The organism is Pseudomonas sp. Marseille-Q5117, from assembly GCF_946901175.1.
GTDB classification, from domain to species: domain Bacteria; phylum Pseudomonadota; class Gammaproteobacteria; order Pseudomonadales; family Pseudomonadaceae; genus Aquipseudomonas; species Aquipseudomonas iranensis.
Genome location: NZ_CAMPPP010000023.1, coordinates 1 through 55,739, shown reverse-complemented (window position 1 = coordinate 55,739; position 55,739 = coordinate 1). Strand labels below are relative to the sequence as shown.

Annotated in this window: 58 protein-coding genes and 1 pseudogene; 25 read left to right on the top strand and 34 right to left on the bottom strand. The window is 59.4% G+C overall.

From position 1 onward, the window contains the following. Positions 1-66: 66 nt before the first annotated feature. The 5 genes from OC605_RS26305 to OC605_RS26285 form a co-directional block, all read right to left on the bottom strand. Positions 67-3,156, bottom strand: coding sequence for an efflux RND transporter permease subunit (locus tag OC605_RS26305; RefSeq protein ID WP_262140308.1), 3,090 nt, complete (start codon positions 3,154-3,156; stop codon positions 67-69). Then, complete coding sequence (locus tag OC605_RS26300; protein ID WP_262140306.1) at positions 3,153-4,262, bottom strand: efflux RND transporter periplasmic adaptor subunit; 1,110 nt, start codon at positions 4,260-4,262, stop codon at positions 3,153-3,155. Before OC605_RS26300 ends, OC605_RS26305 begins: the two co-directional genes overlap by 4 nt. 100 nt (positions 4,263-4,362) lie before the next feature. Further along, positions 4,363-5,634 (bottom strand): OmpP1/FadL family transporter, encoded by a 1,272-nt coding sequence (locus OC605_RS26295; protein WP_262140305.1) that lies wholly within the window; start codon positions 5,632-5,634, stop codon positions 4,363-4,365. 171 nt (positions 5,635-5,805) lie between these two features. Then, positions 5,806-6,432 carry a TetR/AcrR family transcriptional regulator gene (locus tag OC605_RS26290; protein ID WP_262140304.1) on the bottom strand — a complete coding sequence of 209 codons (627 nt, stop codon included), beginning with the start codon at positions 6,430-6,432 and terminating at the stop codon, positions 5,806-5,808. A gap of 134 nt (positions 6,433-6,566) precedes the next feature. Beyond that, a complete protein-coding gene (locus OC605_RS26285) occupies positions 6,567-7,889 on the bottom strand; it encodes an APC family permease (protein WP_262140303.1) in 1,323 nt (440 codons plus the stop codon). A gap of 541 nt (positions 7,890-8,430) precedes the next feature. On the opposite strand from OC605_RS26285, the gene OC605_RS26280 reads away from it, so the two are divergent. Continuing rightward, on the top strand, positions 8,431-8,793 hold the full coding sequence (locus OC605_RS26280; RefSeq protein ID WP_262140302.1) for a DUF6124 family protein: 363 nt from the start codon (positions 8,431-8,433) through the stop codon (positions 8,791-8,793). An 84-nt stretch (positions 8,794-8,877) separates the two neighbouring features. Here OC605_RS26280 and OC605_RS26275 read toward each other — a convergent pair whose 3' ends face one another. Genes OC605_RS26275 through OC605_RS26265 form a run of 3 tightly spaced genes read right to left on the bottom strand, consistent with a single transcriptional unit; the run spans position 8,878 to position 10,401 of the window. Further along, positions 8,878-8,961 (bottom strand): YHYH domain-containing protein, encoded by an 84-nt coding sequence (locus OC605_RS26275; RefSeq protein WP_262140322.1) that lies wholly within the window; start codon positions 8,959-8,961, stop codon positions 8,878-8,880. After that, positions 8,958-10,094, bottom strand: coding sequence for a nickel/cobalt efflux protein RcnA (locus tag OC605_RS26270; RefSeq protein WP_262140301.1), 1,137 nt, complete (start codon positions 10,092-10,094; stop codon positions 8,958-8,960). The genes OC605_RS26275 and OC605_RS26270 overlap by 4 nt, the downstream gene beginning before the upstream one ends. A gap of 7 nt (positions 10,095-10,101) precedes the next feature. Then, entirely contained in the window at positions 10,102-10,401 is a 300-nt protein-coding gene (locus OC605_RS26265) for a metal-sensing transcriptional repressor (RefSeq protein ID WP_122601586.1), read from the bottom strand. 513 nt (positions 10,402-10,914) lie between these two features. On the opposite strand from OC605_RS26265, the gene OC605_RS26260 reads away from it, so the two are divergent. Together OC605_RS26260 and OC605_RS26255 are read left to right on the top strand one after the other, a co-directional pair. Beyond that, positions 10,915-11,652 (top strand): HupE/UreJ family protein, encoded by a 738-nt coding sequence (locus tag OC605_RS26260; protein ID WP_262140300.1) that lies wholly within the window; start codon positions 10,915-10,917, stop codon positions 11,650-11,652. A 12-nt stretch (positions 11,653-11,664) separates the two neighbouring features. Further along, positions 11,665-12,330, top strand: coding sequence for a transmembrane anchor protein (locus OC605_RS26255; RefSeq protein WP_262140299.1), 666 nt, complete (start codon positions 11,665-11,667; stop codon positions 12,328-12,330). A 69-nt stretch (positions 12,331-12,399) separates the two neighbouring features. Here OC605_RS26255 and OC605_RS26250 read toward each other — a convergent pair whose 3' ends face one another. Further along, entirely contained in the window at positions 12,400-13,374 is a 975-nt protein-coding gene (locus tag OC605_RS26250) for an AraC family transcriptional regulator (RefSeq protein WP_316044680.1), read from the bottom strand. 178 nt (positions 13,375-13,552) lie between these two features. Here OC605_RS26250 and OC605_RS26245 point away from each other — a divergent pair, with 178 nt between their 5' ends. Further along, positions 13,553-14,065, top strand: coding sequence for a nuclear transport factor 2 family protein (locus tag OC605_RS26245; protein WP_262140298.1), 513 nt, complete (start codon positions 13,553-13,555; stop codon positions 14,063-14,065). 219 nt (positions 14,066-14,284) lie between these two features. Here the strand turns inward: OC605_RS26245 and OC605_RS26240 are convergent, their stop codons facing one another. From OC605_RS26240 to OC605_RS26180, 13 genes are all read right to left on the bottom strand, one after another. After that, on the bottom strand, positions 14,285-15,580 hold the full coding sequence (locus OC605_RS26240; RefSeq protein ID WP_260466528.1) for an OprD family porin: 1,296 nt from the start codon (positions 15,578-15,580) through the stop codon (positions 14,285-14,287). A 133-nt stretch (positions 15,581-15,713) separates the two neighbouring features. Beyond that, positions 15,714-16,640 (bottom strand): alpha/beta hydrolase, encoded by a 927-nt coding sequence (locus OC605_RS26235; RefSeq protein WP_116254800.1) that lies wholly within the window; start codon positions 16,638-16,640, stop codon positions 15,714-15,716. Positions 16,641-16,779: 139 nt separating this feature from the next. Further along, entirely contained in the window at positions 16,780-17,670 is an 891-nt protein-coding gene (locus OC605_RS26230; RefSeq protein WP_262140297.1) for an alpha/beta hydrolase, read from the bottom strand. A gap of 60 nt (positions 17,671-17,730) precedes the next feature. Continuing rightward, positions 17,731-18,648 (bottom strand): transporter, encoded by a 918-nt coding sequence (locus tag OC605_RS26225; RefSeq protein WP_262140296.1) that lies wholly within the window; start codon positions 18,646-18,648, stop codon positions 17,731-17,733. A gap of 121 nt (positions 18,649-18,769) precedes the next feature. Then, entirely contained in the window at positions 18,770-19,789 is a 1,020-nt protein-coding gene (gene dmpG, locus OC605_RS26220) for a 4-hydroxy-2-oxovalerate aldolase (protein WP_116254802.1), read from the bottom strand. Beyond that, the gene (locus OC605_RS26215) at positions 19,786-20,739 is read right to left on the bottom strand and encodes an acetaldehyde dehydrogenase (acetylating) (protein WP_262140295.1); all 954 of its coding nucleotides are present in this window, start codon (positions 20,737-20,739) and stop codon (positions 19,786-19,788) included. Before OC605_RS26215 ends, dmpG begins: the two co-directional genes overlap by 4 nt. Positions 20,740-20,802: 63 nt before the next feature. Continuing rightward, positions 20,803-21,234 carry a RidA family protein gene (locus OC605_RS26210; protein ID WP_116254804.1) on the bottom strand — a complete coding sequence of 144 codons (432 nt, stop codon included), beginning with the start codon at positions 21,232-21,234 and terminating at the stop codon, positions 20,803-20,805. A 4-nt stretch (positions 21,235-21,238) separates the two neighbouring features. Continuing rightward, on the bottom strand, positions 21,239-22,009 hold the full coding sequence (locus tag OC605_RS26205) for a 2-keto-4-pentenoate hydratase (RefSeq protein WP_116254805.1): 771 nt from the start codon (positions 22,007-22,009) through the stop codon (positions 21,239-21,241). A gap of 10 nt (positions 22,010-22,019) precedes the next feature. After that, a complete protein-coding gene (locus OC605_RS26200) occupies positions 22,020-22,802 on the bottom strand; it encodes a 2-keto-4-pentenoate hydratase (RefSeq protein ID WP_116254806.1) in 783 nt (260 codons plus the stop codon). Continuing rightward, on the bottom strand, positions 22,799-24,271 hold the full coding sequence (locus OC605_RS26195; protein WP_262140294.1) for a 2-hydroxymuconic semialdehyde dehydrogenase: 1,473 nt from the start codon (positions 24,269-24,271) through the stop codon (positions 22,799-22,801). Before OC605_RS26195 ends, OC605_RS26200 begins: the two co-directional genes overlap by 4 nt. Positions 24,272-24,469: 198 nt before the next feature. Then, complete coding sequence (locus OC605_RS26190) at positions 24,470-25,285, bottom strand: tRNA U-34 5-methylaminomethyl-2-thiouridine biosynthesis protein (RefSeq protein WP_262140293.1); 816 nt, start codon at positions 25,283-25,285, stop codon at positions 24,470-24,472. Positions 25,286-25,324: 39 nt separating this feature from the next. Continuing rightward, entirely contained in the window at positions 25,325-26,242 is a 918-nt protein-coding gene (locus OC605_RS26185) for a tRNA U-34 5-methylaminomethyl-2-thiouridine biosynthesis protein (RefSeq protein WP_116254809.1), read from the bottom strand. Between the two features lie 29 nt (positions 26,243-26,271). Continuing rightward, positions 26,272-26,700 (bottom strand): RidA family protein, encoded by a 429-nt coding sequence (locus OC605_RS26180; protein ID WP_158561664.1) that lies wholly within the window; start codon positions 26,698-26,700, stop codon positions 26,272-26,274. A 251-nt stretch (positions 26,701-26,951) separates the two neighbouring features. Here OC605_RS26180 and OC605_RS26175 point away from each other — a divergent pair, with 251 nt between their 5' ends. Then, positions 26,952-27,443, top strand: a complete 492-nt coding sequence (locus tag OC605_RS26175) for a MarR family winged helix-turn-helix transcriptional regulator (RefSeq protein WP_116254811.1) — start codon at positions 26,952-26,954, stop codon at positions 27,441-27,443. A 259-nt stretch (positions 27,444-27,702) separates the two neighbouring features. Here the strand turns inward: OC605_RS26175 and OC605_RS26170 are convergent, their stop codons facing one another. Then, positions 27,703-27,873, bottom strand: coding sequence for a hypothetical protein (locus tag OC605_RS26170; protein WP_168772686.1), 171 nt, complete (start codon positions 27,871-27,873; stop codon positions 27,703-27,705). Between OC605_RS26170 and OC605_RS26165 the strand changes: the two are divergent. Next, a pseudogene (locus OC605_RS26165) lies at positions 27,850-27,953 on the top strand (integrase); the annotation flags it as partial. The gene OC605_RS26170 and the pseudogene OC605_RS26165 sit on opposite strands and share 24 nt — an antisense overlap. A 136-nt stretch (positions 27,954-28,089) precedes the next feature. Here OC605_RS26165 and OC605_RS26160 read toward each other — a convergent pair. Further along, entirely contained in the window at positions 28,090-29,016 is a 927-nt protein-coding gene (locus OC605_RS26160) for a DMT family transporter (protein ID WP_262140292.1), read from the bottom strand. A gap of 232 nt (positions 29,017-29,248) precedes the next feature. Continuing rightward, positions 29,249-30,166, bottom strand: coding sequence for a LysR family transcriptional regulator (locus tag OC605_RS26155; protein ID WP_262140291.1), 918 nt, complete (start codon positions 30,164-30,166; stop codon positions 29,249-29,251). A 146-nt stretch (positions 30,167-30,312) separates the two neighbouring features. Here OC605_RS26155 and OC605_RS26150 point away from each other — a divergent pair, with 146 nt between their 5' ends. The 4 genes from OC605_RS26150 to OC605_RS26135 all read left to right on the top strand — a co-directional run bounded on the left by OC605_RS26150 (position 30,313) and on the right by OC605_RS26135 (position 34,345). Further along, positions 30,313-31,359, top strand: a complete 1,047-nt coding sequence (locus tag OC605_RS26150; RefSeq protein WP_262140290.1) for an SDR family oxidoreductase — start codon at positions 30,313-30,315, stop codon at positions 31,357-31,359. A gap of 57 nt (positions 31,360-31,416) precedes the next feature. Beyond that, positions 31,417-32,727 (top strand): NTP/NDP exchange transporter, encoded by a 1,311-nt coding sequence (locus OC605_RS26145; RefSeq protein WP_262140289.1) that lies wholly within the window; start codon positions 31,417-31,419, stop codon positions 32,725-32,727. 84 nt (positions 32,728-32,811) lie between these two features. After that, positions 32,812-33,354: an AAA family ATPase gene (locus OC605_RS26140; RefSeq protein ID WP_262140288.1), complete on the top strand. Its 543-nt coding sequence runs from the start codon at positions 32,812-32,814 to the stop codon at positions 33,352-33,354. An 88-nt stretch (positions 33,355-33,442) separates the two neighbouring features. Next, positions 33,443-34,345, top strand: coding sequence for a bestrophin family protein (locus OC605_RS26135; RefSeq protein WP_262140287.1), 903 nt, complete (start codon positions 33,443-33,445; stop codon positions 34,343-34,345). A gap of 43 nt (positions 34,346-34,388) precedes the next feature. Here the strand turns inward: OC605_RS26135 and OC605_RS26130 are convergent, their stop codons facing one another. Next, a complete protein-coding gene (locus OC605_RS26130) occupies positions 34,389-34,688 on the bottom strand; it encodes a hypothetical protein (protein ID WP_016774369.1) in 300 nt (99 codons plus the stop codon). A 104-nt stretch (positions 34,689-34,792) separates the two neighbouring features. Here OC605_RS26130 and OC605_RS26125 point away from each other — a divergent pair, with 104 nt between their 5' ends. Together OC605_RS26125 and OC605_RS26120 are read left to right on the top strand one after the other, a co-directional pair. Continuing rightward, the gene (locus OC605_RS26125) at positions 34,793-35,404 is read left to right on the top strand and encodes a DapH/DapD/GlmU-related protein (RefSeq protein WP_186569001.1); all 612 of its coding nucleotides are present in this window, start codon (positions 34,793-34,795) and stop codon (positions 35,402-35,404) included. Between the two features lie 287 nt (positions 35,405-35,691). Next, the gene (locus tag OC605_RS26120) at positions 35,692-36,699 is read left to right on the top strand and encodes a LysR family transcriptional regulator (RefSeq protein WP_262140319.1); all 1,008 of its coding nucleotides are present in this window, start codon (positions 35,692-35,694) and stop codon (positions 36,697-36,699) included. Here OC605_RS26120 and OC605_RS26115 read toward each other — a convergent pair. Continuing rightward, entirely contained in the window at positions 36,696-37,157 is a 462-nt protein-coding gene (locus OC605_RS26115) for a Rid family hydrolase (RefSeq protein WP_039759017.1), read from the bottom strand. The genes OC605_RS26120 and OC605_RS26115 overlap by 4 nt on opposite strands. A gap of 214 nt (positions 37,158-37,371) precedes the next feature. Here OC605_RS26115 and OC605_RS26110 point away from each other — a divergent pair, with 214 nt between their 5' ends. Then, the gene (locus OC605_RS26110) at positions 37,372-37,764 is read left to right on the top strand and encodes a helix-turn-helix domain-containing protein (RefSeq protein WP_039758866.1); all 393 of its coding nucleotides are present in this window, start codon (positions 37,372-37,374) and stop codon (positions 37,762-37,764) included. Between the two features lie 311 nt (positions 37,765-38,075). On the opposite strand, the gene OC605_RS26105 is transcribed toward OC605_RS26110, so the two are convergent. Then, positions 38,076-38,462, bottom strand: coding sequence for a cupin domain-containing protein (locus tag OC605_RS26105; RefSeq protein WP_125926132.1), 387 nt, complete (start codon positions 38,460-38,462; stop codon positions 38,076-38,078). Between the two features lie 71 nt (positions 38,463-38,533). Beyond that, a complete protein-coding gene (locus OC605_RS26100) occupies positions 38,534-39,358 on the bottom strand; it encodes an AraC family transcriptional regulator (RefSeq protein WP_129998497.1) in 825 nt (274 codons plus the stop codon). Positions 39,359-39,544: 186 nt separating this feature from the next. Between OC605_RS26100 and OC605_RS26095 the strand changes: the two genes are divergently transcribed. Both OC605_RS26095 and OC605_RS26090 read left to right on the top strand, forming a co-directional pair. Then, the gene (locus tag OC605_RS26095; protein WP_262140318.1) at positions 39,545-40,528 is read left to right on the top strand and encodes an AraC family transcriptional regulator; all 984 of its coding nucleotides are present in this window, start codon (positions 39,545-39,547) and stop codon (positions 40,526-40,528) included. Between the two features lie 93 nt (positions 40,529-40,621). Then, positions 40,622-41,749 (top strand): mechanosensitive ion channel family protein, encoded by a 1,128-nt coding sequence (locus OC605_RS26090; RefSeq protein WP_262140285.1) that lies wholly within the window; start codon positions 40,622-40,624, stop codon positions 41,747-41,749. Between the two features lie 36 nt (positions 41,750-41,785). Here the strand turns inward: OC605_RS26090 and OC605_RS26085 are convergent, their stop codons facing one another. Then, positions 41,786-43,705, bottom strand: a complete 1,920-nt coding sequence (locus OC605_RS26085) for a tyrosine-protein phosphatase (RefSeq protein WP_262140284.1) — start codon at positions 43,703-43,705, stop codon at positions 41,786-41,788. A 338-nt stretch (positions 43,706-44,043) separates the two neighbouring features. Here OC605_RS26085 and OC605_RS26080 point away from each other — a divergent pair, with 338 nt between their 5' ends. The 3 genes from OC605_RS26080 (at position 44,044) to OC605_RS26070 (ending at position 47,084) form a co-directional block, all read left to right on the top strand. Beyond that, a complete protein-coding gene (locus OC605_RS26080; protein ID WP_262140283.1) occupies positions 44,044-45,582 on the top strand; it encodes a class I SAM-dependent methyltransferase in 1,539 nt (512 codons plus the stop codon). A gap of 280 nt (positions 45,583-45,862) precedes the next feature. Further along, positions 45,863-46,744 carry a manganese catalase family protein gene (locus tag OC605_RS26075; protein ID WP_130903024.1) on the top strand — a complete coding sequence of 294 codons (882 nt, stop codon included), beginning with the start codon at positions 45,863-45,865 and terminating at the stop codon, positions 46,742-46,744. Between the two features lie 52 nt (positions 46,745-46,796). Then, positions 46,797-47,084: a hypothetical protein gene (locus OC605_RS26070; protein WP_262140282.1), complete on the top strand. Its 288-nt coding sequence runs from the start codon at positions 46,797-46,799 to the stop codon at positions 47,082-47,084. 197 nt (positions 47,085-47,281) lie between these two features. On the opposite strand, the gene OC605_RS26065 is transcribed toward OC605_RS26070, so the two are convergent. Both OC605_RS26065 and OC605_RS26060 read right to left on the bottom strand, forming a co-directional pair. Beyond that, a complete protein-coding gene (locus tag OC605_RS26065; RefSeq protein ID WP_262140281.1) occupies positions 47,282-47,524 on the bottom strand; it encodes a hypothetical protein in 243 nt (80 codons plus the stop codon). 334 nt (positions 47,525-47,858) lie between these two features. Beyond that, complete coding sequence (locus OC605_RS26060) at positions 47,859-48,290, bottom strand: DNA methylase (protein ID WP_262140280.1); 432 nt, start codon at positions 48,288-48,290, stop codon at positions 47,859-47,861. 150 nt (positions 48,291-48,440) lie between these two features. Between OC605_RS26060 and OC605_RS26055 the strand changes: the two genes are divergently transcribed. Next, on the top strand, positions 48,441-50,024 hold the full coding sequence (locus OC605_RS26055; RefSeq protein ID WP_262140279.1) for a sensor domain-containing diguanylate cyclase: 1,584 nt from the start codon (positions 48,441-48,443) through the stop codon (positions 50,022-50,024). A gap of 3 nt (positions 50,025-50,027) precedes the next feature. On the opposite strand, the gene OC605_RS26050 is transcribed toward OC605_RS26055, so the two are convergent. Further along, complete coding sequence (locus OC605_RS26050; protein WP_262140278.1) at positions 50,028-50,264, bottom strand: hypothetical protein; 237 nt, start codon at positions 50,262-50,264, stop codon at positions 50,028-50,030. A 163-nt stretch (positions 50,265-50,427) separates the two neighbouring features. Between OC605_RS26050 and tspO the strand changes: the two genes are divergently transcribed. From tspO to OC605_RS26035, 3 genes are all read left to right on the top strand, one after another. Then, positions 50,428-50,871 carry a tryptophan-rich sensory protein TspO gene (tspO, locus tag OC605_RS26045; protein ID WP_041480509.1) on the top strand — a complete coding sequence of 148 codons (444 nt, stop codon included), beginning with the start codon at positions 50,428-50,430 and terminating at the stop codon, positions 50,869-50,871. Then, complete coding sequence (locus OC605_RS26040; RefSeq protein ID WP_262140277.1) at positions 50,868-51,851, top strand: alpha/beta hydrolase; 984 nt, start codon at positions 50,868-50,870, stop codon at positions 51,849-51,851. Before tspO ends, OC605_RS26040 begins: the two co-directional genes overlap by 4 nt. 220 nt (positions 51,852-52,071) lie before the next feature. Beyond that, positions 52,072-52,323: a DUF2790 domain-containing protein gene (locus OC605_RS26035; protein ID WP_039758903.1), complete on the top strand. Its 252-nt coding sequence runs from the start codon at positions 52,072-52,074 to the stop codon at positions 52,321-52,323. Positions 52,324-52,393: 70 nt separating this feature from the next. Here the strand turns inward: OC605_RS26035 and OC605_RS26030 are convergent, their stop codons facing one another. Beyond that, positions 52,394-53,320 (bottom strand): LysR family transcriptional regulator, encoded by a 927-nt coding sequence (locus OC605_RS26030; protein ID WP_262140276.1) that lies wholly within the window; start codon positions 53,318-53,320, stop codon positions 52,394-52,396. A 211-nt stretch (positions 53,321-53,531) separates the two neighbouring features. Here OC605_RS26030 and OC605_RS26025 point away from each other — a divergent pair, with 211 nt between their 5' ends. From OC605_RS26025 to OC605_RS26015, 3 genes are all read left to right on the top strand, one after another. Beyond that, the gene (locus OC605_RS26025; RefSeq protein WP_262140275.1) at positions 53,532-54,968 is read left to right on the top strand and encodes an NAD-dependent succinate-semialdehyde dehydrogenase; all 1,437 of its coding nucleotides are present in this window, start codon (positions 53,532-53,534) and stop codon (positions 54,966-54,968) included. 10 nt (positions 54,969-54,978) lie between these two features. Continuing rightward, a complete protein-coding gene (locus OC605_RS26020; RefSeq protein ID WP_110599182.1) occupies positions 54,979-55,311 on the top strand; it encodes a carboxymuconolactone decarboxylase family protein in 333 nt (110 codons plus the stop codon). Between the two features lies 1 nt (position 55,312). Next, positions 55,313-55,739 (top strand): alcohol dehydrogenase catalytic domain-containing protein (locus OC605_RS26015; RefSeq protein ID WP_262140274.1); only part of this gene is annotated, 427 nt, incomplete at its 3' end.

Below are 55,739 nucleotides of genomic sequence, written 5' to 3'. Positions count from 1 at the left end.
AAAGAGAGAGAGTTAGTCGCGGATAGCAAAAGGCCCGTCATTGACGGGCCTCTTTCAAACCTGACCTTATACCGAACGCGAGGGTTGAACCTGCCCCCTGTTCTCAGGCCGAATCCTGAACCAGATCGCATACATCGCCGGCAGAAACACCAGCGTGATGATGGTGCCAACAAACGTGCCGCCGATCAGCGTGTACGCCAGCGTGCCCCAGAACACCGAGTGGGTCAGCGGAATGAACGCGAGAATTGCCGCCAGCGCGGTCAACAACACTGGCCGCGCCCTTTGCACTGTCGCTTCAACCACGGCGTGGAACGGCGCCAGCCCTTCCTGCTCGTTGTGATGAATTTGCCCGATCAGAATCAGCGTGTTGCGCATCAGAATCCCGGACAGCGCAATCAGCCCGACCAGCGCATTGATGCCGAATGGCTGGTTGAAGATCAGCAGCGTCGGCACCACACCGATCAAGCCTAACGGCGAGGTCAGGAAGACCATGATCATCGCTGAGATCGAGCGTACCTGGACGATGATGATGAGCAGCGTCATGGCGATCATGATCGGCAGCAACGGCAGAATCGCTTTGCCGGCCTTGCCGGATTCTTCGATGGCGCCCGCCTGTTCGATCCGGTAGCCGGAAGGCAGGTTTTCGATGATCGGCTGCAACTGCTGGATGATTGCGCCGGAAACGTCCGGTGGCTGTAAACCTTCGGCGATGTCGCCACGGACGGTGATGGTCGGCGTGCGATCGCGGCGGCGCAGGATCGGGTCTTCCATGCGCACTTCGACCTGGCCGATCTGCGACAGCGGGATGCGCTGCCCCGCTGCGCCGACCAGGGTGAAGCCTTGGATCTGCGCCGGATCAAGGCGGATATTGCCCGCCGCACGGCCAACGACCTGCACGGAACGAATGTCTTCGCGCACCGCCGTGATCGGCACGCCGCTGAGCAGAAATTGCAACTGCTGGGCGACCGCGCTGGACGTAAGCCCCACCGCCTGCAAGCGGTCCTGATCCAGGTTGAAATGCAAGGTCGGCGTCAGCGGCCCCCAGTCAGTGTTGACGGTTCTCATCATCGGGCTGTTCTGCATCACCGCCCTGACCTGCTCGGCGATGTCGCGCAATTTCGCCGGATCAGGCCCCATCACCCGGTAGGCCACCGGAAATGGCGAATACGGGCCGAATACGATCTGCGTCGCCCGAACCCGCGCCTCTGGAGCAAGCCCTTCGGCGACCGCTTCGCGCAAACGCAACTTGAGGGTTTCGCGAGCGTCCTGGTTGTCGGTCAGCACGACGATTTTGGCGAACGATGGATCCGGCAACTCCGGCGCCATTGCCAGGAAAAACCGTGGTGCACCCTGACCGATATAGGCGGTGACGATTTTGGCTTCATCCTGCTTGTGCAGCCAGGCTTCGACTTTGGCCGCCGCGGCGCTGGTCTGCTCGATGGACGTGCCGTAGGGCATCTGCACTTCAATCATCACTTCGGGGCGGTCAGAGGTCGGAAAGAACTGCTTCTTCACCAGCCCCATGCCCGGAATCGCAACGGCAAACAGCGCGACCACCGTACCGGCCACCAGCCATTTGCGCGTGATCACCCACGCCAGAACGCGCCGGAAACGGTTATAGCGCGGCGTGTCGTAGATTGCCGCGTGCCCGCCTTCGACTTTCTTGATGTCCGGCAACAGCTTCACGCCCAGGTACGGCGTGAAAGCCACGGCGACGACCCACGACGCAATGAGCGCGATGCCGACAATCCAGAACATGTTGCTGGTGTATTCGCCCGCCGTTGATTGCGCGAATCCGTTGGGCAGAAAGCCAATCGCCGTCACCAGCGTACCGGCCAGCATTGGCGCTGCCGTGTGACTCCAGGCATAAGCGGAGGCCTTGATGCGGTCGTAGCCCTCCTCCATCTTCACCACCATCATTTCAATGGCGATGATCGCGTCATCGACCAGCAGCCCGAGCGCAAGAATCAGCGAACCCAAGGTGATCCGGTCAAAGTTCTTGCCGGTCGCCGCCATCACCACAAACACGATCGCCAGGGTCAACGGCACCGCCGCCGCAACCACCACGCCGACACGCCAGCCCATGCTGAGAAAACACACCAGCATGACCACCAGCAGCGCGACAAAGAACTTGACCATGAACTCGCCAACGGCCGAGTCGATATTCACTGCCTGATCGGTAACTTTCGAGAGGGTCATGCCCAAGGGCATTTCTTCGTTGATCCTGACTGTCTCGGCATCCAGCGCCTTGCCCAGATCGAGACCGTTCCAGCCCTCGCGCATGATCACGCCGAGCAATAACGCTTCTTCGCCGTTGTTGCGCACCAGGAAAGTTGCCGGGTCTTCGTAGCCGCGCTCGACCGTGGCCACGTCAGACAGCTTGAGTGTTCGGCCCTGAGCGACAACAGGCGTGTCACGGATTTTCTGCAACGTATCGAACGCGCCATCGACGCGCAGAAAAACCTCCGGCCCTTTGGTTTCGACCGACCCGGCGGGCGTCAATACGTTCTGATTGTTCAGCGCGGCGAAAATGTCCTGCGGCGACAAGCCCAGCGTCGCCAAGCGATCATGGGAAAACGAAACGAATATCCGCTCGGCCTGCTCGCCGATGATGTTGACCTTTTTCACCCCCGGCACGTGCAACAGGCGCTGGCGTAAAGTTTCCGCGTCGCGCACCAACAAGCGCTGCGGCTCGCCCTTGGCTTTCAAGGCGAACAGCGCAAAGGTCACGTCGGAGAACTCGTCGTTGACCATCGGCCCGATGACACCCGCCGGCAGCCTGATCGCTTCATCATCGAGCTTCTTGCGTGCCTGGTAGAACTCTTCCTGCACTTGCGATGGCGGTGTGCTGTCGAGCAACGAGACCATGGTGAATGCCAGTCCCGGACGCGTGTAGGTTTCCGAGCGGTCGTACCACTTCAATTCCTGCAGACGCTTTTCGAGGGGTTCGGCGACCTGATCCTGCATCTCTTGCGCGGTCGCTCCCGGCCACGCGGTGATGACGGTCAGCTGCTTGACCGTGAACGGCGGATCTTCCGCCCGGCCCAATTTGAAGAACGACAGGACGCCGGCCACGGCGATGAGAAAAATCAGAAACACCGTGATCGCACGTTGGCGCACGGCGATAGCGGAAAGGTTGAACCGGTCCTCGCTCATGGACGACTCCCGGCAATCTGGCCGTCGTCGCGGGCAAGCAGGCGCACTTCTTCGCCATCACGCAGCAGATGCGCGCCCAGCGCGACAATCGGTTCACCGACGTTGAGCTGGCCAGCGACACGGGCCGAGTCATCGCTCAAGCCCAGCACCTCGACCGGGCGCCAGCTCACTGTCGCCGGTGTGCCGGCGATGACCCACACGCCGGGGCCTTTGCCCGGGTCGTAGATCGCGGCGACGGGCACCTTAAGCGCCTGATCTGGCGAAGAACCCTGGGCAATTTCGACGGTGACCGTCGAGCCGATTGGCGCATTGGCCAAACTGCCTTCGAGCACATAGCGCGCCTCGAAAGTACGAGTTGTGCTGTCGGCCGAATCGGAAAGCAGACGCAGTTTTGCGCTCACGACAGCCGACGTATCGCCATACAGTTTTGCCTGAGCGGTTGAGCCCGGCGCGGGGCGCAAGGTCTCGGGCAGATGGACGATGGCCTCCCGCTGACCGGCCCGCGCCAGCCGCACCACCGGTTGTCCCGGGCTGACGACTTGCCCCGGCTCGGCAAGGGTTTCCACCACCACGCCATCAGCGTCCGCCAGCAAAACCGCGTAACCCGAGGCGTTGCGCGCTACGTCCGCTTGCGCCACAGCGGCATTGAGCTGCGCCCTGGCGGTGTCGGCTGCGGCTTTGAACTGATCGTAGGCCGATACCGAAATAGCGCCGGCGGCGACGAGTTTGCGATTGCGCGCTTCGTCACCGGCAGTCTGTATGGCTCGGGCGCGAGCGGCGCTCACCGCTTCTTGCTGGGCTCGCGCCTGCAGGCCGAGGTCGATCGGGTCGAGGCGCATCAGTGGCTGGCCGCGCTTGACCGTCTGCCCGGTATCAACCAGACGCTCGAGCACCTTGCCCGAAACGCGAAAGCCCAGATCGCCCTGGGTGCGCGCAGCGACGACGCCGGTGAATGATCGAGACCCATTTTCTGCCGGTTGCACCGTTGCCGATCTGACAATCGGCGCCAAGGTACGTGGATCTTTTGCGCTGGAGGAATCCCCGCACGCCGTCAGGGCCAAGGGCAACAAACATACCGCGAGGGGGAAAGGTCGGAGCCGGCGCATGGAATTCCTTTACTGAAAATAGGATGATCATCATATTCTCAGTCTTGTGACCAACATCGTCAACAGTCACAAAGTCATCGGCCCGATGTTCAGCGCTGAATCAGAAGCGATAGCTGACAGAAGTACCGAGCCCGCTGGCGCTATTCTTGTATTTCGCCCCGTACGAACCCTTGCCCGCCGAGGTGTCGTTGATCTCGACGCTCTCTTCCCAGAGATACGAATAGGCGACGTCGATGGTGACATTCTCCGCTGGGGTCCAACCGGCGCCGAGGCTGAACACCTTGCGATCGCCTGTGGGAATACGCGGCCCGCGATTGGTGTTGTTCGCCGGAGATTGATCAACCGAGAACCCGGTACGCAGCACCCATTGGTTGTTCAACCGGTACGCCGCGCCGATGGCGTGAGCCCAGGTGTCGTGCCAGTTCTGCTCCTCGCTGATCGTCCCCAACTGGCCGGCGAGCAATGGCGGCAATCCACTGTTTTCGATGGTCAGCTCTTTGAAGCGACTCCAGCGCGTCCAGGTGCTGCCGGCATACAGCGTCCAGTCGTTGCTCAGTTGATGGGTGACCGAGAAGTCCACCGACTCCGGGGTGTCGACGGCCAGCGAGGCGTCATAGCTGCGACCGCTGACCCCGAGCACGTTGAAGATGCCATCGCTGAGTTTGCTTTTCGCGTCGAGGTGGTAACTGACTTTTGAGTGATAGGTCAGGCCCAGGCGGGTCTGCTCGGTGGCCTGGACCATGACCCCGGCGTTGAAGCCCAGCGCGGTGTCGTCGCCGGTGCTTTTGACTTTGCCGTCGTTGCGCCCGGGGCTCAGCGGATTGGCGACCATCCCTGACAGCTCGCCGCTGATGCGGTTGATGGTCGGGCCGAAGCCGATCGACACCTTGTCGTTGAAGGCATAGCTGATGGTCGGCTGGAACGTCAGCGTGGTGACTTCGCTTTTGTTGGCGTAATAGCGGCCGGCGAAACCGCTGCCGTAGTCGGTGATCAGGCCAAACGGCACGTAGAACCCGACGCCGAACGCCCAATGCTCGTCGATCGGCTTGACGTAATAGCCCATCGGTACCGTGGTGGTCGGCACCATGTCGCCGTCTTCCTTACCGCCAAACGTGCTGCGGGTCTGGCTGATATCGGACTTCGCGAACAACGTCGCCTGCCCGACGCTGGCCTGCTCGCGCTTGAGCCGCGCCATGCCCGCCGGGTTGCCGAAAACGGTACTGGCGTCTTCCGCCGAGGAAGAGCGACCGGCAAAACCCGATCCCATGCCGCTGACGCTTTGCTCATTGAGCGCGAAACCGCCGGCCAGAACGTTGGAGGACGCAAGAACGACAGCCAGCCCCACCGGGTGCTTGAGCATTGTTTTTTTCATTGTGTGGACTCTATGGGTGTCTCGGAAATGGAATACCTGAACTGCGGCGGCCATGTTATCCGAGTGACCATGTCAGTCAACAGTCACATTTTAGGTAATTCATCTTCTGCCCCTGTACGGGCGAGGCGAGATTAGGGGGCGACTGATCCGAGTATTCGGATCAGCAGAGGGTCAAGGCATCAAGCTGCGCAGGATGAGGTTCGAAGTCAGCGTGGGCGCCACTTCGATGAAATCGAGATTGTGTTGCAGCATCAGTGGATTGACGAAGGGCCGCAGCGCCAAGTGGATCGACTCGACCGTCTCGTCCAGCGGCGTCCTGCGCTCGAACTCACCGGCCTCGCGCCCTTCACGGACAATGTCGGTGATGAAACGCTTGATCTGCGCATCGTAACGCTGCGCACTCGGCCAGTTCTCACCCGCTGCAAACGCGGCAATGTCGTAGAGTTTGCGATCGTTGAAGAACAGGTTCACGCCCGTAGCAATCACGGTTTTCACCAAACGGCGGAAACGCTCGGTGGGCGTCAGGTCTTCCTCGTTTATCGCCTGCTCGACCGCCGCAACGATCTGCCCCAGACAGTTCGAGCAGATTGCTTCGCCAATCGCCTGTTTGGAATCGAAGAATTTGTAGATGTACGCCTTGGAGAAACCGATGGCCTTGGCCAGATCGGACACCGTGGTCTTGGCGTAGCCGTACTGGCTGAAATGCTCGTTGGCCGCCGCGACAATCTGATCACGAATGTCGTGATCAACGGGACCACGCGGGCCGGGGAAGGATGGGGAAGCTGAGGACTGATTCATGTCGGCAGCTTACTCACCCGCCCGCCGACTGACAACGTGTGACTCATTCTGAAAACCACCACCCATCCACTGTGGGAGCGAGCCTGCTCGCGAATACGCCCGCCCAAACAACACCAATTCCCCAAGCTGCTGCACTACCCGGCCTTACTGATCGCGGAAAATTTGATACGAGAAAAGCCATGCAGCAACATCCCGACAATGATCAACGCCCCCGCGCGCAACCATGTATCCCACCCCTGCTGACTGAGCAGCACCAGACACGACACGATCGCGAGCACCGGAACGAAGGTCGGTACGCGAAAGTGATCCTCCTCGACCCTGTCACGACGAAGAACCAGCACCGCCACATTGGTACTCAGAAAAACGAACAGCAACAGCAACACCACCGTCTCTGCCAGCGTTGCCAGCGTCCCTGTGAGCGTCAGGGCAATAGCCACCACGGTCGTTGCGACAATGGCAGCCCACGGAGTTTTGCGTTGAGGCAGAACCGCACCCAAAACACCCGGCAACAGCCCCAGATTCGCCATGCCATAGGTCAATCGGCTGGCCATGATCATGGTTAACAACGCACCGTTGGCCACAGCGATCAGCGCAATAAAAGAGAACAGCGCTGGTGGTATTGCGAGGGTCGATGCGCGGACAACTTCGAGCAAAGGCGCCGATGTTGCCACCAACTTCTCGGTAGGCAACACCGAAGAAGCCGCCACGCCCACCGCCATGTAAACCACGCCAGCCGTAAGCAAAGCGGCGAACAAGGCGCGCGGGTAAACCTTGCGCACGTCTTTGATTTCCTCGGCCAGATTGGCCGAAGTTTCGAACCCGACGAAGGAATAGAACGCCAACAATGCCGCCCCCAGCACCGCCAGCACGGGACTGACGCCCGGTTTGAACGTGAGCGTCCGCCCCAGATCCGCATCGCCTGTGCGGAAATACCAGACCGCAGCCACGATCACCAGAATCAACCCGGACAGTTCGATCACGGTCATCACCAGATTCGCCCCAAGCGACTCCTTGATCCCCCGCGCGTTGAGCAGGCCGATCGCCAGGAGAAACACCAGGGCGGCAATCTGCGGCGATACGTCAACGAAGGCGTTGAGGTAATCACCGGCAAACGCCAGCGACAAACCCGCAGCGCTGGTGACCGCAGCCGCCAGCATGCAGAAACCGACGAGGAAGGAAATGAGCGGTGACTTGAAGGCCTTTTCCGCGAACACCGAAGCCGCGCCGGCGTGGGGATATTTGGTCACCAGCTCTGCGTAGGAACCCGCCGTCAACATGGCGAAGAACAACGCGATCAGCAGCGGCACCCAAATCGCGCCGCCCACCTCCCCGGCAATGGTTCCGGCGAGGGCGTAAACACCCGCGCCGAGTACATCGCCGAGAATAAACAGAAACAGCATCGGGAAAGTGATAGCCCGGCGCAGAGAAGTTTTATCAGTGGGAGCCGTCACGGTCATTCCTTGGTTCAGGTGGGTAGGAGCTGGAGGGTGGCACCTCAAACAATGGAAATGGCGCCGGAAGCAAAGTTCAAAATGTGTGATGGGGCTTATCGGCACGGCGCTATAAACATTGCCAACTAGACACCTGTGGGAGCGAGCTTGCTCGCGAAGACTCCAGCCCAGTCAACACACAACATCAGCCAAAACCTAATCCCTAAACACCTCGTTTAAAACCGATATCCAGACTATGCCAGCAAGCTACAACGCCTTGCGCCATTGCCTACGACTACGCCAGAATCCGCCGGCTTGTGCGCCTCGGGCCGTGGTTCTATCGTTGGCCGGTCACTGAAAACAGTGATCGGGTTTGGTAGCCCGGCTTACCTGTCGCATCGCAAGTCATTTGCACGGACGGCTTCGTCCGCTGTTTATGGTGGCCATGCGTAGGGCGTCTCAGGACGCGCCGGGTTTCCAGGTGACCGGTCTACCAACCTGCGTTTGGCCACCACCCTCGTTTGGTAGCGAAAGTGATGGCTCCACTTTTCACCCTGGAGTTTCATCTATGTTCAAAGTAACGCCCAACCCGCCACAGTCAGACGCAACCTCCCCCTACGAATCCCTCGACTCAAAAAAACTCCACGAAGCCGCCGACCGCGCCCTCGACCACTACCTCAAACCCAGCGACACCCTCAAAACCACGCCCTACCAAACCAGCAGCATGTTCCTCGCCAACCCGAAAATCGCCACCGAAGAATTGCTGGTCAACGCCAGCGAATCGCTGGGCTCGGCCTCGGTGATGCTGAGTGATGTGATCGGGATGGTTGAAGGATCTGCGCGCAAGACACTGCAAGGTATTGCGCAAGTGGTAATGCTCTGCGAACTGGCGGTCAATCAAGCGTTGGATAACGTCGTGCCGGTCGAGTAATTCTGCGGATGCAGGCGTTCGCTAATGCCTCGCGCTCATCGCGCGCGCCTCGATAGCCCAGCCTTGCGCTGGGCTTTTTGCTCGTCAGTGGCAGGGGTAGTCGTTGGTTTTATGGTTGCGATGGCAACCCTTTGCATCAGTGCCACCGCTGTGCGCAAAGGGTCTTATGCGCTCAGGCCGATCCAGCCATGAAAGCCGACATACAGGCCAACGCCAATGATCAGCACGCTGGACAGGTAAGGAGCGCGGCGCGCCAAGGTTCCCAGCCACGGCCAGCGATTGGAAGCCTGTCTGGCACCGATGGCCGCAGCGGCACCGACAGTGACCAGAGTCAGCGCCAGGCCGATGCTGAAACACAGAACGAGCATGCCACCGAGCGCGACTTCTTTGACTTGCAGGCACAGCAACAGGACAGTGATGGCAGCCGGACAGGGAATCAGGCCGCCAGTCAGCCCGAACATGACGATCTGACCCGTGGTCACTTCGCGGTTGGTGAAGCGTTTACGGATGTCGTTGGCATGAGCACGTTCGTGCGCATCCTGATAGCCATCAATCGACAGCTCCAGGCCTTCGAGTTCGGAATGCGCATGCCCATGACCATGCTCCTGGAACGTCAGATCGTAATCATGCGAATGCCCGGCGTGTCCAAGGCTCAAGCGGGCGCTGAACTCGTGCGGTTCCGGAATATCCACCGTCGACTGCAGAAAGTCTTCACGCTCGACGACCGCGAACGATTGGCTGCTGCCGTCCGGACGCGTCGTGGTCAGGCGAACATCCGAGGCTGCCCAGGCGTGTCCGCTCAAGGTCTTCAGGCGCCAGTGCGGTGGCATGCCTTCCTCGAAGATCGACAGTTCAACACGGCCATGGCCGGTATCTATTCGGTGCGTTTCATCATGATGACCATGGTCGTGTTCGCCGTGATGGTGATCATCGCTTTGCTCGAACTTGAACATCTGCTCACCGCGCCAGGTACGCCACAGCATCCACAGGGCAATCGCGATGATCAGTGCAGAGGAAGCAAGCTGGAAATACGGCTCAGTGGTTTCAGCATCCAGGCCTTTGCCCAGGTACATGCCGCCGATGGCGACCAGCCACACCACGGCGGTGTGCGAAAGCGTTGCGGCCAACCCCAACAAAACAGCCTGTTTGACCGAGCCACGGATGGCCACGATGAAGGCCGCCATCATGGTTTTCGAATGACCTGGTTCAAGTCCATGCAAGGCACCGAGCAGAATCGCGCTCGGGAAATACAGCCAGGCGTGAGCCCCGCCTTGCTGCAACAGTTCAGCGAAATCGGGCATGTCAGACCTAAAGGTACTTGGTGATTTGTTTGAAGGCTTCCAGCGGTGCCCGCTCGCCATTGCCTAGCGCCGAAAGGGTATCTTCGAGGCAGTGGTCGATGTGATCCTGGATGAGCGTGCGTTTGGCCTGGCAGATCGCTTTCTCGACCGCATGAAGCTGCTGGGCGATATCCACGCACTGACGCCCTTCTTCGATCATGGTGATGATGCCGCGCAAATGCCCGTCCGCCCGTTTGAGGCGTTTGATGATCGCCTCATGACTTTGGTGGGTGTGGGGATGGCTGTGGTCGTGTTCGTGTTCACTCATGAGTTGAGTCTCAGGGCTCGATGAATTACGCTGGCATCGTATCCCCCCAGGGGGGATTAGGCAAATGGCTTGAACGCCCGGTCAACGAGTTGAAACCTTTAACACCATGTACAGCAAAACACTGACAACGACGGTAGTAATCGTGCTTGCTCTCGCCATGTTCATGGCCTGGGTCGGGCATACCTATTCATTGTCAGTCACCTCGGGGCAGCCAGCCCGGGAGATCGCTGAGGACGTCCACCATTCTCACGGCGAAGAGTCGTCATCCAGCCACTCAAACTTTTCAGAACACTATCACTCGCCATTGACCCCTGATCATCAGCACGAAACGCCGCAACTCACAGCCGCGTTGATGTTGGCGACATCGCCGATGCCATCAATCCGGGTCGATGCACTTCGACACTCGGTTCCTCTGCCGCCGATATTTTTGATCGAGCGTCCACCTCGCCCTTCGTTCGCATCCTGACCACGGCCGCAATGCGGCCCACGATCATTGCAACGTAGGATTGCCCCATGCATTCGCACTCGATGAGCGGCACAGGCGTACTTACTGCGCCTTCGCACCACCCGCTACTGCTGTTGTTTTTACTTGTCGCTGCACTTTTACTCGGGACACCCGAGGCGATGGCTCACGCAGTTGCGGAAGGCGACAAAGGTTTCATCCAGGAAAGCTCAGGCGTCATGTTGCTGCCCTTCATCTACATGGGCGCCAAGCACATGATGACCGGCTACGACCACCTGCTGTTTCTGTTCGGGGTGATCTTCTTCCTCTACCGCCTGAAGGATGTTGGCCTTTACGTCACGCTGTTCGCCGTAGGCCATTCGGTCACGCTGCTGCTTGGCGTGCTGGCCGAGGTCAGCATCAGCTCCTACATCATCGACGCCATTATCGGCTTTTCGGTGGTGTACAAAGCCCTCGATAACCTCGGCGCATTCCAGCGCTGGTTCGGTTACCAACCCGATACCAAAGTGGCCACGCTGATCTTTGGCTTGCTCCACGGTTTTGGTTTGGCGACCAAGATTCAGGAATACGAGATCTCACCAGACGGCCTGATTCCGAACCTGATCGCCTTCAACGTTGGTGTCGAGATCGGCCAATTGCTGGCCCTCAGCGCGATTCTCATTTTGATGGGGTATTGGCGGCGCACCGGCAGTTTCTGGCGCCACGCGTATACCGCCAACGTCGCCATGATGAGTGCCGGTTTCCTCTTGATGGGTTACCAGATCACCGGCCTGTTTGTCTCTGCCTAAGGAATTCCGACGATGTTCAATACTCCGCTTCCAACTGTTAATGAATTGCCAAGCACCCGCAGACTGCTGCGCTCGACCGTCATCGCGATACTGGTCGCCGCCGGCCTTTTGGTGACCGTTGTCATGCCGTCTGAATACGCCATTGATCCGACAGGTGTAGGTAGAACACTGGGGCTGACCCAGATGGGCGAGCTGAAACTCATCCTTGCTCAAGAAGCGCTGGCGGAAGCCGCGCCGCCTCAAGCAGCCGCTTCAGCTCCGACTGCAACTTCTGCTCCAGTTCCAGCGCAGCAAGTTGCACAAGTCCAACCCATTGAGAAGCCTGTTACCAAGCCAGTAACCGCGTCCGCCCCGGCGCTGAAAACCAATCAGATGAGCGTAACGCTCAAACCTGGCGAAGGTACGGAAATCAAACTGGAAATGCTGAAGGGCAAGACTGTCAGTTACGAATGGACGGCCACTGGCGGGCTCGTGAACTACGACACGCACGGCGAGCCCTACAACGGTGAAAAGGGTTACTTCCACAGCTACAACAAGGGCAAGCAGGTCAAAAGCAATAAAGGCGAATTCACCGCGTTATTTGACGGCACCCATGGCTGGTTCTGGCGTAACCGCAGCAACAAGGACGTGACCATCTCGCTGAATACGACCGGCGATTACCTGAGCGTCAAACAGTAGTCCGGAACACATTGAAAACGAGGCCGCAAATGCGGCCTCGTTTTTTCTGCGTGAAGAAAAGTGCTGGATTCAAATTCCACAAATGTCCGTGCGCAGCCGCCAGGCGTCCTTCGCCGGCGGCATACCGAACAAGCGGGCGTAGTCCCGACTGAACTGCGAGGGACTTTCGTAACCGACTGCATATCCCGCCTCTGCGGCATCAATCGCTTCGGTGACCATCAGCCGGCGTGCTTCCTGTAGCCGCAACTGGTTGCGAAACTCCAGCGGGCTCATCGAGGTGATCGCCTTGAAATGCGTGTGAAACGAAGAACGGCTCATGCCGGCGATTTCGACGAGTTCATCTATTCGAAACGCTTCGTTGTAGTGGCTGCGCAGCCAGGCAATAGCCTTGGCGATCTGGTTCAAGCGGCTGTCTGCTTGTGCCATCTGCCTGATGATGCTGTTGCCGTTTTCGGTGAGAAGGCGATAAAGCATTTCGCGAATCACCAGCGGAGCGAGCGCTTCGATATCCCGTGGCCTGTCGAGCAGCCCGGCCAGCCGAACCGCAGCATCCAGCAGTTCTGGAGTCGTATCGTTGAGCGTAATGCCTGCCGGCGGTGCACTGACGCTCTCTTCTCTTAGCGGATGGCGCAGCGCAAGGTCGCTCAACACAGTGGTATCGAGATCCAGCGCCAGGCACAGATAAGGATCAGCCTCACTCGCCTCGATGACCGAGCCCATCACCGGAAGGTCTACCGATGCAACCAGATACTTGGCAGGATCGTAAACATAGGCGGTAGTACCCAGCATCGCTTGTTTACGTCCCTGAGCGACAAGGCAGAGCGTTGGCTCGTACACCACCGGCATAGGCATCGTGGGCGAAGCCGAACGAATCAGGCTGACACCCGGAATCGCAGTCCTGTGAACGCCGTCATCCCGGACGTGACGACCAACGATATCGACAAGCTTTGAAAGGGAATTCAAACACAACTCCATAACGTGACGATGCGGCGGATAGGCATCTGGTATCGGATGATCAAGCAAGAAATCAGGACGATCCTGCAACAGCCCTCCTCCGCTCTTAAGTCACACTTCAAATGAAGCCCAGAGAAACTGCCGTCACACCCGCGCCGATTCTTTGCCAATGCCTCATATAGAACAACGGCGTCGGGGAACGCAACTAACGGCTTACAGATAACAACAACGGCCCATCCAACTCGGGACAGATTAAGGAGCACAGGAAATGACGTTTGTTCAACGCCTCTCTACAGCGCTAGCACTGGTCCTCACCGTTCTCATTGCAGGGCCGGCGCCCGCCGTGGCCAGCGAACCGACTACGGAACGCAACCGCCAATTCATTGCGCAAGCGTTCAACCAGTGGGCTCAGGGCGGCCGGACGTTCTTCACAGATGTCCTGTCTCCCGATGTGATCTGGACGATCAAGGGGACGAGCCCTTCGGCGGGTACTTATCGGGGCCGAGATGACTTCCTGAAACGCGCAGTCCAACCCTTCGCAAAACGGCTCGCCTCGCCCGTTCGCCCGACGGTGACGGATATCTGGGCTGAAGGCGATGACGTCGTCGTGCACTGGGACGGCACCGCCACCGCAGCCGATGGCGCGCCTTATCGCAACAGCTACGTATGGATCATGCGCATGCGAAATTTGCAGGCAGTTGAAGTCATTGCCTTTCTCGACCTGGTGCCTTACGACGACGTTAATAGGCGAATTCCGCTTGAAGCGGGCAATGTTGAATAGATAATCCTGCCAAGATCGGCTGGAGGATCTGCTTGCGAGACGTTGCGAGATATTAAGTAAGTGGGCATGTCGCGAATGTCGGCTTTCGGCCATAAGCTGCCCGTCACGGGCGTCCCCCCTTTGGTTGATGACAGTCTTCGACGACCACCCTGCCGCGCACCCCAAGATGCGCGGCAGGAGGATAAATATCCACCTGGCCAAGCGCGACGCGGTGGAATCTCAGAACAACGACACCGGTATTTTCACGATGACCCGCAGCTCGTCAAAGTTGCCCTCGACCTGATGACTGCTCGCGCGATGCCAGGCGTAACCGGCAAGGATATTGGCCCCCTTCAGCTCGGTTCCCTGGAAGGTATAACTGGCGAAAACACCGGTTTCATTATGGTGCTCGTTATCCTGAAGAGGTGAAGCGGTATAAACACCTTTGCTGCCTCCGTTGTAACCGGTGCCGTCAATACCCCAACCACGTGTATGCCAAAGTATGCTTTTGAAGCCCGGCACGCCGTAGGCCGCCCAGTCATTGATGTACTTGATCTGCAACGAGGTTTCGTTCGGCCCGTTGAAATAGGAAACCATGGTATTGGGCAACGAAATGGCATTTGATTCTTTGACGTAATCGAAGAACTCATCACCGACTATTTTCTGCAGGCCAAACTCGACGGTATGGTTCTTGAAGCTGGGGGTAACCGTCAGGCCATAGGCCTGCTGATCGATATAACCGGCCTCTTGTTTTCCGCTGGATTGGGTGTTGTAAGCCGACAACTTGACGGAGGTTTTTATTTCTCCTGTCTTGAAGTCCCGGCTTAGGCCTAGATATTCCCGATCCCAGATATCCTGAATACGGGAAACATAGACACTGCTCTTCAACCCGCCCGCACTGGTGTAATCACCGCCCACGTAGGCGGTCCAGTCACTGCTGACCGGGCGCATTGCATATTGAAGCCCTATGGGCTCGGTACCGGCCGCATAGCGGGGCGCCATTTTCGAGAAATAACCGGACTTCAATACCAGACCTTTGATGGATGAGTTTTCGAACGACCATCCATCAAAAGACGCCGGCACGGTACGTGTATCGGAAAAGTTCATCACGGGGTTGGCCACTTGATGACGGCCAATTTTCAATTCCGACTCAGCCATTCGCAACTTCAGCGCGGCAACGCCCAGGCGGCTCCAGCTCGGCTCGACATCACCGTCACTGTTGACCAGCATGCGGTTACTGCCGCCTGCCGCATCAGCGGGGTTGCGCTCCAGTGCAACGACCGAATATGCAGCGAGATCAAGCCCGACGCCCACCGCCCCAGGTGTATACCCGGAGATAAAACCCAGCTTGAAGCCCTGTTGCCAGGCGACTCGGTCATGCGAAACCCGTGGCCCATCATCGGTACGATAACGGTAGACCGTGTCTCCCCTGCCGATCTCTTTGGAATACCAGTGCCGGGTATCCAGTGTCAGAGAACTTCCCTTAAAAAAACCGCTGTCGGAATTCTCCGCCAGTGCTTCAACACTCAGCAGCATGCCGGGCAAGACACACGCCAGCACAGCTCCACTCTTTACAGGAAGCCACATAGGGATAACCCTCAACTTTTATTATTTTTATATGCCAATAGCGGATTGTTACGAAGCGACCGAAAGTCAGTTAACCAAAACCTTATCGGGACAGTTCGGACACATACTTGACCAGCTTCTCTGCCATCTCGGCGTTGGCCGTGTTCACGGGAGCAAAGTGATTGGAATCACACAGCGCGTCATACCGCGATTGCACGCCCGCGGTAGTCGCGCGCTTCACGTAATCGCGAACGGAGGGAAAACGGTCACTCTGATTGGTGATGAATATCTGCGGGACTTTTACCAGTGGCATCTGCGCCGGGGAGACTTCCTGCAAACGCTTCTGCAGCGCCTCACCTTGAATGTTGCCAAGCACCTTGGCCTGAACATCGCCGCGTGGCAGGGTCGAATACCACGCCAAGTCGACCACACCATCGAGCACGACCACGCCGGAGATTTTCAACGGGTTTGCGGCATACAGTTCAGACTCCGGCTTCAACAGGCTTCTACCGGCCAGCCACAGCGCGTAATGCCCCCCCGATGAGTGACCAATGGTGACCGTTTTCTTCAAGTCCAACGGGTACGTCTTCGCCAGCTCCTGCAACTTGTCCGCCGCGCTGGCGACCGTTTTGAAAGAGTTCGGCCATTCGCCGTAACTGCCCACACGACTGTATTCGATGTTCCACGTCGCGAAGCCTGCCTTGGTCAGCAGATCAGCGACCGGCGCCATGTAGTCGAGGCTGACATCAGCGCTCCAGCGTCCACCGTGAACAACCACTACAACCGGAAACGGCCCTTTGCCTTTGGGTAAACGCAGGTCGCCGAAGTTATCCAGGCCTTTGCCATAATATTCACGGTGCACATCGCCCATGACCGCGGGTGCGCGCTTCACCGTTTCCTGAAACAGTGACCATTCATCCTGAGGCGCCGACAGCGGCAGTGGTTTTTCGCAGGCAACATTGTTCTCTACGGCCTGAACACCGAAGGCCACAGAGGCCAGCAATAGCGACACGGCAATTTTGCATTTCATTGGGAACCCTACCTTTTTTTGATTTTAAAGTTCACAGCCAGGTTGTTCTTGAGTCGGTTTCGCAGAGCATCAACGCAACAAGCCAAAGCGCTCAGCGAGCGAAAGAGCAGTTACAACCCGGCAAAGATCGCTGTCGGATTCAGGCCCGAGCAGCGTCCAGTTTTAGCCAACGCTTGATGCACTGCACCATGGGGCCGCTGCCTGCCGCCAGGTCGTCGAGGATGTTGAAATGGTCTGAGTCCAGCGCGAGCAGCTCGGCCGGTGCGCCTTGTTCTATGCAGGCGCAGGCATAGTCCATCGTCTGGCGGCGGAATTCGTCCGTCTCGCGCAGCCCGTAGGCCAGCATCAGGGGCGGGAGCCGCGCCGGAATGTGCAATATCGGGCTCAGCGACTCGACTGATTGCCAGGTGAAATCAATCGTCGAGGCCAGAAAGGTATGCGGTAGCGGACGCAAGTCAAACACCCCGCTGACAGCGATGGCGCCTTGGTAGGGTTGGGCCGGCAGGCCATAGTCGCCCACCCAATCGGTCGCCAGCAGCTCGGCCACTCCGTGGGCTCCAGCTGAATGCCCGACCACCACGATGCGCTCGCGATCAATCCCGAACCGCTCGGCGTTGCGCCACAGGAAGCAGAACGCCGCGCGATGCTGGCGTACGATCTCGGCAATGGTGACTTTCGGCGCCAGCGTGTAGTTCTCAATCACCGTCACCACGCCCAGCGCGGCCAAGCCCTTGGCCACGAAGCTCCACTCCTTGCTGGTGGTCGCCCGCCAGTAACCGCCATGAACGAAGAACACTGCCGGGCGCAAGGTTCCGGGGGTTGCCTGTTGGGGGAAAAACACGTCGAAGGTTTCGTCTAGGGTCGGGCCGTAGGGCACGTCCAGCTTATTGGGCAGTTGGGCGCGTGCGATTTGGCTTTGCTCGATGAACCGCTGAACATAGCCATCGAAGTCTTTGACCGAGGCCTCGATGTCGTACTGCTCGTCAAGCTGCGCCGTCGTGGTAAAACGTTGGTAGATCGGGATTTTCATACAGGCATGCTCCGGGGAGTTATTGGGGGCCAGCGCCATTGGCAATCGTTCGGCAAGAGGTCAGAACGGAAAAACGAGCTTTAGCCAATAGGCGTCGCCTTCGGCGCGATTGCGCACCGCGCGCTCCTGCTGCCACTTTGCGGTCACGAACCAACCCCGCTGACTGCTGTATTTGATCGATGGGCCGATGGCGAACGCGCGGCCTTTATTGTCCTCGACCGGCTCACCGCGGACATCGTCGTCGGTGGTCTGCCGGTACACGTAGCCGCCCACACCGAGCACCCAGCCATTGCTGAGGCCCCAGCCAATGGCATAGTCGGCGTGCAGCTCCTGGCCGGAACGGTAATCAGTGTCGCGGTTGCGCAGGTTGAAGTCGTACATGGTCTTGATGTCGATGTTCAGCCCGTTCGGATCGACGTAGCTGAAGGCCGCCACCGGTTGCACGGTCCAGTAATTACGGCCGATATTGACCAGATCGTCGCGGTCAAAACGTCCCGTGGGAGCGAAGAAATCGATGCCATAGGCGGCATGCATTTTTTCACTGTAGTGGTAGCCCAGGCCGGGGCCGAACGTGATGTCGCCCAGCTCGCGCTTGCGCTGACTGGTGCCGTCGAGCGAGACCTTCAACTCGACCAGCGGCGCGATGGCATGGAACGCCAGACTGCCGCCCAACACCTTCTGCTCGGTGACCCACACGACGCGCGGCGCAATGACATCGGCGCGCAGGCGGAAGTCCACTGGCAGCTGCCGCCCGTCATTGCCGCGCAAACGGTCGGCGCGGTAACGCTGGGCGTAGACGGTGCCATACAGGCCCGGTGGCGGCATGGCGCCAGACAAGTAGTTCTCGGCACCCATAGGGTACATGGAGCCGCCACCTTCGGTGGCGAGGGTTTGCGCGGCCGGCGCGGTCAGCGAGCAGCCCAGTAACAGCCGCGCGGTGACAAGAGATGGGCTTACAGCACTGTTGTTATTGTTCATCGTGTCTACCCATTGATTGGCGAAAAAACCAGGCAGGCGCTCACCTTTCACAAGCGCAGCCGCCCCAGGTCAGGCCCGAATCACCTGCGGGCCTTATCGGAAAAACCCGCAAATAAGCGCTTCAGGTCTTTTTGAGCATGTCGAGGGCAACGTCGACGATCATGTCTTCCTGGCCGCCGATCATCCGGCGCTTGCCCAACTCGACGAGGATGTCGAAAGCCGACAAGCCGTATTTGCTGGCGGCCGCTTCGGCGTGGCGCAGGAAGCTTGAATAAACCCCGGCATAACCCAGCGCGAGCGTTTCGCGGTCGACCCGCACCACCCGCTCCTGCATAGGGCGGACGATGTCTTCGGCGGCATCGATCAGCTTTTTCACATCACAGCCGTGGTTCAGGCCCATGCGCTCGGCCGCGGCGATGAACACTTCCATCGGTGCATTACCTGCGCCGGCGCCCATACCGGTGAGGCTGGCATCGATGCGATCGCAGCCGTTTTCAAGCGCAATCAGGCTGTTGGCCACGCCGAGGCTGAGGTTGTGATGGGCATGCATGCCGGTCTCGGTTGCCGGGTCGAGCACGTCCTTGAGGGCCTTGAAGCGCTCGGCAATGTCCCACATGTTCATCGCCCCGCCCGAGTCCACCACGTAGACGCACTGTGCACCGTAGCTTTCCATCAGCTTGCCTTGCGCGGCGAGTCCGGCGGGGGTTTGCATGTGGCTCATCATGAGGAAACCGACGGTGTCCATACCCAAAGAACGGGCGTATTCGATGTGCTGGCGGGATACGTCGGCTTCGGTACAGTGGGTGGCCACGCGCACGATGCGCGCGCCGGCGTTGTAGGCAGCCTTGAGGTCGTGCACGGTGCCGATCCCCGGCAGCAACAGCGTTGCAATGCGGGCACGCTTGACCACTGCCGCCGCCGACTCGATCCACTCAAGATCGGTGTGGGCACCAAAGCCGTAGTTGAAACTCGACCCCTGCAAGCCATCGCCGTGCGCAACTTCAATGCTGTCTACGCCGGCGTCGTCCAGCGCCTGGGCGATCCGTGCAACTTGTTCGAGGCTGTAGCGGTGACGCACGGCATGCATACCGTCGCGCAGGGTGACGTCGGAAACGTGGATTTTTCTATTCTTGTCGATCATTTTCCCACCCCTTCAGCGGCGAGTTGCGCTTGGGCAATACGTTCGGCGACGGTCAACGCCGCGCTGGTCATGATGTCGAGGTTGCCAGCGAACGCCGGCAGGTAATGCCCGGCACCTTCCACTTCGAGGAACACCGCGACCTTGATGCCGGTGCTCCAGCCCAGACCGGGAATGTTCTGCCGGTTGTCCTCGCCGAAGTGCTCGAACTGAACTTGTTGTTTGAGCCGATAACCCGGCACATAACGACGCACTTCAGCGACCCGCGCCTCGACGGCGCCGGCGATTGCCTGGGTGTCGGCATCCGGCGGCACGAAGCAGTAGATGGTGTCGCGCATAATCAGCGGCGGCTCGGCCGGATTGAGGACGATGATCGCCTTGCCACGGGCGGCTCCGCCCACTTCTACAATGGCGCGAGACGTAGTCTCGGTGAACTCATCGATATTGGCGCGGGTGCCGGGGCCGGCAGACTTGCTGGAAATCGCCGCGACGATTTCGGCGTAATGCACCGGCGCCACGCTCGCCACTGCATGCACGATCGGGATGGTCGCCTGGCCACCGCAGGTGACCATGTTCAGGTTCGGCGCCTCGGCATGCTCGGCGAAGTTCACCACCGGAATCACGAAAGGCCCAAGCGCTGCCGGGGTCAGGTCGATGATGCGCACACCATGGTCGCGCAGTCTGGCGTCATGCACCTTGTGCGCACCTGCCGAAGTGGCGTCAAAGGCGATGCGGATTTTCTTGAAATCGGGCATCGCGAGCAGTCCGTCGATGCCCTCTGCGGTGGTGGGCACGCCGAGACGTTCGGCACGCGCCAGACCGTCGGAGGTCGGGTCGATGCCGACCATTGCAGCCACTTCGAGCATGTCGGAATTGCGCAGGATCTTGATCATCAGATCGGTGCCGATGTTGCCCGAGCCAATGATTGCCACGGGAATGCGAGCAGATGACATCTGTTCTTCTCCTGTCGAGTGCAGGCCAGCGCCTCGGCTGCGGCCCGCACTCGGTGAGTGGATTCAGCGCAATGGCTTGTAGGCCACGGCTTTGATTTCGATGACCAGATGCGGGTGAGGCAACTGGTGCACGGCTACAGTGGTGCGCGTCGGGCCGTCGGCGTCGAAGAACTGCGCGTAGACCTGGTTGTACTGAGCAAAATCGTTCATGTTGACCAGATAGCTGCACACCTCAACCACGTCTTCGAGGTCGGCATCGACACTGCGCAGAATGTCGCGAATGTTGTTCAGCACCTCGCGGGTCTGCACTTCAATGCACGGGCGCACGCGCCCAGTGGCATCCAGCTCGGCACCGGCGATGCTGTTGTCGGGGCGGCGCGAACTGGTGCCGGAAACGAACAGAAAGTCACCGGCGCGTTTGACGTGCGGAAAGGCGCCCAGCGGGGTGGCCTTGCCATCGACCACGCGGGCACGGGTTTGCGCTTTGTCACTCATGGCTTTACTCCTCGCGCAGCGTTTGGAACGCCACGCTGCCCAGATGCTGGAATTCACAACGCACCGCGACCCCCGGACGCAACGCCACGGCTGCCGTCGCGGCACCGGCCAGCACCAGGCTGCCGGGCTCCAGCGCTTCGCCGTGCTGCGCAGCCAGGCGCGCCGCCGCCACCAGCGCGCGTACTGGTGCCCCGAGGATCGCCGCCGTGCTGCCCATCTCCACCGCGCGGCCGTCGAAGCTCATCACCAGCCCCAGATTGTCGAGATTGGTGTCGGGCCGCTGCCATCCGCCGACCACGAAGCCGGACGACGAAGCGTTGTCGGCGACCACGTCAGGCAGCGAAAACTTGAAGTCGCGGTAGCGCGAGTCAATTACCTCCAGCGCCGGCGCGACGGCTTCGACTGCGGCCAAGGCCTGCAACGGCGTCACCTGCCCTTGCAGGCGCTTGCCGAGCAGAAAGCAGACCTCCGGCTCGACACGCGGGTGCACATACCGGGACAAATCAATGCTGCCGCCCTCCTCGATCCACATGTCCGAGGTCAAGCGCCCCCAGATCAGATCGGAAACACCCATCTGGGCCATTTTCGCGCGGCTGGTGAAGCCCATTTTCATGCCCACCTGACGCGCGCCACGGGCAAGACGTTGTTCGATCAACTGGCGCTGCACCTGATAGGCCTCGTCCAGCGTGACGGTGTCTTCACCGCTGAGTTGCAGGGTCGCCTGAGCGAGCCGGGCCGCCTCATCGAGGCGCTGGGCAATACGTTGAATTTTCATGCGAATCACCTCAATTGGCGGGTTCGAAACAGGCCCGGACGCTGCCCAGACCCTGAATGCGTGCCTCGAAAACATCACCGGGCGCGACACTGACCATCGGTCCCAAGGCACCGCTGAGCACCACATCGCCGGCCCGCAGTGGCGTGCCCATATCGACCAGGGTGCGCGCCAGCCACAACGCGGCATTCAAGGGGTGACCCAGGCATGCCGCACCGACGCCGAAAGATACGGGCTCGCCCTGGCGCTCCATGACCATGCCGGCCAGGCGCAGATCCAGATCGGCAAGTTTCACCGGCCGCTGGCCGAGCACGTAGAGGCCGGCCGAGGCGTTGTCGGCGATGGTGTCGAGAATGCTGATGTTCCAGTTGGCGATGCGGCTACCGACCACCTCAATGGCAGGCAGTGCATAGGCGGTAGCCGCGAGCAAATCGCTCAGCACGATGTTTTCGCGGTCCAGATCGCGCTCCAGCACCAGCGCCACTTCCGCCTCGCACTTGGCCTGCATAAGGCGCGGCCAGGCGATCGCCTCGCCATCGGCGACCTCCATGCTGTCGTACAAGGTGCCGAAGTCCGGTTGATCCACGCCCAACTGCTGCTGCACCGCATGCGAGGTGAGGCCGATCTTGCGCCCGGTGATACGCCGCCCGGCGTGGACCTGGCGCTGGGTGTTGAGCTGTTGCACCCGGTAGGCGTCGGCAATCGAGGCCAACTGATCGCGGACCGGCAGCACCGGTTCGCCGCTTGTGGCCGCCTGGTCGAGCAGATCGGCAACTCGTTGAAGTTGTTCGCTCATTGCTCGCTCTCCTGGTCAATGCGTACGCAGACGTTGGTCAGTTCCGAATAAAAGTTCAGTGAGTGCATGCCGCCCTCACGGCCGATGCCGGACAATCCAGCGCCACCGAACGGCGTACGCAGATCGCGCAAAAACCAGGTGTTTACCCAACTGATGCCCACGCGCATGGCCTCGCTGACGCGGTGCGCGCGGCTCAGGTTGGTGGTCCAGATGGTGGCGGCCAGGCCGTAACGGGTGTCGTTGGCGCGGGCGATGACTTCACGCTCGCTGTCGAACGGCGACACGTGGCAGATCGGCCCGAAGATTTCTTCGCGCACCGAACGGGCGTCGTCGGACAGCCCGGCAATGACGGTCGGCTCGACCCATGCGCCGTTATCACGTGCATCACCAAAATGCGGTACGCCGCCACCGGCGATGAAGGTCGCACCTTCCCGGCGCGCAAGTTCGAAGTAACTCAGCACCTTGTCGCGATGCTTGGCCGAAATCAGTGGCCCCATCTGCGTGGCAGGATCGTGGGGCCAGTCGATTTTCATCACCTTGATGCGCTCGGCAATCGCTGTGCAGAAACGCTCGAAAATCGGCCGTTCGACATACACCCGTTCGGAGCACAGGCACACCTGACCGCTGTTGAGAAACAGCGCGCGCATCATGCCGTCGATCATTTTCTCGAAGTCGCAGTCGGCGAAAATGATCGCTGCGTTCTTGCCGCCCAGCTCGAACGACACCGGCTTAACTCCTTCGGCGGCAGCATGCATGATGGTGGTGCCCGTGCGTGATTCGCCCGTGAATGTGATGGCGCTGATGTCCGGGTGCCGGGAAATGAACTCGCCGGCCGAGTCCGGACCGAAACCGTGCACCAGGTTGAACACGCCATCCGGTACACCGGCGGCTTGCATCACTTCGGCGAGCAGCGTCGCGGTGCCGGGAGTGTCTTCGGAAGGTTTGACCACCACCGCGTTGCCGCACGCCAAGGCGGGTGCGACCTTCCAGGTCAGCAACAGCAACGGCAGGTTCCACGGGGAAATCACTCCGACCACGCCGAGTGGCTTGCGGGCGGCGTAGTTCAGCGCGTAGGCACCGTCTGGCAGGTCCAGGCGATGGCTATCCAGCGGCGCGGTGGCGAGGATGTCTGCGAAGGTACGGAAATTGGCGATGCCGCGTGGCACGTCGATCACCGAGGCCATGGCCAGCGGCTTGCCGGTGTCGGCCATTTCGGCGGCCAGGAAATCGGCCTGGCGACGCTCCATTTCGTCAGCGATCCGGCGCAGGACGTCGACACGTTCAGCGGCGCTGGTGCGGCCCCAGGCGCCAGCGACGGCGCGATGGCCAGCCTTGACCGCCTCGTCCACCAGCTCGCGGCCAGCCTCATGGACCACGGCGACGACGGAGCCGTCGACCGGGCTGATGTCCTCGAAGGTGCGCGGGCTCTCGACCCAGCGACCATTGATAAAATTTCGATAGTTTTTCATGACTGACCTCAATGACACGGCTGACGGCGAGCCTGCAGCCGGCTCGCGAATTTGCAGAGGCCCGGCCCGATAAATCGCGGGCGCAGGCATGCACGGCTTGCGTTGCAACGGCAACGGAAACGGTCTACGGAAAAAAATTGATGCGGCGCGCTTCAGCAGCGGTGATGAGCGAGATCGCGCACCTGCTCGTTCATCCCCTCAGGGGTTGAACTCCACGACAGCGGCGCCGCTGCCATACAACGCGCCGTAGTGATGCACTGTGGCGCCCTGGAAACGCCCACCGAGTGCGCCGAGCAACCAGTGGAAATGCTTGAAACCCATGTCCACCCGCGCTTCGGCGGCATAGGCCGGCAGCACTTCGCGCAGCGCATCGACATCGCCCGCCTCGATCAGCGCCAGAACCTTGCGATTCCAGGCGTCTTCTTCTGCGTGAACGATGCGGTCGTCCTGCGCTTCGATGGGTTTGGTAAACAGGCTCCCGGACAAGCCCCCGACGCCCACCACTGCCACGCGCTTGCCTTGTTCGGCAGCGCAGGCCACGGCAATCGCCGCCAGCTTCTCGGTCGCTTCGGCGTTGTCGTAGAGGTTGTTGGACGCCACCACCAGCGGCAACGCTTCGCTGCCGACACTAAGCGCGGTGCTGGCGACGATGGTTCCGGTGTCGATCGGAAAGCCTTGATAATCGGCGCCACGGGCATTCACGCCTTGGGCCCGGCAGGCCTCGATGCAAGCGTTGGCCAGGCTCACATCGCTGTACAAGTCATAGGCCATCTCACCGAATTCGTGCCAGTTTTCGTCGACGTGAATGTCTTCGCTGCGGCGCCGGGTCAGCCAGATCTCATCAAGCACGGCGAACCATTGCGTGGAATAGAGCAGCACCACGTCGGGCCGAGAGGCACGTAATGCGGCGCCGGCCTGTTGCATGGCCTGTCGGAAGCGCTGCCAATTGGGCACATCGGGGCAAAGTTGCGGCAGCGGGCTACCGTGGACCAGAAAAGCCGATACAAGCGTCATGGTTGTTCACCTTGAAAAGAGGTCTGCGAGTCGCGAGGTTCAGGCGGCTTCTGCTGCGGCACGGGCGAGACCGGCCTTGAGCAGATTCCATTCCATTACCGCGTTGCCAGTGCCGATTACCGTGCCGTAGCCGTGCAGTTCCGCCGCCAGTTGCGGGTACTGCATGGCCGCGTGCATCCAGGTGAACGCACCGGACTTCACTTCGGCGAACGCCTCGTCGATGAACTGCGGCAGCAGACGAAAGACTTCATTCATTTCCCCGCGCCGCATCAGCTCGATCATGCGCATGTCCCACTGATACCCCAGTTGGCTCTGCGGATGTTCCTGGGTCATGTCTTCTGGCGGCTCCGGCTCTTGATGAAAATGCCAATGCGATAGAGTGTTGGACGCCAGCAGCACCGCGCGCTTGCCCGATTTGGCGATCGCTTCGCGGGTGGCCTTGCCCAACAGATCCATCTCCACCTGGCCCTCTTCCATGCTCAGGTAATAAGGCGTGTTGTTGGCCGAGATCGACACCACTGGAATGTCCCACTGCGGACGGATCATATGCAATGCGGTGATGGTGCCGTAGTCGACGCGAAAACGCGGGTTGCGCATCATCTTGGTCTGCAGCCCTGCCTTGCGGCCTTCTTCACAGCAGGCCTCGGCCAGTTCGACGTCGAATTTTATCGAGTAGTCGAAGCGAAACAGGTTGGGAAAGATCGGGTCGACCGAGCGCCCGGCCAGGTGCTCGACACCGATGAAATGATGCCCCACGGACGTGATCCAGTGCGGCGAGTGCACCAGCAGTACGTCCGGCTTCAACGCCTCGACACTGGCGCGCGCCCGCTCATACGCCCAGCGCAATTGTTCCCAGCCGCCCTGGGAGCGTGGTTCGTTCTGCGGTGGGTTTTCCGCATAAAGAATGTGCGGTGGATGAGGGGCCAGAAACCCGCTGATAATTTCACCGTTTGCCATGTCGCTTCTCCTGTTCTTTTTGTGTTGCATCAAGGCAGTGAAGAATCAATCGCGAACTGGAATTCCATTTCAACCAACGCCCCCAACGGCAGCGCATCAACCCCTAGCGAAGTTCGCGCAGGTGGGGTGCACCCCTCGAAGAAAGCTTGCCAATGCTGATTGAGCACGCCGAACTGGCTGAAGTCAGCGCAATAGATCCGCACCAACATCAATTTCTCCAGTCCGAACGTCAGCTCCTTGCACAATTCGCTGAGGTTGATCAGGATCTGCTGCACCTCTGCGGCCATACCGCCGTCTACCAGGCCGCCGTGGGCCGGGTCGAGACCGACCATTCCCGAGACGAAAATGAAACCGCCGGCCCGTACCACAGGGCTATAGGCAAAATGCGGCGCAGGCAAGGCGCGGCTGACCAGAGGAGTCCATGTAACAGCAGTTGCCGGGGTCGCTGACCAAGTCATTTTGTTATTCTCATTAAGTACGTATACGTCCTTTATGGGGCCGATGCTATGACCGGTCATAAGGCCTGTCAACGACTTTTTGGCGGTCAGCAGCAAAAACAATAGTACGTGCACGTTGATTATTGGCAGACTTGTTTCGCCGTGCCGGAAGACCAATACTTAACTGGCTGATTTGCCTGACAAATAGTACGTGCACGTACTTATGATTGATCCCCAAAGGATCGCCACCGCAAGGAATGACCGGACGTCCAATGCCATCCACACGCACGCCAGAGCCCGCGAAACTTTCTTCCCAAAGCCAGCTACTCGTCGACCAGTTTCACCTGGAAGACATCGTTTCCCACCTGCTGCGGCGGGCACACTTCGTCGCGGAAGAACTGTTCAACGCAGAATTTTCCGGCGAATCGATCACTCCGCGACAGAAAGCAGCACTGATCGTGGTATCGCAACACCCCGGCCTGACCCAGAACGCACTGGCCGGTCACCTGTTCATGGATCGCAACACCGTTGCCGAAATGGTCAAACGCCTGTGCGCCAACGGCATGCTGATCCGTACCAGCGCTAAAACCGACCAACGCGCCTATCAGCTGTACCTCGGAACCGAGGGCGCCGAGCTACTGGATCGCGTGCTGCCGCGTGATGCAGAAGTGGAAAGGAAACTGCTGGAACGCCTGCCGGAGGAATATCGGCCGCTGTTTTTGAAGTGCCTGAAGATGATGGTTGCGCCGTTGGATGAGTCATAACGTGGACAGCGGCGCTCGGTTTTCTCTGATTTGCAGATTGGCAAAAAACGAACCCTTTGAATGGCGCTATGTAACGTCTTAACGTAATTGCTGATTACAGAGAAGATGATCACTTGCCTGAATAGAGTCTGGTCTTCTGGGTTGATCGCACAAGCTTCAATGACGCTGATCAACGCCGGAAAGCTGGTTTTGTCTACATCGATTTAAACGACGCTAAAGTCATGCTTGGGCAAGTCAACTTGGACGATGGTTGACTGCGTTACAAAGCAAGCCGTTCGGCTGAGGGTCCAATCTGCAGATAGATGTCAAGGCTGCTGCGCTCTGCATGAAAAACCTTAATTGGCTGCATTTTCGCACCTTCGCGAATGATCAAACTCTCCGTATAGAGCCGCACATGTGCAAGCCGGCTGTCCAACTCCTGCTTGGTCATACGAAACTCCAAGCACTGTCAGGTACTTGGGCATTGAGGTCGATGGTGCTTTGGAAATGGCAGAGCAGACAGGGATTTAACCAAGCCACTCACCTGCTCTGAGTCACAATTTGTTTTTGGCACAATCCAAAAGCTTGAGGTTTATCGAGGGCTTTGACTGGCTGCTTTTGGCCGACAGCTGCCGCTCACGAATGACGTCTCTGGGCCAAGAACCGCTTATTTATTAGATTTTTGGGCACGCAGAATCAGGAAACCGGCAATGACAATCAAAAAAATTCCAGCCCATGTGAAGATGTCCGGCGTTTCCTGGAACAATACATAACCCCAAAGGCAGGCGAAAACCAAGTAGGCATAATCGAAAGTCCCGATAAGTGCTGGAGGCGCAACTTGGTAGGCCTTGGCGGTAGCCGTGTTTATGAAAATCAGGGCGCAGGCGTAACAGAAGATAAAAAGAATCTCCTGCCAACCAAGCGTCTGCCAAGGCGAGAGTAGAAATGCAGCACCAGCGACGGTGGACTCACTGACCATTAGCGATGCGATGCCTCCTATGACGGCGGCGAAAAGAAAAGCGATATTCAAGCCCAGAGCCAATACAAGTGGATGATCATTGCGACAATGTCGGCGTGTCACAACCATCGCGATCGCATAGAAAACAGCCGCAATCACAGGTAGCAGGGTTGCAAGGACGAAAATGTCTGATCCCGGGCGTAATACCGTGGCGACACCCGTGAAGCCTATTCCTATCGCTACCCAACCCCGCAGTGGTAAAGGCTCACCTCCGTAAAAGGTGGAGAAAAGCGCTATGAAAAGGGGAGTTGTGTAGATCGCCACGGCGGCCACTGATAATGGGATCAACGGTAACGCTGAGTAGTACGTTACCCACATTAACAACAGCAGAATGCTCCTGATTGTCACCCAAAACATCGAGGCGGTTGAGTGTCGATCCGATCTGATGCCCGTGGCGAGCCAGGCTACAAGGGGGGGCACCGACAGGCAGGATACGATGAGGAACAACTGCCAGAGTGGAAGTCTGGCGCTGAAATATTTGACCGCTGCATCGGCCAGAGAAAGGAGAAAGACAGCGGCGCTTATTAGCCATATGCCCTTGGGAACGCTGTCGGCGCTTGCACTGTACTTGCTCACGAACCGCACTCCTGTTCCGTCAGTGAACTTAGATCCTAACAGACGGTGGCGCCTTCCTAGGGCAAATAACCAACACGTCAGACGGCAATGTTCAGTGCTGGCCGTTGTGACTATCGTCCCACCAGCTCTGGGCCTTAAGGGCCAACTGCGAACGGCTGCTTCTGGCCGATTGCTGCCAGTCGCCATAGGCGCTCTGTTGCGAAGCCATGTATTCGCCTTACAAAACAGCGCTTCAAACACCTGAGCTTTCCGCAATCTCCCCTTCCCCCCGCAAAAAATCCACAAACGCCCTCAGCGGCGAAGGCATGTGACGGCGGCCGTGGTAGTAAAGAAACGGGCCGTCGAAGGCCTGCCACCAGTCCTCGAGAATCGGCACCAGTCGACCATCGGAGAGCGGCTCGCGCAGGAAGTCCTCGAAGGTATAGACGATGCCCAGTCCGTTGATGGCCGAGCGAATTTTCAGATCGTGCGACGACGTCAGCAGTTGCCCCTGAGGCGGGATACGCACGATACGGCCGTCTCGATGGAACTCGAATACGCCGACTTTGCCACTCTCGAACCGATGGCCAAGCAGGTCATGGCTCGGCAGTTCTTCGGGGTGAGTAGGCGTACCGCGTTCAGCCAGATAGCCCGGGGCGGCGGCTGCAACGAAGCGTTGGCGACGCGGGCCGATGGGCACGGCGATCATGTCCTTGGCCAGGCTCTCTTCATAGCGCACGCCGGCGTCATACCCGCCCGCATTGACGTCGACAAAGGTGTTGTCCATGACGACTTCGACACTGATCCCTGGATAAAGGCGCAGAAAACGCGCCAGCAGGTCGGGCAACAGAAAGCGTGCCACCGGCACTGGCACATTGAGCTTGAGCGTGCCGACCGGGCGCTGAGCGTCGTCGTCCAGATCGTTGAAAGCGGCGTCGATTTCTTGCAAGGCCGGGCGCAGGCGCTCGAGCAATCGCTCGCCGGCGGCCGTCGGCGTGACGCTGCGCGTGGTTCGATTGAGCAGGCGCACGCCCAGGTCGCTTTCCAGCCGACGCATGCAATCGCTCAGCGATGAGGCGGACAGCCCGCGCTTTTGCGCGGCAGCACGAAACCCCCCCGCCTCGACCACCGCAGCAAATATCGACACATCGGTAAGGTTTGGTTTACGCATGGACGCTTCCTCTGCAAGCGGCTGACTGTACGCCATACCGTACGGGCCATCCACCAATCCCCGACTTATCCTCGCGCATTCGTACACCGATACTGCTCACTCGCCCCCGCCAACCGGGAACCTGTCACGCGAATGAGAATCCCCCGATGAGCCATTCACCCGCTACGCCGAGCAATACCGCGACCCAACGCCTCCTCAAGGCCACCCGAGTGCTGTTCGCCATTTCCGCGATGGCCGGCACACTGGCTGCGCAGGCGACTTCCCGAACAGAGCCGAAGCCGGACTGGTCAACCCACGATATGCCCAGCCAGAAAGGCCGCATCGTGCTGGTGACCGGAGGGACCAGCGGCATGGGCTATGAAGACGCGCTGGCGCTGACGCGCGCCGGTGCCGAGGTGATCATCGCCGCACGCAACGCCGAGCGCGGCCGCGAGGCGATCGCAAACATCAAGCAAGCCGTGCCCGAGGCGCGCGTGCAATTCGAAACGCTGGACCTTGCCAATCTGCAATCGGTGCGCGACCTCGCCAACCGTCTGCAAGGGCGCCTGCCGAGGCTCGACGTGCTGATCAACAATGCTGCGATCATGTCGCCGCCTGTTCGAGGCGTTTCGGCCGATGGCTACGAGATGCAGCTGGCGACCAATTATCTGGGGCATTTCGCCTTGACCGGCCTGCTGATGCCCCTGCTACGCAAAAGCGACGATGGTCGGGTGGTCAGCCTGTCGAGCATCGCCGCCGGGCGCGCAAGCCTGAACTTTGATGACCTGCAGGCTGAGCGCAGTTACGACCCTTTCGCCAGCTACAGCCAATCGAAACTGGCGGTTCTGAAGTGGAGTATCGAGCTGCAGCAGCGCAGCGATGCCGCCGGTTGGGGGATACGCAGCATCGCCGCTCACCCCGGCGTTGCCGTGACGGAGCTGATCGCCCGGGGGCCTGGCCTGGACAGTGAATTCGGCAAACAATGGGCGGTAGAGCGGGACCTGTATCATTCCGCAGCGCAGGGCGCGCTGCCGACGCTGTATGCGGCGACGGCGCTGGAGGCGGTTGGCGGCGCCTACTACGGGCCTACCGGTGATAACGAGAAGCGCGGGCCGCTGGGCTTCGCCAAGATGCCGCCGGCCGCTGCCGATCGCTCGAATGCGGCCACACTGTGGCAACTCTCCGAGCGACTGACCGGCGTCACCTACCGCTGACCGCCCGGCACGGGCAGGCCCCGTGCCGTTGCCTCGCCACTCCCACAGGAGCGCAACATGGATACGTCTCTTCTTGCCCACCGCGCCGGCGCCATCATCAATGCCGAGGCTCACGAGCTGCGCCCTGCGCTCAATGGCTTTCTGCTGTTCGTTTGCCTGTTCGCCGGCTATTTCATGCTCCGTCCGATCCGCGAATCGATGGGCATCACTGCCGGCGTCGAGAACTTGCAGTGGCTGTTCACCGCGACCTTCCTGGTCATGCTGGCGGCCGTTCCGCTGTTCGCCTGGCTCAGCGCACGCGTGCCGCGCCTGCATTTCGTGGACTGGGTATACGGATTCTTCTGCACCAATCTGCTGTTGTTCGCCATCTTGTTTCTGGGTGAGGAAAGCCCGTGGCTGGCGCGCGTGTTTTACGTGTGGATATCGGTCTACAACCTGTTTGTCGTATCGGTCGCCTGGAGCCTGATGGCCGATGTATTCGACAGTGCCCAGGCCAAACGTCTGTTCGCGTTCATCGCGGCGGGCGCCAGCGTCGGCGGCCTGAGTGGCCCTGCGCTGAGCGCCTTGCTGATCGGTCCGCTGGGTGAGTCCGGCCTGATGCTGCTGGCCGCTGTTCTGCTGGCCGCTGCGATGTGGTTCAAGCGCCAGTTGATGCGCTGGCGTGAACGGGGTGGCGCAGGACGCCCAGATGCCGCGCCGAGCGAAAGCCCTCGCAGGCCGTTGCCGGGCAATCCGTTCAGCGGTATGACGGCCGTTCTTAAATCACCCTATCTGCTCGGCATCTGCGGCTTTGTGGTGCTGCTAGCGACAGTCTCCACCTTCCTTTACTTCGAGCAGGCACGCGTCGTCGCCGAACACTTCCCGGACCGCGAGGCGCAGGTGCGCGTGTTCGGCATCATCGACTTTGTCGTGCAGGCGGGCGCCCTGCTCTGTCAGCTGTTCATCACTGGACGCCTCGCGCAAAGGCTCGGCGTCGGCGTGCTGTTGGCCATGGTGCCGCTGGTCATGTGTGCCGGGTTCATCGGGCTGATCTTCGCCCCCGGCTTTGGTCTGATCGCCGCGCTGATGATCGTGCGCCGCATCGGTGAGTACGCCTTCGTGCGCCCAGGCCGAGAGATGCTGTTTGCCCCGCTCGATGCCGAAAGCAAGTACAAGGCGAAGAACTTCATCGACACCGTGGTCTACCGCGCCGGCGACGCCATCAGTGCCTGGGCAAAAAGCGCGCTGGACGCCCTCAGCCAAGGTGCAGGCATGGCAGCGCTGGTCGGCGCGTTGTGTGCACTGCTGTGGGGTCTGCTGGGGTGGCGGCTCGGCGAGCGGGCGGACCGCCGAGCCAGTTTGTCGGCGGCGCGGCAAAACCCCGCCTAGCGTTCAACGGTCATTGACTGAGACAGGCATTGCCGTAGAATCGCCCGCCCAAAAAATCAGCTTGCAGAGCGAGAAGGAGCTTCGATGCAACGGGTGATGATTGTTGGTCAGCCTGGGTCTGGCAAAAGTACGTTGGCGCGCAAGCTGGGTGAGCGCACGGGGTTGCCGGTCGTGCATATCGACACGATCCATTGGCAGCCAGGCTGGATCGAGCGAAGCCCGGATGAGAAGACCCGACTCTGCCTGGAGGTCGAGGCGCGCGAGCGCTGGATATTCGAAGGTGGCCATTCAACCACTTGGGAAAATCGCGTCGCCCGTGCAGATCTGCTGATCTGGATCGACCGTTCGCCACCGCTTCGATTCTTGCGCGTCCTGCGTAGAACGCTGCTCAACCACGGTCAGTCTCGGCCTGACTTGCCGGAAAACTGCCCCGAACAGCTGGCGAACCTGCCGGAGTTTCTCAGGTTCATGTGGCGGACGAGAAAAACCTCGCGAGCCAAAATGCGCCAATTCGTGTCAACGGCGCCATCGGCTTGCCGGGTGGTTCATCTGCGGTCGAATCGAGAGACGAGGATTTTTCTTGAAAGCATTCGCCCTGCACAGGGCCAGACTTTGCAGACTGACTGACGGCTGACAGCTCCACCAGGGAACTGCCGGTGCCAGGCATCGTCCGAGCTTAAGCGTTTAAGCAAACTGCTCGCCACGAGGTTTCCGTTTGAAAGCTGCCATCGTCAAAAAATACCGTCTGATCATCAAGACCCTGGGTTACGTGGGCTGGTCTTTGTTCTGGTTGCTGCTCTGGGACATCGCCGTCACCGTCGACTTCATGCTGTTTCTCAACGCCAAGCTGAACCTGCCGTTGATGCCGCTGACCTTGCTCGGTTCGGCGTTGATCGTGTTGATCAGTTTTCGCAACAGCAGCGCTTACAACCGCTGGTGGGAAGCGCGGACGCTGTGGGGGTCGATGATCAACAATTCCCGCAGCTTCGCCCGGCAGGTGCTGACGCTGCTGGACGACGCTGGTGGCGAGGTGAATCCGGTCAAATCCACGCTGTTGCGCCGCCACGTGGCCTACGTGAATTGCCTCGCCGCGCACCTGCAAGGTCAGCGGTGTCCCGACGAGGTACGGGCGTTTATTCCCGCCGAAGAGTTCGCCCGCAGTGGCACAACCAATAACTTTGCCAACGATATTCTCACCGGCTCGGCGACGCTGCTCGCTCGCGAATACAAGGCCGGGCATCTGGACAGTATTCGTCTGGCGCGGCTTGAGTCGACGCTGGTGGACTTGTCCAACAGCCAAGGCGGCATGGAGCGGATCGCCAATACCCCGCTGCCCTACCCTTATGTGTATTTCCCACGGCTGTTCATTTCGCTGTTCTGCCTGATCGTGCCGATAGGACTGGTGGAATCCCTCGGTTGGTTCACGCCGCTGGCGTCGACCGTGGTCGGGTTCATGCTGCTGGCCATCGAACGCATTGGCACCGATCTGCAGAGTCCGTTCCGCCACAGCGAACACCAGATTCAAATGGAAGCGCTGTGCGAAACCATCGAAAAGAATCTGCAATCGATGCAGCGTGATTCGTTGGGGGATGTGCGCAGGGTTGAAGAGCCCGCTTGAGGCGCTGCTTTAGCAGCAGCGCTTTTCCTCAGATGCGCAGTAACTATTGACGAGTGTCCGCCGCCTCGGCCGGGTAAAACTCGCCCTGCTTGCCCATTTCTTCGAGTCGTTCGCGCGCTACCGCCTCAACACGTGCCACCGCGTCTCGATCGTCAGGGTCAACCAACTGCAAGCACAGGCGTCGAACATTTTGGTCATGGGTCCCCTCGCTGAGCATTTCGTGGGTGAAGACCTGTTCAGCACGCCATAGGCATAACTGGGTATGGGTCCCGCCGAGCCATATCTCGTTGATTGATCCAAGATCAGTGGTTGCCAATTGATCCACAGTGATTGTCTTATCCATTGCGCCGTACCTTGAAAATGCTTGTACAGGTACGACTGGCAGGCGTAGCGAGTCGTTCAAGTCGTCGACAGTCCACCCACGCCCCACTTATTCGGAAGACTCTTATGAAATCGCCAAAAATCGAAGATTACATCGCTCAATGGCCATTACTGGGCGTGGACTCCGCTGCCCCTTGGGCGGTGGTTCAGGATTGCGAGAGCCGGATTCTGGAATTGCTTGAAACGCTCGGCCCGGGATACCGGCGCCACGACTATTGTGCGATTCATGAAACCGCCATCGTTGAGCAAGGCGCCGTTCTCAAAGGCGCAATCATCATCGGCGCGGGCTGTTTCGTAGCAGCGGGCGCTTACCTCCGTGGAGGCGTTTACCTGGGCAAAAACTGCATTGTTGGCCCCAGCTGCGAGCTGAAAAGTACCTTCATGCTCGATGGCAGCAAACTTGCCCACTTCAACTTCGTCGGCGACTCATTGATTGGCGAAGCGGTAAATATTGAAGCCGGCGCGATCATCGCCAATTACCGTAACGAACTGGACGGGGCTGATATCAGGATCCGCCATGAAGATCAGGTGATCGACACAGGCGTCAGCAAGTTCGGAGCGCTGGTGGGTGACGGCTGCAAGATTGGCGCAAACGCTGTGATTGCTCCTGGCGCTTTGTTGCGGCCCCACACACGTGTTCCTCGTCTGGGGTTGATTGATCAGTTTGCTTATGAGTGAAACCAATTTTGGCGAGAGTACGTCTTCGGCCAATGGCATCCATCTTCATAGGCGCCTCCGTTATGCCCGCTTTCATAACATCGATTTTTCCTGGCCCAGATCCCAAACACCTCTTGCACAAAGGATGACCGCTTTGGGCCGAAATCGGCCAATAGCAAAAATCCGACCTTCGCCACCCCACCGACTGACACCTTGTTCAATCAGAATGCTTGGGCAAAGTCTGCTTGTGCACGCGATTTCTTGGTTCACCTCCAGCCATTTCGTATGATGAGCAATCTAAGTTTGGGATGCTTGGCGTGAAACCGTCATCAAAAAAAGCTTCAACCACTCCGCCCGTACCAACCGGCGTCACCCAGAATTTAAGCGATGCTGTAAGTCAGCTTTCTTGGGACGACTTGCGAATCATCAAAACGCTAAGCGAATGCGGTAATAGAGCCACGACAGCGAAACGGTTGGGGATCAATGTATCCACCGTATCGCGTCGCGTGGCTCAAGTGGAAAAGACACTTGGGGTCGCCCTATTTGACCACCGTCGCTCTGGGTACATGCTCACGCCAGAAGGCATCGAGTTAAAGGCGCTCGCCGAACGCGTCGAGCTTGATATCGTCAGCGTTACACGTCGGGTTTCTCGGGCAGGTCAAGGGCCACAGGGAAAGCTTCGGATCACTACCAGCGACTCCCTGCTTTTGTATTTCCTCACGCCGATCATCGCCGACTTCAAGGCGCTTAATGAAGGAATTGCCATCGAGGTGCTGGTCGGCAACGAGACGTTAAGTCTCGCCCGCGATGAATCTGACGTAGCGGTAAGAGCGACCAAAAAACCTGCCGAAAGTCTCGTCGGGCGCAAGCTCGCTTCGATCGCATGGGCGCCTTATGGCAGCATAAAACACGCGACTACTACCCCCTTCGCAGAAGGCCAGCGATGGGTGTCGTATTCCGCAGGATTATGTGGACTGAAGGCCAAAAGCTACGTCGAAGACAGAATCGGCGCCGACTGTATTTCTTATCGTACGGACTCCGTCGCGGCCGCGAGCGTCGCCATTGCGGCAGGACTTGGTTACGGCTTTCTTCCGTGCATGCTGGGAGACATTACGCCTGGGTTAACACGCGTAGGGCCAGTTGTGCGCGAACTACAGGACGAGCTCTGGCTGCTTACGCATCAGGACATTCGAAAGTCATGGAGAGTCAAAGCATTCATGACTTTTTGTGCAGCAGCCGTAGCGCATCAAAAGCCTTTGATCGAAGGGCAATTGGATCTCCCGGTTGCGCAGGGCGAAACCGGGAGCGTCTCTTAGTCGGCGCGAGATCCGATGACAGCTTTGCAGACAATTTCAATCAGCTGTGAACGTTGAGCCAACCTGGATACACCGATGATATTGCTCGCGCACTGTGGCCGCTCAGTGCGATATGCGGCTTTGCGCACATCACCTACGACGGCGAATGCCGCGTCCATATCCAATACGTACAGCGTTTCTTCGACGACATCATCAAGGGTTGCTCCATAGAGCGCGAGCAGCTTGGCGATATTGTCGTAGGAGGCGCGCATTTGCTCTCCTATCGACGAGAAATCGCTGGGTTTACCCTCGCTATTCAGGGGCGCGGGAGCAACGAGATTACCCTCCTCATCGTGGTTGAACTGACCCGAGATATAGATCTCGTTTCCGACTTTTCTGGCCTGGGGATAGCCGTAGCCCTCCTCCCATGAGACTCCCCAGTAAGCGGTGTTTTTGCCGTGCGGTTGTGAGGCAGCCATTGCTTTCTCCTTGCAGATGACGAATCGAATGATGTCGATTCGAGTTGTCGGGAGGCAAAGGCTAGCATCGGGAACGCGACTGGGAATGTGCATTTTTGCGCCTCCAGTAGCGCAAAATTGCGCCCCCACCTCGTCGCGCCTTCCGTTAGATTTTTCCCATCGACTGACCGCTGGATTGAGCTGATCAACCGGCTAATGGGAAAAAGGAATCAGGATGAACAAGGAAACATGCGCGTCCTCACAAAAGGATCCGGCTAAACAAACCGGACAATTGAAACCCTGGCAGATCCAGCGCGCCAAGCAGCTGATGCTCGATAACCTGGACGCACATATCTCCGTGGCAGCTATCGCACAGGCGTGTGCGCTGTCGCGCAGCCATTTCACTCGTCAGTTCAAAAAAAGCACTCTCGTCTCACCCAAAGAATGGATGCGAGAGCAAAGGATTCTACGGGGCAAGCAGCTGCTTCAGACGTCAAGATTGTTGGTTGCAGAGATCGCACTAGAATGTGGTTTCTTTGATCAGTCTCACTTCAGTCGAACATTTGTGCAAACCGAAGGTGTGACTCCCAGGGCTTGGAAACAGAACAGTCAATCGCCTGCGCTGTGATTTGATGAGCTGCATAACGGGGCTAATTCGTACTTGCAGATTTAACCCCAGAATGCTGCGAATGGAGATAACAGAATCAGTCCGCCGACGACAACCCCATGCTAAACCACTCTCTACCTTGAAACGGCCGTCATTCATTAAGTCCAACACGAACACGCCAATCCGATGACCTATCAAATCGATAATCAAGTCCATGGTCCTTTCTCATAACAATCTTTGCATGAGAAGTCAGAACCCGCTTTTAACTCATAGCTGCTGGTCAGGTCAGCAATTGCAACTCTGCGCAGACATTGCACAGGATGTGCGTTGGATTATATCCAGACGTCGTTCAAAGCCGTTCTTTCGCCATCTTCATGCCCCGTGTTCAAGATGCCTCGCGGCTCGATCATCATCAGCTTGGCTTCACCTTGGGCAGCCGTGCGATGTTCCACGCCGCGGGGTACCACATAGAGTTCACCTGGATTCACATAGACACAGCCTTCCAGCAGATCAATGCGCAAGGTGCCTTCCAAAACAAGAAATGCTTCATCGGTCTCAGGATGCGAGTGCCAGATGAATTCGCCTTCGATTCGCACAACCTTGAACTGGTAGTCATTCATCTCTGCCACAACCCTGGGACTCCATTGTTGTTCGATCAGCGAAGCCTTATGTGCCAGGTTTACAGGAACTGATGAATATTGATGACGGAGCTCTGCCATGACGAATCCTCTGTGGTTGAAGTCGCCAGCCTATAGAGCAAGGAATAGGGTCTCTTGTACGATCCTGCAACTCAGCGTGCGGCGCGCAATCGTTCCAGCCAGCGCATGGGCGGGATGCCGTAACAGCGGGTGAAATGTCGCGTCATATGACTTTGATCGTGAAACCCCGCGACGAGCGCTGCATCGACCAGGGTAAAACCTTCAACCACCAATGAGCGGAACCGGTCCAGGCGGCGCAGGGTGACAAATCGGTAAGGACTCGTACCGTAAAGCGTTCTGAAGTCGCGTGACAGGCTCCAGCGTTCGCGCCCGCTGGCACACTCGAGCATCTCCAGCGTGATGCATGAATCCAAGTGTTCCAGGATGAACGCTCTGGCACGCTCGGCTGCGCGGTAATCCAGGCGCTTGCGCCCGCGCGGCTTGCCCGCGACGGCACGCAACGCCATTGCCAAGTCATACAGCGCGTCCTGTTGCTCCAATGCTTCCAGCGGATGATCCACTGCTTGCACAAATGTTTCACTGGCATGTAACAGCCGTGGGTCGTTTGAAAGCCCCCCCGTGATAAAAGGCAAGGGCTCGCCACCCAGGATGTTTTGAATCATTGCCGGATCAATGTAAGCCATCCGATAACGAAAGCCTGCATCAGTCCCGGCCATGCCATCGTGAAGTTCGTCTGGATGAAGCACGAGCGTATTGCCGGGGATACCGTGGCGCAACGAGCCTACATAGTGAAAGCTCTGGACGCCCGCCAACGTGCGGCCGATGGAGTAGGTGTCATGTCGATGAGGATCGTAGCCGTGGCTGCCGAACCACGCTTCAATACGCTCGATTCCTCCTGGTTGAACACTGCGGATGACCCAGTCAGTGCTGTCTGGTTGGCCTTTTTTCCTATCCATGAATGCGTACGTTCCCGAGTCTGTTCGGTCGTGGTGATCTGTATGCCGGGAATATACAAGTGCGAGTATTGGCTGTCTGCTTTTGCCTGAAAGCAGTCCATGGTTCCAGCCTTGTCACTGAACCGTCACACCCGCCTCCTACGCTCGACCGATCTCGACCGTCGCCCCAAGAGCCCGCATTCCAAAATGCCGCCCATCACCGCCACCTCCCCACCCCGCCAAAAAATCATCCTGCGCTCCGACAATCTCACCTCTTCCGACTTCGGCGCCCTGTTCTCCAGGCTATTCGGCAACCGCTACGCCGATACTCCGCCGCCGCCCTCCAACATCATCATCGGGGGTGTCTACGGGCGGCACGACGGGGTGAGTTTTCGGCGTATGCATTATCACGGCGACTTCAGCGTCACCCTCCCCGATCCGCAGAACGAAATCACTTTCGTCATCCCTACAGCCGGCAAGATCGTTTTCAACCACGCCACCGAGTCCATTGGCATGGCGCACATCGGTCTGGCGATCGACAAGGCGGATATCCGTTCGATGCGCTTTGTTGATGATCACGCGCATCACGGCATTTCGATCAATCGTCAGCAGCTCACCGAGCGGTTGTCGGCGCTGCTGGAGAAACCGGTCGTGCAGAAGATCGTGTTTGAGCCAAGCGTGGATCTGAATACCCCGGCATTTCAGGGCCTCAAGGCGTTGATCGATCTGGCCACGGGCACTGAGTTCGATGCCTTGATCAACAGCGGCACGCTGATGCCGTCGCGCTTACGCGAGATGTTGATCGATGCGGTGCTGGAGGCGTGGCCGCACAATTTCACCGAGGCATTACGGGGGCCGGCGCCGTGTGTGGCGCCGCGACATGTGAAGGTGGCGATGGAGTTTATTCAGGCGCATCCGCAGCAGTTGGTCAGTGGCATGGATCTGGCGCGGTTGAGCCATGTCAGCCAGCGCGCGTTGCAGGAAGGTTTTCGGCGTTTTGTCGGGATGCCGATCGTGGCGTATCAGCGCCAGGTGCGTTTGCAGCGCGCCTATGAGGCGTTGGTGCGCGGGCATGCAAGCTCCGTGACGGAGGTGGCGTTGCGTTTTGGCTTCAGCAATGTCGGGCGCTTTTGTCAGTATTTTCAAAGCGCTTACGGCGTAAGCCCAGCGGAGTTGAAGGCCAGGCGGTGACCATTCGGTCCGGCGAAACCTGCATTTGATTGAACAGCAGGAATCTCAGGGCGACTAACCCCAGACAGGTCACTTGGCGAAAAGGGGGTTTCCATGACCGAGGATTTCATCGGCTTTTTCACGGCTCACACGATTTTAGGAATTTCACTGGCGAACTGGGTGCTGGCGTTCCTCGCCGCGACACTCAGTTATCTGCTGACCACCACGGCGATCCGTTTCGTGTTCCGCAAGGTGCAGGCGCGGGCCAGCGCCGGCAATGGGCATCTGACCTACATGGCCAGCGAAGTGCTGGCGGCGACCAGCACCACGTTGCTGCTGTTGGCATCGATTCTGGTCGGCATCGGGTTGCTGGATTTGCCGGAGCGCTGGCTCGGGCGGGTCAGCAGTTTATGGTTCGTGGTAGCGGCGTTGCAGGTCGGCCTGTGGACCAACCGCGCGCTGGCGCTGGGGTTGCATCGGTATTTCTCGCGGCATAACGCGACCGGCACTTTTCAGGCGAGCGCCCTGGCGACCCTGAGCCTGTGGGGCGTCAAGGTGTTGCTGTGGGCGGTGATTCTGCTGGCGATGCTGTCGAACCTGGGCGTGAACATCACTGCATTCGTCGCCAGCCTGGGTGTCGGCGGTATCGCGGTGGCGCTGGCGGTGCAGAACATTCTCGGCGACGTGTTCGCCTCGCTGTCGATTGCCGTCGACAAGCCGTTTGAGGTGGGTGATTTCATCGTCGTCGGCACGCTGGCCGGTACGGTCGAGCACGTCGGCCTGAAGACCACGCGCATCCGCAGTCTCGGCGGTGAGCAGATTGTCATGGCCAACGCCGACATGATCGGCAGCACCATTCAGAACTACAAACGCTTGCAGGAGCGTCGAGTGGTGTTCGAATTTCGTCTGACTTACGAGTGCACCAGCGAACAGATCCGCCAGATCACTCAACGCGTTGAAAGCATCATCAAGAACGAAAAACAGGCCCGATTCGACCGCTGCCATTTCCGCAGTTTTGGTGAGAGCGCGCTGGAATTCGAGACGGTGTACATCGTTCTGGACGCCAGCTACAACGTCTACATGGACGTGCAGCAACGCATCAATCTGGCAATCATGGAAGCAGTAAGCGAGCTGGACGCGACGTTCGCCTTCCCGGCGCGCACCGTGCATGTCGCCTCGCTGCCCGAACCCAGCGCGCAGCCGGCAAGCACACAGCAACCTTCGCGTGCGCAGCATGCTTGAGCGCAAGAGCCCGGCAATTTGCCGGGCTCGCTGTGTTCAAAACGCGTAACTGGCCTTCAGTCCGCCATTGAAACCATGGCTGTCACCGCCACCGTTGGCCCCGACCTCAGCGCCTACACTCAGGGCGCCGAGATTGGCCATCAGATTAACGCCGCCGCTGAACTGGTCGCGATTGTCGAACGCCGCGCGCTGCTCGATATCCAGCCCCAGCAGGTGGCCTTCGCTGTCGACTTGCTGATCGCCGAGCGCGCGTTCATAGCCCACGCGAACGCCCGGGACCAACTGCCACGCACCCATCGTCACCGGGGCGAATGACACGTCGAGATTGGCTACCGCGCTGCGGCGGGTCTGCTCGATGCCATCGACGTCGAGCGCCAACTCACTGCCCTTCTCTTTGAAACCTTGCAAGTCGAGATGACTGACGCGAAAGCCCAGGCTCGGTTCGACAATCACGCTGCTCAGCGGCAGGCGATAACCCAACGCCACGGTCACGCCAGTGAGATTGCCGTGAGTGTCGCCCTTGGCAGTGCCGAGACCACCGCCAAGCTCGCGTTTGCTGTCGTAGTCGACATATCCGGCGCTGGCGTTGGCATCGACAAACATGCCGCGCTCAAGGCTGGTTAGGCCGTAACGCGCACCGAGGTTGAGGAAGGTGAAGTCAGTATCGGCCTCGCCACCCGCGCCGCCCACGCTGCCCTTGCTGTAGCCAAAGCTGCCGCGCGCGCTGAGTTGTTCGCTGAAGCGCTGGGTGATGCCGAGCATCAAGCCCTGGCTGTGCTCGTTGCTGCTATCGGCGTGGGCTGAGCCGTCGGTGCCGACGTAGCTGGCGAGCGCGGTGCTCCAGAGGCGGTATTGGCCGACCTTCAAATCGCTGCCGCTGGCGAACGGCGCAGCGGCTTGTTCGATCATCGCGTTCTGCCGCAATAGATAACTGGCCGCATCGGCGTGGACCTGACCGCCGACTTGAGATTCGACACCGCCCAGAGTGCCGGCGTCGATCGCCGATTGCAGGTAGTAGTTATAGGCGCTGTAGGTGCCGGACAGCTCGGAGTTCTGCAACTGCCGCAGCAATTCGGCACCAGCGGCGGCGTTGCCGACCAGCCCGGCCTGCCCCGGCAAGCTGTTGTACTCGACCAGTTTGCCGCGCAGTACGTAAATGGTTTCCTGGGACAGACCGAGGCCCTGCTTGAGGTAGTTGTCCATGCTGCCGTACTCAGCGGCGACCTGGTCGAGACCGGCCTGCAAGTAACTGGCCTGCACCCCGAGCAGCGGCTCGTAGACAGCGGCCATGCTCGGCGGCAGCGCTTTCAGGGTCGCGGCGACACGGGCGGCGGTGTAGTCGTTGGTCGCCAGATAATTGGCCATGATCGTCGCCTCATCGACGCCAGCGATGCTCTGCAACACGGCGGCGGTCCAGCCGGTGCGGTCCTTGCCGGCGGTACAGTGGAACAGCTGCGCGGCGTCGACACTGGCCAGCTCATTGAACAACTGGCCGAACTGCCCGCGCATGCCGGCATCGCTGACGAAAGCGCGGTTGGTTTCCTCCATCATCGCCACGGCCTCGGCGGCGCTGTGGAACGAGATATTGGTGATGTCCGCACCCGAGGTGGTGCTGCCGATGATGTCGATATTGCGATAGGCCGCGCCGCTGATCATCGTGTCAGGCGTGGCGGCAATTTCGCTGGGCGTGCGCAAGTCGTAAATGGCTTTGATGCCGAGGCCATTGAGTGTCGCCAGATCCGCCGCCGACGGCGTCAATGCGTTGGAGCGGTAGAACACGCCGCTGCGCATAACGCCGTCGTGGGCGGTGGAGTAGGCAGTGGTGATGCCGGCGATGTCGCGAAAGTTGTCGATGCCGGACAAGCGCGGCGTGTCGAGGGTGACAGGCTCGGCCGCGTGGGCAGCGGCGATGGACAGGCTCAGAACGGACAGCGAACACAGAAGACGTTGGAACACAGTGCAGCCTCATGAAATCAGCGTTGGGCTGGTCACTATGGGCAGGCGAGTGGGAAGGAATATGACAGTTTCGGCTGGCGACAAAATGCCTGCGCGAATGGGCCGTGGGGTGCGTGATCGGTCCATCAATCCTGCTTGAATGTGTTGAAGATCCCTGTGGCAGCGAGCCTGCTCATGAAAGCGGCGTGTCAGCCGATTATATTCAAACTGAAAAAAAGCTTTCGCGAGCAGGCTCGCTCCCACAGGGTTTGGGGAAGTATCCGTTTTTTCAATTTGTCGCGCGCAATGCCAACCCCTTATAAGACTGCCATCACTTTCAAGAACAAGAGGCTGTACCCATGAGCAACGCCTGGAACGAAGGTTATTTCACCGACGAAGGCTACACCTACAGCTATAGCCGGGAGATCAATCCGGTGTTCCTGCGTTACTGCCTGTTGTTGCGTGGGTTCGCCACGCTGGAAAGCAACGACGGCGTGCACTGCGAACTGGGCTTCGGTCAGGGCGTGTCGATCAACATCCACGCCACCGCCAACCCGGGTTCGTTTGTCGGTACGGACTTTCACCCGGGTATGGCGGCCCATGCCATCGACCTCGCGACTGCCGCCAACAACGGCGCGCGTCTGTATGACGACAGCTTCGAACAACTGCTCGCACGCAACGATCTGCCGCAGTTCGACAGCATCAGCCTGCACGGTATCTGGACCTGGGTCAGCCGCGACAATCAGAAACTGATCGTCGAATTCGCCCGCCGTCATCTGAAACCGGGCGGCATGCTCTACGTCAGCTACAACTGCTTCCCCGGCTGGTCGCCGTCGGCGCCGCTGCGCAATCTGTTCAGCCTGCATGACCGTTTCGCCAATGCCTCGGCGCGCTCCGATGAGCGTATTGACGCCGCACTGGAGTTTTCCGAAGCGTTGCTCGCGGCCAATCCGAAGTATGCCGCTGCGGCGCCGAGTCTCGGCGCGCGGCTGCAAAGCATCAAGGGCCAGGATCGTCACTACGTCGCCCACGAATATTTCAACCGCGACTGGAACTGCATGTACTTCGCCGACATGGTCGACGCGCTGGCCCCGGCCAAACTCGACTACGCCACCACGGCATTGCCGCTGGACTCAATCGACCCGCTCAACCTGAGCGCCGAAGGCATGGACTTTCTGGAAACCATCGAACATCCGATCATGCGCGAGCAAGCGCGGGACTACTTCGTCAACCAGCACTTCCGCCGCGACCTGTACGTGCGTGGCGCGACGCGCCTGTCCGCTGCCGAACGCCGGGCGAGAATGCTGCACAGCCGTTTCGCGTTGCTGCAACCCTGGGAAACTGTCGCGGGTTCGGTCACCGGTCCTGCCGGCGAAGCGACCCTGCAAGCGGAAATCTACGGCCCGGTGCTCGATGCCTTGGCGGCGCAGAACTATGCGGCCAAATCCATGCGCCAATTGCTGTCCGAGACTGCAATGGCTTACGACGACCTCGAACAAGCCCTGGCCGTGCTGATCGGTATGGGCGCGGTCGCTCCGTGCCAGAGCGAGGCCGCCGAGGCGCAGGTCAGCGGTCGCTGCGCCGCGCTCAATCTGCAACTGTGCAAACGCTCGCTGTACGGCGCCAACATCCAGACCCTGGCCAGCCCGGTCACCGGTGGTGGCGTGACGGTCAGCCGCTTCCAGCAGTTGTTCCTGATCTCGATCAAACAGGGCAAACAGCAGCCGGCCGAATGGGCGCAACTGGCGTGGGGGGTGATCAGCGAACAAGGTGAAGTGCTGGTCGACAATGGCCAGCCGCTGCTCACTGCCGAAGCCAATATCGCCGCACTGACCGCACAGGCGCAGGTGTTCGCCGAGCAGACACTGCCTGTACTGAGGGCGCTTAAAATCGCTTGATTGCAAACGAACCAAGGTGGGAGCGAGCCTGCTCGCGAAAGCGCTGGATCAGCCGCCAAATCGGTGACTGACGTACCGCATTCGCGAGCAGGCTCGCTCCCACATTGGTCGAGGAACGTGGCTAAGCCAACCGTCCTGTTTGCGGAACTTTCCGCGCTCTGCCGCCCGTCCTGTCACTTGGCAAAAAACGAAATTTCTGCTGCGCGCCCTCCTCACAAACTATGCATGCGCCAACGCCCACAAGGGCAAGGCGCGATAGCCTGGTCTGAGGAAAATTTGAATGTTCATACATAACAAGCGACTTCAGTACACCGTTCGCGTGGCCGAGCCCAACCCGGGTCTGGCCAATCTGTTGCTGGAACAATTCGGGGGCGCCAATGGCGAACTGGCCGCGGCAGCGCGCTATTTCACCCAAGCCTTGGCTGAAGAAGATCCGGGGCGCAAAGACCTTCTGCTGGACATTGCCACCGAGGAATTGAGTCACCTGGAGGTGGTCGGCTCGATCATTGTCATGCTCAACAAAGGCGCCAAAGGTCAACTCGCCGAAGGCGTTCAGGAGGAAGGCGAGCTGTACCGCGCGCTGAATGGCGCCGGTAATGACTCGCACATCACCAGCCTGCTCTATGGCGCAGGCGCGCCTCTGGTCAATTCGGCTGGCGTACCGTGGACGGCGGCGTATGTTGACTCGATCACCGAGCCGACCGCCGACTTCCGCTCCAACATCGCAGCCGAAGCGCGGGCGAAAATTCTCTACGAACGCTTGATCAACATCACCGATGATCCGGGCGTCAAAGAGGCACTGGGCTTTTTGATGACGCGGGAAATCGCCCATCAACAGTCCTTCGAAAAAGCCCTGCATTCGATCCAGCCGAACTTCCCGCAGGGCAAACTGCCGGGCATGCCGGAGTTCACCAACAAGTACTTCAACATGTCTGGCGAGCCCAACGTTCGTGGTCCATGGAATGAGGGCGGCGTTTGGGAATATGTGGAAACTCCAGAGCCGGCAGTTGACGGCGGTGATGGTCTGGCGACGGTCACCCTTCCGGCAGAAGACGAACAGGTGCTGGAAGCGATGAAGACCCGTACAGCCTCTGACCCACTCAGCGAGCCGGTGACCGGTGCTGATCTGGGCTCCGGTTACGTGCAAGGCAAAGATGTCTGAACCCCGTTCGGCGGCCCCGGATAGGGGTCGCCACTTGCTCAAGGTGATCAACATGAAAAACAGCAAAATCCTGGCACTGACCTCTGAACATTTTCAACGTTTGATGGAGCACGCGTACGCCGGTTTTGAGCTGGACTGCAAACAGGCCTGTCGAGGATTGAAAGTCAGCATGGCGGTAAAGGTTTTCGGCATGGGCAGGCTATTGCCAAACAATTTCGCTGATGAGGACGCCGTCGCCGAGCTGGATGCACCATCTGACATCCACGTCGGCTTACCGGTGATGCCCTTGGACGCCAAGCGCCCTGCGGCGACGCAAACCAACTCGATCAGCGCAGCTTGATATCGGTAACTGGAGGTGGTTATGAGATCTCAAAGAACCCTGAGCTTTTCGTCTCGGCCCGCAGCCGCCCCGAAAGCTTCATTCATGCTCGGCAGCGCAATTTTCTCGGCCGGGATGCTGATCTTGCTCACCGATGTCGCCGGCAAAATACTTTAGGAACAGCGCGACGCTACCGCTCCAGTCGGTAGCATCAGCCGTTAGAGTTTCGGTATGTCGCCTGTGGCCTCGGCAATCGTGGCCAAGGCCCCTTCCATGCTGGCGATGTTGCCGCGCAGATTGTCGAAAACCAGATCCAGAGCGCCTTCTGCATCTACGGTCTGATGCCCTTGAAGGGCAACTGATTTCTCAGCCTCCGTCTGCTGGAGTTCATTGACGCTCGTTCGAAGCGCCATCAGTTGATCGAAGATAGCCGCGATCTGGGCCTGACTTTTGTGACTCATCTAATTCCACCCCAGCCTTGCCATGATTGCCTTGCGGTACGGCGTGTCAATCTGCTTCGGGACCTGTTGTATGTAGTCGCGGGCATGCTCATAGGCTTCACCAGTCAGGCCGCCCAGATAGGCAACCGCGTCATCAACAGTAGGCACCAGACCTTCAATATTTGCGAATCTCGGGGGTAGTCCAGTCCAGATCACCGCGTCCAGTTGGCGGCGCAGCGCCCATTCAGCGAGGACGCCCACAGGGGAATGACCGGTTGTAAAACTGCCGATACCATGCGCCCTCTCTGCTGGCACGCCTTCGCGAACGCGCAGTGCCTCTCACCAACGAATGTCTTCAGAACAGTACGGCGGCGGCTTCCCTCATGAAGATCTCGATGGTCTTCGGCCCCACCCCGTCAAACTCGGCCAAGCGCTTCTCCAGCGCCTTACGGTCGGCGCTCGCTGCGACGATATTGCTCACCTTGCCTGCGTATTCGCTGTTGAGCTTGTTGGCCAATGCGAGCAATCGCGCGGCAGTGCTTTCGTCGTAACGCACATAGCGAGCCTGGCCCAGCATCGAAACCAGTTGCCGGTGAGTGCAGTTGGCGAGTTTCTGCGCGGTATCCTTGCCATGCTGCTCTACTATGACTTGATAGGCCTTGGCGGCAATCGGCCCCTGAATTCTCTTGCCCATCAGAAAACTGGCAATCAGCCACTTGAACAGGCCGGTTTCGCTGGCGTCTTGCAGATCGATGTCCAAGTCACGTGCAGTGATGATTTCGCTCACAGGTGTCACCTTCAAGCTGGCCGCAATTAGCAATGTTGACCCGGCGAGATGGCAAACGATCCGGCAGCCTCTGGGCAATAAATTGAATCCCGAACGGGAAAGGATGGTCATCTTCAGAAGATGAGAGATGGCAAGCATAAGGACCCTTATATGCTCGGTCGCACACGGCCCGAACCGAAGGAACACGAGGACGCGGGAACGGCTCCCATCAAAGCTGCCAGCGACATAGCTGCATTCCGTCTCACGGTGATTTTCATGCTGATGGTCATCCTCGCCTTTCTGGGTGTGGAAGGATGGCGGACATGGCGTGACTATCATGCGGCCTTCTCGTCGGCGCGCGATTCGGTGACCAACCTCGCTCGGGCGACTGCCCAGCATGCCGAGGATGCCATTCGACAAGTCGATGTCTTGACCGCTGCGTTAGGCGAGCGCGTAGAAGGCGACGGCCTGCAAAACATCAACGTGCCGCGTATCCACAGGTTGCTGGTCCAGCAGGCCAAACTGATGCCGCAGCTGCACGGGCTGTTCATTTACGGCCCGGACGGCCATTGGATCGTCACCGACAAGGAAATGATCCCGGACCCTGCGAACAACGCCGACCGCGATTATTTTCAATATCACCGCAACCATACCGATCGAAATGTGCGTATCGGCAAAGTCGTCAAAAGCAAATCCACGGACGACCTGATCATCCCGATCTCCCGGCGCTTGAATAACCCGGACGGCTCCTTCGCCGGCGTACTGCTGGGGACAATCAAGGTCAGTTACTTCGTCGACTACTACGGTGATTTCAAGATCGATGACAAGGGCGCACTGGTACTGGCGCTGCGTGATGGAACGATTCTGGTACGACGTCCCTTCATCGCCTCTGTAATCGGTCAGAGTCTGGCCGACAGTGAGGTTTTCAAGACTTACCTGCCGTTTTCCAACGAGGGCATCGCTGAGGTCAGAGCCATCGTCGACGGCACCGAGCGCTTGTATGGTTACCGAGCGTTGACCACGTACCCGATGGTGGTTGAAACGGGACTTTCCCGCGAATCGATCATCGCGCCGTGGCGCTGGGACCTGATCAAAACCGGGTTTGTGTTGTTTTCGGTGATATCGGCTTTCACGGTTTTCGGACTGATCGTCCTGAGACAACTGCGCCAGAGAATGGTGATGGAAAAGGATCTGCGTCGGGCCCACCAAGCCATGAAAGACATGGCCTTGACCGACAGCCTCACCGGGCTGGCCAACCGCCGACGGCTGGACACTGCTCTGGTCGACGAGATTCGCTTGGCCAGACGGCAAGCTTCGTCAATTTCACTGATCATGATCGATGTTGATCACTTCAAGCTCTACAACGACACCTATGGGCACGCGGCCGGTGACGATTGTCTGAGCGCCGTCGGCAATGCGATTGCGCAAGCGGTAAAGCGACCCGGTGACCTTGCCGTCAGGTATGGCGGCGAAGAGTTTTCCGTGCTGCTGCCCAATACGGATATCCGAGGGGCGGCGCTGGTTGCTCAGGAAATACTTGCGGCCATTCGGTCATTGCGGATCGAGCATATTGCTCATCCGCAAGGTCATGTCACCGCCAGCGCCGGGATAGCGGTTGGCAAGCCAGCCGAACAGGACGTGACCCCGGCCACGCTGATCGATTCGGCTGACAAGATGCTTTATGCGGCGAAGCAGAACGGCCGGGATCGATACTGCAATGGCGGGGAAAGCGGGTTGCAATGCGACGGACCGTGAAGGTCAGTTGGTCTGGCTGACCACTTGAATATCCATCAACCCGACGCGCGCGGCGTGCTCAAGAATCTCTTCCGGCGTCGAGTCTGCAGTCGGCATGACCAGGCTGTTTTCCGCATCGCCCAGATGCAGTTCCAGCAGATGCATCGCCGCGTCGTGCTCGGCCAGTTGCGCTTCCTTGAGTTCGAGCAGATAAGTACGAGGCTCGCCGTTGAAACGGTATTCGATGTGATAGGTGTACATGATGTCGTCCGCGTCGGTGGGAAAAGGCAGTGTTTATCCTGACGCGACGGTCAGCTTTTAGTTCAACCTGACTGCCATTTTGCGTTTGCAAACAAACTTTTTGCGCAGCGAAGCGTCCTCTTCTTAACTCTCCATAACAGCTGATCACAGCTAAGGACTGGCAATGACTTTTTTCATCTTCCTTCTCGCCTGCGCGGCGGCCGCAACCACTGGTGTGATGTTCAAACCCGGCCCGTGGTACGAATCGCTGACCAAACCCTCTTTCACCCCGCCCAACTGGGCCTTTCCCGTAGCGTGGACGATCATCTACCTGCTGCTGGCCTGGGCCGGTTATCGCTTGAGCCTGATCCCCGGCAGCCAAACGGTGCTGGCCTTGTGGGCTGCGCAAATCGCCCTGAACACGCTGTGGACGCCGGTGTTCTTCGGCGCGCATCAGGTGCTGGCGGCGCTGGTGATTCTGGCGGTGCTGTGGGTGGTGGTCGCGGTGATGGTCGTGCTCGCCCTGCAACTGGACGTGGTCACCGGGCTGATTCTGTTCCCGTACCTGGCGTGGCTGTGCGTTGCGGCGGCGCTGAACTGCTCGATCCTGATGAAGAATCGTCTGTGAGCGATTTTCCGTGGCCACAAGGCGAGCGCGAACTGGCGCAGGTTCGCGCCTTCAACAAAAAACTCGCCTGGCTGCCGCGCTTCAAGATCCGTAATCGACTCACTCCACGGCTGATTCAGGCGTTGCTGCGGGCGGGTCAGCTCGGCGGCGACGGCAAGCTGCGCCAGCATGGGCTGAGCGCCGAACGGAAGATCATCGACACGGTGCCCGTGCGCATCATCCGACCCAAGGGCAAAGCCAAAGGCGTGGTGCTGGATTTCCATGGTGGCGGCTGGGTGATCGGCAATGCGCAGATGAACGACAACTTCAACATCGCCATCGTCAACACCTGCGACGTGGCGGTGGTGTCGGTTGATTATCGGCTGGCCGTTTCGACGCCGATCGAGGGCTTGCTGGAAGACTGCCTGCGTGCCACTCGCGGCATCTTGAACGATGGCGAATTTGCCGGGCTGCCCGCAGTGGTCGTTGGTGAATCCGCCGGCGGTCATCTGGCGGCGGCCACCCCGCTCGCCCTCAAATCTTCGCCCGAACTGCTGCAACGGATCTGCGGCGCGCTGCTGTATTACGGCGTCTACGACCTGACCGGCACACCCAGCGTGCGCACCGCACCCGCCGATACTCTGGTGCTCGACGGCCCCGGCATGGTCGAAGCGTTGCGCCTGCTCACGCCGGACATCAGCGACGAACAACGACGCCAGCCACCGTTGTCACCGCTGTATGGCGATTTCAGCGGGCTGCCGCCAGCGTTGCTGTTCGCCGGTGACCTCGATCCGCTGCTGGATGACACGCGGCTCATCGCCGAGCGCTGGCAACACGCGGCGCCGGTGGAGATGAACGTGCTGCCGGAATGTCCGCATGGCTTCATCCACTTCCCCACCGCCACTGCTGACCATGTGCTCGCTTACAGCCGCAAGTGGATTTCGGCGCGAGTGGCAAGCTACTCAGCGAAATCCGCCGAAATCAGCCCGGCGCTTTCGTAGCTGCCGATTGCATGGCGAGCCGTAAAAAACCGAGATAAGCAAAAGGCGCCCTCCCCGGCGCCTTTTTTGTTGGCGCTGAACCCTGCGCGATCGTTTACCCCATGCCGATTGTGGTTCAAACCGTAAACAGTCTTTACCCGATCCGCGCCTGTTTCCCCCGCCAGCCGCCGCATAGAGTCTGTTCCAGCAGCACACTCAACTTCAGCAAAGGAAAATACCCATGAAAGTCTCAATGCTCGTCCTCGCACTCTTCGGCTTCAGCTCGGTGGTCATGGCTCAGGACTCGACTACCACGCCACCCGTCGAGCAATACACCTACGCCAGTCACCTCGACGTCGCCAAAATCATCTCGGAAGATCCCGTGCCGGATGTCTGCGCCGTAGTGCCGGTACACATGACTTATCAGGATTCCCAAGGCAAGCAGCACATCCTGCAATACGAGGTCATGGGCAGCGGCTGCAGCAACGGTTGATCAGGCCAATACCTCGCACACCCATTGCGTCTCAGAGTTGGCTCGCTGAGACGCAAATGCCTTTACCGCTTCAATCGATCAGCGCCTGAGCAGTGCTCGCCAACTGCGCGCCCACCCGGGTTTTCAAGGTATCGATGAATCGCGTGATCTTCGCATCGACAAACTGGCGAGACGTGTAGACCGCGTAAACATTGCGCTCGTAGGTGTGGTAATCGGGCAGCACCCGCACCAGCCTGCCGGTACGCAAATCGTCGATCGCCGTGAAGCCTGCCAACAGACCAATCCCCGCCCCTTCGCGAATGGCCACGGCCATTGCATCCATATCGTTCACGCTGAAACTCGGCCCGCTCGGGATGAACGTCGCATCGCCCGCCTTGCTTTTGAGCTGCCATTCATCGCGCACGTAATCCACGGTACCGAGCAGCAGGCATTGATGATCGCAAAGCTGTTCCGGCGTTTTCGGTGCGCCATGCCGCGCCAGGTATTGCGGGGATGCCACCAGTACACAGTGACTGACGCCGATCTTCTGGCTGACATACGCCGAATCAGGCAGCGTTCGCGCGATCAGAATGGACACGTCCAACTGATCCTCAAGCAGATTGGGCATGCGTTGGGAGAGCATCAAATCGACGGTCACTTCGGGGAACGCCTGGCGATATTCCAGCACCGCGCCGGTCACCAGTTGCCGAGCCAGTCCGGGCACGCAGTGCACCCGTAACGTCCCTCGTGGTTGCAAGGCGGCATTGCTCGCCTCGGCTTCGGCGCTTTCCAGGTCAGCGAGAATCTTCACACAGCGCTCATAAAACCGCCGGCCCGCATCGGTCACCGAGAGACGCCGGGTCGAGCGTTGCAACAGGCGGGTGTCGAGCACGTTTTCCAACGCCGAGACCGCACGCGATACGTTGCCAACGGTGGAGTCGAGATGGTTGGCCACGGCAGTGAAACTGCCCATCTCGACTACCTTGATGTACACCGACATGTTTGAAAGTTTATCCATCCTGATCGTCCTGTAGACCTGCCACTCACTGCGGATAAGGTCGGATGCTACACGCTCGCTCCTGCGCTCGATATTACCTTCTGGGACAACAATGATTCCCTCGCGGCCGGCTAAATCAAACGGCACGCCTTCCATAGACTGGATTCCACGGGACGCCTGAACCACTGCGTACAAGGCGCCGAATGAATCCTCAACCATGAAGGCGACATCCATGAACACTCCTTACGATCCGCTCTATCTTTTCATCGGTGGTCAATGGCTTACCGCCCAAGACCGCGCTACCGCCGCCGTGGTCAACCCGGCAACCGGCGAGGAACTCGGCCAAGTGCCACTGGCCACCGCCGAAGACCTGGATCACGCCCTCGAAGTGGCCCGACTGAGCTTCGACCAATGGCGCCAGACCGTGCCGGACCAGCGCGCAAAAATCCTCAAGCGCGCCGCCGACCTGATCCTCGAACGCGCCCCGCACATCGCTGCGCAAATGACACTGGAAGAAGGCAAGCCAGTGCGCGAAAGCCTCGATGAAGTAACCCGTGCGGCGGAATATTTCGAGTGGTTCGCCGAAAGCGCACGACGCATCGACGGCCGTGTCGTACCGGCCAATCGTCCGGGTGTTCTGCAACTGGTCAAACGCCAAGCCATAGGCCCTGTGGCAGCGTTCACACCGTGGAATTTCCCGGCCATCACCCCGGCGCGCAAGCTCTCGGCAGCGCTGGCCGCCGGTTGCAGTGTGGTGCTCAAGCCCGGCGAGGAAAGCCCCTCCACCGCGCTGGCCCTGGCCCGTGCGCTGGACGATGCCGGCTTGCCCAAAGGCGTCCTGCAAGTGGTGTTCGGTGTGCCGGATCAAGTGTCCAGCCATTTGATTGCCTCACCGATCATTCGCAAAGTGACCTTCACCGGTTCGGTGCCGATCGGTCGGCTGCTCTCGGCCCGCGCTGCCGAAGGCGTCAAGCCGATCACCCTGGAACTGGGTGGCCACGGCCCGGTGCTGGTGTTCGCCGACGCCGACATCGAAAAAGCTGCTGTGGAAGGCGTCGCCAATCGCTTTCGCGGCACCGGTCAGGTGTGCATTTCCTCGACTCGCTTCCTGATCCAGCGCGAGGCCTATGCCGAGTTCGTCGAGCACTTCGTCGCGGCCACCCAAGCGTTGAAAATCGGCGATGGCATGGATCCGCAAACCCAGGTCGGCCCTCTGGCCAACCCACGGCAACTGGCGAAGATGGAGCAACTGATCGCCGACGCCGTCGAGAAAGGCGCGCGGGTGCTGGCCGGTGGCGAAGCGTTGCCGGGCGCGGGCTTCTTCTTTCAGCCCACCGTATTGGCCGATGTGCCAATGAATGCGCGAGTCATGCACGAAGAACCCTTTGGCCCCATCGCGATACTGATGCCTTTCGATGAGTTGAGCGACGGCCTGCAAGAAGCCAACCGCCTGCCCTACGGCCTTTCGGCCTACGCGTTCACTTCCAATGCGCGCACCGCGATCGACGTCGCCGATGGCCTGGAGGCCGGAATGATTGGCATCAACCAGTACCGCATCGTCGCCACCGAGCTGCCCTTCGGCGGCATGAAAGAAAGCGGCCACGGTTCCGAAGGCGGCATCGAAGGCATCGAGCACTACCTCACCAACAAATTCATCAGCCAGGTTTAAGGGGAATTCCATGTCGACTATCGATTTCAGCAGCCCACGCGAAGCCGCCCGTGCCTTCACCCCGAAACTGGCGCAATTTGTGGACTCAACGCTGTACCCGCAGATCTGGAGCGACCCCGCCTTGTCACCCCGCGAGCGCAGTCTGATCACTGTCGCTGCGCTTATTGCCGGCGGCCACTGCGAAGAATTACCCGCGCACCTGCGCCGCGCTGTCAGCAATGGCGTGAGCCATGAAGAGTTGTCGGCGGCGATCACTCACCTGGCCTTTTACGTCGGTTTCCCGGGCGCCATCACCGCCTCGGCCATCGCCAATGCCACCCTTGCCGACACGGAGCAACGCTGAGATGAAAGCCATCAACCTGAAAGCATTCGGCTCGGCAGAAGTGCTGCAACTCGGCGAAGCGCCCAACCCTGAAGTACGCCCGACCGACCTGCTGGTGCGGGTCTATGCGGCCGGCGTGAACCGTGCCGACCTGACCCACCGAACCGGCGGCTACGGCCATGCGAACTTTGGTGACTCGTTGATCATCGGTCTGGAGATCGCCGGGGAAGTGCTGGAGACCGGCAGCGAGGTGAGCGGATTCGCCGTCGGCGACCGGGTGATGGGCGTGGTCGGCGGCGGTGCCTACGCCGAACTGGCGCGCATCGACTACCGCATGGCCATGCCGATTCCGGCGCAGCTCGACTATGTGCACGCCGCGGCGATTCCCGAAGTGTTTGTCACCGCCCACGAAGCGATGCTGCACCTGGCCCGACTCAAGTCAGGTGACT

Coding starts and splice junctions, on each gene's coding strand:
- OC605_RS26170 (WP_168772686.1), bottom strand. CDS start 27,873: ATGACCAAGCAGGAGTTGGACAGCCGGCTTGCACATGTGCGGCTCTAT.
- OC605_RS26145 (WP_262140289.1), top strand. CDS start 31,417: ATGGATACGTCTCTTCTTGCCCACCGCGCCGGCGCCATCATCAATGCC.
- OC605_RS26230 (WP_262140297.1), bottom strand. CDS start 17,670: ATGAAAATCCCGATCTACCAACGTTTTACCACGACGGCGCAGCTTGAC.
- OC605_RS26225 (WP_262140296.1), bottom strand. CDS start 18,648: ATGAACAATAACAACAGTGCTGTAAGCCCATCTCTTGTCACCGCGCGG.
- OC605_RS26150 (WP_262140290.1), top strand. CDS start 30,313: ATGAGCCATTCACCCGCTACGCCGAGCAATACCGCGACCCAACGCCTC.
- OC605_RS26280 (WP_262140302.1), top strand. CDS start 8,431: ATGTTCAAAGTAACGCCCAACCCGCCACAGTCAGACGCAACCTCCCCC.
- OC605_RS26285 (WP_262140303.1), bottom strand. CDS start 7,889: ATGACCGTGACGGCTCCCACTGATAAAACTTCTCTGCGCCGGGCTATC.
- OC605_RS26245 (WP_262140298.1), top strand. CDS start 13,553: ATGACGTTTGTTCAACGCCTCTCTACAGCGCTAGCACTGGTCCTCACC.
- OC605_RS26190 (WP_262140293.1), bottom strand. CDS start 25,285: ATGACGCTTGTATCGGCTTTTCTGGTCCACGGTAGCCCGCTGCCGCAA.
- OC605_RS26050 (WP_262140278.1), bottom strand. CDS start 50,264: ATGTACACCTATCACATCGAATACCGTTTCAACGGCGAGCCTCGTACT.
- OC605_RS26205 (WP_116254805.1), bottom strand. CDS start 22,009: ATGAAAATTCAACGTATTGCCCAGCGCCTCGATGAGGCGGCCCGGCTC.
- OC605_RS26240 (WP_260466528.1), bottom strand. CDS start 15,580: ATGCTGCTGAGTGTTGAAGCACTGGCGGAGAATTCCGACAGCGGTTTT.
- OC605_RS26110 (WP_039758866.1), top strand. CDS start 37,372: ATGAACAAGGAAACATGCGCGTCCTCACAAAAGGATCCGGCTAAACAA.
- OC605_RS26195 (WP_262140294.1), bottom strand. CDS start 24,271: ATGAAAAACTATCGAAATTTTATCAATGGTCGCTGGGTCGAGAGCCCG.
- OC605_RS26200 (WP_116254806.1), bottom strand. CDS start 22,802: ATGAGCGAACAACTTCAACGAGTTGCCGATCTGCTCGACCAGGCGGCC.
- OC605_RS26105 (WP_125926132.1), bottom strand. CDS start 38,462: ATGGCAGAGCTCCGTCATCAATATTCATCAGTTCCTGTAAACCTGGCA.
- OC605_RS26080 (WP_262140283.1), top strand. CDS start 44,044: ATGAGCAACGCCTGGAACGAAGGTTATTTCACCGACGAAGGCTACACC.
- OC605_RS26120 (WP_262140319.1), top strand. CDS start 35,692: ATGCTTGGCGTGAAACCGTCATCAAAAAAAGCTTCAACCACTCCGCCC.
- OC605_RS26300 (WP_262140306.1), bottom strand. CDS start 4,262: ATGCGCCGGCTCCGACCTTTCCCCCTCGCGGTATGTTTGTTGCCCTTG.
- OC605_RS26075 (WP_130903024.1), top strand. CDS start 45,863: ATGTTCATACATAACAAGCGACTTCAGTACACCGTTCGCGTGGCCGAG.
- OC605_RS26100 (WP_129998497.1), bottom strand. CDS start 39,358: ATGGATAGGAAAAAAGGCCAACCAGACAGCACTGACTGGGTCATCCGC.
- OC605_RS26025 (WP_262140275.1), top strand. CDS start 53,532: ATGAACACTCCTTACGATCCGCTCTATCTTTTCATCGGTGGTCAATGG.
- OC605_RS26095 (WP_262140318.1), top strand. CDS start 39,545: ATGCCGCCCATCACCGCCACCTCCCCACCCCGCCAAAAAATCATCCTG.
- OC605_RS26210 (WP_116254804.1), bottom strand. CDS start 21,234: ATGAGTGACAAAGCGCAAACCCGTGCCCGCGTGGTCGATGGCAAGGCC.
- OC605_RS26265 (WP_122601586.1), bottom strand. CDS start 10,401: ATGAGTGAACACGAACACGACCACAGCCATCCCCACACCCACCAAAGT.
- dmpG (WP_116254802.1), bottom strand. CDS start 19,789: ATGATCGACAAGAATAGAAAAATCCACGTTTCCGACGTCACCCTGCGC.
- OC605_RS26065 (WP_262140281.1), bottom strand. CDS start 47,524: ATGAGTCACAAAAGTCAGGCCCAGATCGCGGCTATCTTCGATCAACTG.
- OC605_RS26295 (WP_262140305.1), bottom strand. CDS start 5,634: ATGAAAAAAACAATGCTCAAGCACCCGGTGGGGCTGGCTGTCGTTCTT.
- OC605_RS26235 (WP_116254800.1), bottom strand. CDS start 16,640: ATGAAATGCAAAATTGCCGTGTCGCTATTGCTGGCCTCTGTGGCCTTC.
- OC605_RS26130 (WP_016774369.1), bottom strand. CDS start 34,688: ATGGATAAGACAATCACTGTGGATCAATTGGCAACCACTGATCTTGGA.
- OC605_RS26115 (WP_039759017.1), bottom strand. CDS start 37,157: ATGGCTGCCTCACAACCGCACGGCAAAAACACCGCTTACTGGGGAGTC.
- OC605_RS26270 (WP_262140301.1), bottom strand. CDS start 10,094: ATGCCCGATTTCGCTGAACTGTTGCAGCAAGGCGGGGCTCACGCCTGG.
- OC605_RS26125 (WP_186569001.1), top strand. CDS start 34,793: ATGAAATCGCCAAAAATCGAAGATTACATCGCTCAATGGCCATTACTG.
- OC605_RS26070 (WP_262140282.1), top strand. CDS start 46,797: ATGAAAAACAGCAAAATCCTGGCACTGACCTCTGAACATTTTCAACGT.
- OC605_RS26290 (WP_262140304.1), bottom strand. CDS start 6,432: ATGAATCAGTCCTCAGCTTCCCCATCCTTCCCCGGCCCGCGTGGTCCC.
- OC605_RS26035 (WP_039758903.1), top strand. CDS start 52,072: ATGAAAGTCTCAATGCTCGTCCTCGCACTCTTCGGCTTCAGCTCGGTG.
- OC605_RS26030 (WP_262140276.1), bottom strand. CDS start 53,320: ATGGATAAACTTTCAAACATGTCGGTGTACATCAAGGTAGTCGAGATG.
- OC605_RS26215 (WP_262140295.1), bottom strand. CDS start 20,739: ATGTCATCTGCTCGCATTCCCGTGGCAATCATTGGCTCGGGCAACATC.
- OC605_RS26140 (WP_262140288.1), top strand. CDS start 32,812: ATGCAACGGGTGATGATTGTTGGTCAGCCTGGGTCTGGCAAAAGTACG.
- OC605_RS26090 (WP_262140285.1), top strand. CDS start 40,622: ATGACCGAGGATTTCATCGGCTTTTTCACGGCTCACACGATTTTAGGA.
- OC605_RS26155 (WP_262140291.1), bottom strand. CDS start 30,166: ATGCGTAAACCAAACCTTACCGATGTGTCGATATTTGCTGCGGTGGTC.
- OC605_RS26185 (WP_116254809.1), bottom strand. CDS start 26,242: ATGGCAAACGGTGAAATTATCAGCGGGTTTCTGGCCCCTCATCCACCG.
- OC605_RS26305 (WP_262140308.1), bottom strand. CDS start 3,156: ATGAGCGAGGACCGGTTCAACCTTTCCGCTATCGCCGTGCGCCAACGT.
- OC605_RS26180 (WP_158561664.1), bottom strand. CDS start 26,700: ATGACTTGGTCAGCGACCCCGGCAACTGCTGTTACATGGACTCCTCTG.
- OC605_RS26175 (WP_116254811.1), top strand. CDS start 26,952: ATGCCATCCACACGCACGCCAGAGCCCGCGAAACTTTCTTCCCAAAGC.
- OC605_RS26020 (WP_110599182.1), top strand. CDS start 54,979: ATGTCGACTATCGATTTCAGCAGCCCACGCGAAGCCGCCCGTGCCTTC.
- OC605_RS26255 (WP_262140299.1), top strand. CDS start 11,665: ATGTTCAATACTCCGCTTCCAACTGTTAATGAATTGCCAAGCACCCGC.
- OC605_RS26055 (WP_262140279.1), top strand. CDS start 48,441: ATGCTCGGTCGCACACGGCCCGAACCGAAGGAACACGAGGACGCGGGA.
- tspO (WP_041480509.1), top strand. CDS start 50,428: ATGACTTTTTTCATCTTCCTTCTCGCCTGCGCGGCGGCCGCAACCACT.
- OC605_RS26260 (WP_262140300.1), top strand. CDS start 10,915: ATGCATTCGCACTCGATGAGCGGCACAGGCGTACTTACTGCGCCTTCG.